At 65.0% G+C, this 57,671-nt stretch carries 53 protein-coding genes, 1 tRNA gene and 1 pseudogene (1 of these 55 running past the window's edge); 28 read left to right on the top strand and 27 right to left on the bottom strand.

Annotated elements, in window-relative coordinates:
- From CSQ99_RS22080 to CSQ99_RS22050, 7 genes are all read left to right on the top strand, one after another.
- Positions 1-907: the 3' portion of a nucleoside triphosphate pyrophosphohydrolase gene (locus CSQ99_RS22080; RefSeq protein ID WP_099041134.1), read on the top strand. The gene continues 125 nt to the left of window position 1, outside the view; only the last 907 of its 1,032 coding nucleotides appear in the window; its start codon lies beyond the left edge, outside the window; it ends in the stop codon at positions 905-907.
- A gap of 105 nt (positions 908-1,012) precedes the next feature.
- Positions 1,013-1,744, top strand: coding sequence for a lytic transglycosylase domain-containing protein (locus CSQ99_RS22075; RefSeq protein ID WP_099041133.1), 732 nt, complete (start codon positions 1,013-1,015; stop codon positions 1,742-1,744).
- Between the two features lie 81 nt (positions 1,745-1,825).
- The gene (gene eno, locus CSQ99_RS22070; protein WP_099041132.1) at positions 1,826-3,115 is read left to right on the top strand and encodes a phosphopyruvate hydratase; all 1,290 of its coding nucleotides are present in this window, start codon (positions 1,826-1,828) and stop codon (positions 3,113-3,115) included.
- Positions 3,116-3,118: 3 nt separating this feature from the next.
- Positions 3,119-3,820 (top strand): FtsB family cell division protein, encoded by a 702-nt coding sequence (locus CSQ99_RS22065; RefSeq protein WP_099041131.1) that lies wholly within the window; start codon positions 3,119-3,121, stop codon positions 3,818-3,820.
- On the top strand, positions 3,813-4,307 hold the full coding sequence (locus CSQ99_RS22060) for a DUF501 domain-containing protein (protein WP_099041151.1): 495 nt from the start codon (positions 3,813-3,815) through the stop codon (positions 4,305-4,307). Before CSQ99_RS22065 ends, CSQ99_RS22060 begins: the two co-directional genes overlap by 8 nt.
- Positions 4,304-5,242 carry a Ppx/GppA phosphatase family protein gene (locus CSQ99_RS22055; RefSeq protein ID WP_099041152.1) on the top strand — a complete coding sequence of 313 codons (939 nt, stop codon included), beginning with the start codon at positions 4,304-4,306 and terminating at the stop codon, positions 5,240-5,242. Before CSQ99_RS22060 ends, CSQ99_RS22055 begins: the two co-directional genes overlap by 4 nt.
- Positions 5,243-5,300: 58 nt before the next feature.
- Positions 5,301-5,552 carry a three-helix bundle dimerization domain-containing protein gene (locus tag CSQ99_RS22050; RefSeq protein ID WP_099041130.1) on the top strand — a complete coding sequence of 84 codons (252 nt, stop codon included), beginning with the start codon at positions 5,301-5,303 and terminating at the stop codon, positions 5,550-5,552.
- Here CSQ99_RS22050 and CSQ99_RS22045 read toward each other — a convergent pair.
- From CSQ99_RS22045 to CSQ99_RS22035, 3 genes are all read right to left on the bottom strand, one after another.
- Positions 5,542-5,823, bottom strand: a complete 282-nt coding sequence (locus CSQ99_RS22045) for a hypothetical protein (protein ID WP_099041150.1) — start codon at positions 5,821-5,823, stop codon at positions 5,542-5,544. The two genes, CSQ99_RS22050 and CSQ99_RS22045, sit on opposite strands and share 11 nt — an antisense overlap.
- Positions 5,824-5,927: 104 nt before the next feature.
- Positions 5,928-6,713, bottom strand: coding sequence for an enoyl-CoA hydratase-related protein (locus CSQ99_RS22040; RefSeq protein WP_099041129.1), 786 nt, complete (start codon positions 6,711-6,713; stop codon positions 5,928-5,930).
- Between the two features lie 25 nt (positions 6,714-6,738).
- Positions 6,739-7,908, bottom strand: coding sequence for an aromatic ring-hydroxylating oxygenase subunit alpha (locus tag CSQ99_RS22035; protein ID WP_099041128.1), 1,170 nt, complete (start codon positions 7,906-7,908; stop codon positions 6,739-6,741).
- 111 nt (positions 7,909-8,019) lie between these two features.
- Here CSQ99_RS22035 and gnd point away from each other — a divergent pair, with 111 nt between their 5' ends.
- Genes gnd through CSQ99_RS22020 form a run of 3 tightly spaced genes read left to right on the top strand, consistent with a single transcriptional unit; the run spans position 8,020 to position 11,237 of the window.
- Complete coding sequence (gnd, locus tag CSQ99_RS22030) at positions 8,020-9,033, top strand: phosphogluconate dehydrogenase (NAD(+)-dependent, decarboxylating) (RefSeq protein WP_176561148.1); 1,014 nt, start codon at positions 8,020-8,022, stop codon at positions 9,031-9,033.
- Positions 9,034-9,037: 4 nt separating this feature from the next.
- On the top strand, positions 9,038-10,429 hold the full coding sequence (zwf, locus tag CSQ99_RS22025) for a glucose-6-phosphate dehydrogenase (protein WP_099041126.1): 1,392 nt from the start codon (positions 9,038-9,040) through the stop codon (positions 10,427-10,429).
- Positions 10,407-11,237 carry a PaaX family transcriptional regulator C-terminal domain-containing protein gene (locus CSQ99_RS22020; RefSeq protein WP_099041125.1) on the top strand — a complete coding sequence of 277 codons (831 nt, stop codon included), beginning with the start codon at positions 10,407-10,409 and terminating at the stop codon, positions 11,235-11,237. Before zwf ends, CSQ99_RS22020 begins: the two co-directional genes overlap by 23 nt.
- A gap of 60 nt (positions 11,238-11,297) precedes the next feature.
- Here the strand turns inward: CSQ99_RS22020 and CSQ99_RS22015 are convergent, their stop codons facing one another.
- Entirely contained in the window at positions 11,298-13,169 is a 1,872-nt protein-coding gene (locus CSQ99_RS22015) for a propionyl-CoA synthetase (RefSeq protein WP_099041124.1), read from the bottom strand.
- Positions 13,170-13,212: 43 nt separating this feature from the next.
- On the opposite strand from CSQ99_RS22015, the gene CSQ99_RS22010 reads away from it, so the two are divergent.
- Positions 13,213-14,094 (top strand): alpha/beta fold hydrolase, encoded by an 882-nt coding sequence (locus tag CSQ99_RS22010; RefSeq protein ID WP_099041123.1) that lies wholly within the window; start codon positions 13,213-13,215, stop codon positions 14,092-14,094.
- Between the two features lie 5 nt (positions 14,095-14,099).
- Positions 14,100-14,579: a DUF309 domain-containing protein gene (locus tag CSQ99_RS22005; RefSeq protein ID WP_099041122.1), complete on the top strand. Its 480-nt coding sequence runs from the start codon at positions 14,100-14,102 to the stop codon at positions 14,577-14,579.
- 6 nt (positions 14,580-14,585) lie between these two features.
- On the opposite strand, the pseudogene CSQ99_RS22000 reads toward CSQ99_RS22005, so the two are convergent.
- The 9 genes and pseudogenes from CSQ99_RS22000 to CSQ99_RS21965 all read right to left on the bottom strand — a co-directional run.
- Positions 14,586-16,388: pseudogene (locus CSQ99_RS22000) on the bottom strand (sensor histidine kinase); the annotation flags it as partial.
- A gap of 44 nt (positions 16,389-16,432) precedes the next feature.
- Positions 16,433-16,570: a hypothetical protein gene (locus tag CSQ99_RS31045; protein ID WP_176561144.1), complete on the bottom strand. Its 138-nt coding sequence runs from the start codon at positions 16,568-16,570 to the stop codon at positions 16,433-16,435.
- 156 nt (positions 16,571-16,726) lie between these two features.
- Positions 16,727-17,419 (bottom strand): response regulator, encoded by a 693-nt coding sequence (locus CSQ99_RS21995; RefSeq protein WP_099041120.1) that lies wholly within the window; start codon positions 17,417-17,419, stop codon positions 16,727-16,729.
- Positions 17,416-19,950 (bottom strand): sensor histidine kinase, encoded by a 2,535-nt coding sequence (locus CSQ99_RS21990; protein ID WP_245909033.1) that lies wholly within the window; start codon positions 19,948-19,950, stop codon positions 17,416-17,418. Before CSQ99_RS21990 ends, CSQ99_RS21995 begins: the two co-directional genes overlap by 4 nt.
- A gap of 115 nt (positions 19,951-20,065) precedes the next feature.
- Positions 20,066-20,938: a potassium-transporting ATPase subunit C gene (locus tag CSQ99_RS21985; protein WP_099041118.1), complete on the bottom strand. Its 873-nt coding sequence runs from the start codon at positions 20,936-20,938 to the stop codon at positions 20,066-20,068.
- A 1-nt stretch (position 20,939) separates the two neighbouring features.
- Complete coding sequence (gene kdpB, locus CSQ99_RS21980) at positions 20,940-23,081, bottom strand: potassium-transporting ATPase subunit KdpB (RefSeq protein WP_099041117.1); 2,142 nt, start codon at positions 23,079-23,081, stop codon at positions 20,940-20,942.
- 1 nt (position 23,082) lies between these two features.
- Positions 23,083-24,753 (bottom strand): potassium-transporting ATPase subunit KdpA, encoded by a 1,671-nt coding sequence (gene kdpA, locus CSQ99_RS21975; protein ID WP_099041116.1) that lies wholly within the window; start codon positions 24,751-24,753, stop codon positions 23,083-23,085.
- Positions 24,754-24,840: a K(+)-transporting ATPase subunit F gene (gene kdpF / locus CSQ99_RS31705; RefSeq protein ID WP_141562712.1), complete on the bottom strand. Its 87-nt coding sequence runs from the start codon at positions 24,838-24,840 to the stop codon at positions 24,754-24,756.
- A 217-nt stretch (positions 24,841-25,057) separates the two neighbouring features.
- Positions 25,058-25,678 (bottom strand): hypothetical protein, encoded by a 621-nt coding sequence (locus tag CSQ99_RS21965; protein ID WP_099041114.1) that lies wholly within the window; start codon positions 25,676-25,678, stop codon positions 25,058-25,060.
- A gap of 113 nt (positions 25,679-25,791) precedes the next feature.
- Here CSQ99_RS21965 and CSQ99_RS21960 point away from each other — a divergent pair, with 113 nt between their 5' ends.
- Positions 25,792-26,556 carry a type III PLP-dependent enzyme domain-containing protein gene (locus CSQ99_RS21960; RefSeq protein WP_176561143.1) on the top strand — a complete coding sequence of 255 codons (765 nt, stop codon included), beginning with the start codon at positions 25,792-25,794 and terminating at the stop codon, positions 26,554-26,556.
- Between the two features lie 188 nt (positions 26,557-26,744).
- Here CSQ99_RS21960 and CSQ99_RS21955 read toward each other — a convergent pair.
- The 4 genes from CSQ99_RS21955 to CSQ99_RS21940 all read right to left on the bottom strand — a co-directional run bounded on the left by CSQ99_RS21955 (position 26,745) and on the right by CSQ99_RS21940 (position 31,167).
- Positions 26,745-26,820, bottom strand: a tRNA-Leu gene (locus CSQ99_RS21955).
- Between the two features lie 2 nt (positions 26,821-26,822).
- On the bottom strand, positions 26,823-27,311 hold the full coding sequence (locus tag CSQ99_RS21950; protein WP_099041112.1) for an HNH endonuclease signature motif containing protein: 489 nt from the start codon (positions 27,309-27,311) through the stop codon (positions 26,823-26,825).
- A 307-nt stretch (positions 27,312-27,618) separates the two neighbouring features.
- Entirely contained in the window at positions 27,619-28,587 is a 969-nt protein-coding gene (locus CSQ99_RS21945; RefSeq protein WP_245909032.1) for a substrate-binding domain-containing protein, read from the bottom strand.
- Between the two features lie 210 nt (positions 28,588-28,797).
- Positions 28,798-31,167, bottom strand: a complete 2,370-nt coding sequence (locus tag CSQ99_RS21940; protein WP_141562711.1) for a putative bifunctional diguanylate cyclase/phosphodiesterase — start codon at positions 31,165-31,167, stop codon at positions 28,798-28,800.
- A 268-nt stretch (positions 31,168-31,435) separates the two neighbouring features.
- Between CSQ99_RS21940 and CSQ99_RS21935 the strand changes: the two genes are divergently transcribed.
- Complete coding sequence (locus CSQ99_RS21935; protein ID WP_218014608.1) at positions 31,436-32,128, top strand: class I SAM-dependent methyltransferase; 693 nt, start codon at positions 31,436-31,438, stop codon at positions 32,126-32,128.
- Between the two features lie 63 nt (positions 32,129-32,191).
- Here CSQ99_RS21935 and CSQ99_RS21930 read toward each other — a convergent pair whose 3' ends face one another.
- On the bottom strand, positions 32,192-32,419 hold the full coding sequence (locus CSQ99_RS21930; RefSeq protein ID WP_099041110.1) for a hypothetical protein: 228 nt from the start codon (positions 32,417-32,419) through the stop codon (positions 32,192-32,194).
- A 262-nt stretch (positions 32,420-32,681) separates the two neighbouring features.
- Between CSQ99_RS21930 and CSQ99_RS21925 the strand changes: the two genes are divergently transcribed.
- The 4 genes from CSQ99_RS21925 (at position 32,682) to CSQ99_RS21910 (ending at position 37,434) form a co-directional block, all read left to right on the top strand.
- Positions 32,682-33,722 (top strand): ketopantoate reductase family protein, encoded by a 1,041-nt coding sequence (locus tag CSQ99_RS21925; RefSeq protein ID WP_099041109.1) that lies wholly within the window; start codon positions 32,682-32,684, stop codon positions 33,720-33,722.
- A gap of 123 nt (positions 33,723-33,845) precedes the next feature.
- On the top strand, positions 33,846-34,712 hold the full coding sequence (locus CSQ99_RS21920; protein ID WP_099041108.1) for a cutinase family protein: 867 nt from the start codon (positions 33,846-33,848) through the stop codon (positions 34,710-34,712).
- Positions 34,713-34,748: 36 nt separating this feature from the next.
- Positions 34,749-35,639: a peptidoglycan recognition protein family protein gene (locus tag CSQ99_RS21915; RefSeq protein WP_099041107.1), complete on the top strand. Its 891-nt coding sequence runs from the start codon at positions 34,749-34,751 to the stop codon at positions 35,637-35,639.
- A 142-nt stretch (positions 35,640-35,781) separates the two neighbouring features.
- On the top strand, positions 35,782-37,434 hold the full coding sequence (locus tag CSQ99_RS21910; RefSeq protein WP_099041106.1) for an acyl-CoA synthetase: 1,653 nt from the start codon (positions 35,782-35,784) through the stop codon (positions 37,432-37,434).
- 697 nt (positions 37,435-38,131) lie between these two features.
- Here CSQ99_RS21910 and CSQ99_RS21900 read toward each other — a convergent pair.
- Positions 38,132-40,126, bottom strand: a complete 1,995-nt coding sequence (locus tag CSQ99_RS21900; protein WP_141562710.1) for a hypothetical protein — start codon at positions 40,124-40,126, stop codon at positions 38,132-38,134.
- Positions 40,127-40,573: 447 nt separating this feature from the next.
- Between CSQ99_RS21900 and CSQ99_RS21895 the strand changes: the two genes are divergently transcribed.
- Positions 40,574-41,590 (top strand): TIGR03619 family F420-dependent LLM class oxidoreductase, encoded by a 1,017-nt coding sequence (locus CSQ99_RS21895; protein WP_245909031.1) that lies wholly within the window; start codon positions 40,574-40,576, stop codon positions 41,588-41,590.
- Positions 41,591-41,658: 68 nt separating this feature from the next.
- Positions 41,659-42,081, top strand: coding sequence for a nitroreductase family deazaflavin-dependent oxidoreductase (locus tag CSQ99_RS21890; protein WP_099041147.1), 423 nt, complete (start codon positions 41,659-41,661; stop codon positions 42,079-42,081).
- A gap of 6 nt (positions 42,082-42,087) precedes the next feature.
- On the opposite strand, the gene CSQ99_RS21885 is transcribed toward CSQ99_RS21890, so the two are convergent.
- Positions 42,088-43,221 carry a 3-ketosteroid-9-alpha-monooxygenase, oxygenase component gene (locus CSQ99_RS21885; protein WP_099041102.1) on the bottom strand — a complete coding sequence of 378 codons (1,134 nt, stop codon included), beginning with the start codon at positions 43,219-43,221 and terminating at the stop codon, positions 42,088-42,090.
- Positions 43,222-43,303: 82 nt separating this feature from the next.
- On the opposite strand from CSQ99_RS21885, the gene CSQ99_RS21880 reads away from it, so the two are divergent.
- Complete coding sequence (locus tag CSQ99_RS21880) at positions 43,304-43,906, top strand: TetR/AcrR family transcriptional regulator (RefSeq protein ID WP_099041101.1); 603 nt, start codon at positions 43,304-43,306, stop codon at positions 43,904-43,906.
- 103 nt (positions 43,907-44,009) lie between these two features.
- Here the strand turns inward: CSQ99_RS21880 and CSQ99_RS21875 are convergent, their stop codons facing one another.
- Positions 44,010-45,224: a serine hydrolase domain-containing protein gene (locus CSQ99_RS21875; protein ID WP_245909030.1), complete on the bottom strand. Its 1,215-nt coding sequence runs from the start codon at positions 45,222-45,224 to the stop codon at positions 44,010-44,012.
- Between the two features lie 191 nt (positions 45,225-45,415).
- On the opposite strand from CSQ99_RS21875, the gene CSQ99_RS21870 reads away from it, so the two are divergent.
- The 5 genes from CSQ99_RS21870 to CSQ99_RS21850 all read left to right on the top strand — a co-directional run bounded on the left by CSQ99_RS21870 (position 45,416) and on the right by CSQ99_RS21850 (position 49,891).
- On the top strand, positions 45,416-46,732 hold the full coding sequence (locus CSQ99_RS21870; protein WP_176561142.1) for a ClC family H(+)/Cl(-) exchange transporter: 1,317 nt from the start codon (positions 45,416-45,418) through the stop codon (positions 46,730-46,732).
- A complete protein-coding gene (locus CSQ99_RS21865) occupies positions 46,725-47,231 on the top strand; it encodes a nucleoside deaminase (RefSeq protein ID WP_099041146.1) in 507 nt (168 codons plus the stop codon). The genes CSQ99_RS21870 and CSQ99_RS21865 overlap by 8 nt, the downstream gene beginning before the upstream one ends.
- A gap of 310 nt (positions 47,232-47,541) precedes the next feature.
- Complete coding sequence (locus tag CSQ99_RS21860; protein WP_099041098.1) at positions 47,542-47,889, top strand: STAS domain-containing protein; 348 nt, start codon at positions 47,542-47,544, stop codon at positions 47,887-47,889.
- A complete protein-coding gene (locus CSQ99_RS21855; RefSeq protein ID WP_099041097.1) occupies positions 47,886-48,383 on the top strand; it encodes an ATP-binding protein in 498 nt (165 codons plus the stop codon). Before CSQ99_RS21860 ends, CSQ99_RS21855 begins: the two co-directional genes overlap by 4 nt.
- 443 nt (positions 48,384-48,826) lie before the next feature.
- Positions 48,827-49,891 carry a YncE family protein gene (locus CSQ99_RS21850; RefSeq protein WP_099041096.1) on the top strand — a complete coding sequence of 355 codons (1,065 nt, stop codon included), beginning with the start codon at positions 48,827-48,829 and terminating at the stop codon, positions 49,889-49,891.
- A 16-nt stretch (positions 49,892-49,907) separates the two neighbouring features.
- Here the strand turns inward: CSQ99_RS21850 and CSQ99_RS21845 are convergent, their stop codons facing one another.
- Genes CSQ99_RS21845 through CSQ99_RS21835 form a run of 3 tightly spaced genes read right to left on the bottom strand, consistent with a single transcriptional unit; the run spans position 49,908 to position 53,028 of the window.
- Positions 49,908-50,594: a response regulator gene (locus CSQ99_RS21845; RefSeq protein ID WP_099041095.1), complete on the bottom strand. Its 687-nt coding sequence runs from the start codon at positions 50,592-50,594 to the stop codon at positions 49,908-49,910.
- The gene (locus tag CSQ99_RS21840) at positions 50,591-52,141 is read right to left on the bottom strand and encodes a sensor histidine kinase (protein WP_176561140.1); all 1,551 of its coding nucleotides are present in this window, start codon (positions 52,139-52,141) and stop codon (positions 50,591-50,593) included. The genes CSQ99_RS21845 and CSQ99_RS21840 overlap by 4 nt, the downstream gene beginning before the upstream one ends.
- Positions 52,138-53,028, bottom strand: coding sequence for an alpha/beta fold hydrolase (locus CSQ99_RS21835; RefSeq protein WP_099041144.1), 891 nt, complete (start codon positions 53,026-53,028; stop codon positions 52,138-52,140). Before CSQ99_RS21835 ends, CSQ99_RS21840 begins: the two co-directional genes overlap by 4 nt.
- Positions 53,029-53,126: 98 nt before the next feature.
- Here CSQ99_RS21835 and CSQ99_RS21830 point away from each other — a divergent pair, with 98 nt between their 5' ends.
- Both CSQ99_RS21830 and CSQ99_RS21825 read left to right on the top strand, forming a co-directional pair.
- On the top strand, positions 53,127-54,503 hold the full coding sequence (locus CSQ99_RS21830) for a cation:dicarboxylate symporter family transporter (protein ID WP_099041094.1): 1,377 nt from the start codon (positions 53,127-53,129) through the stop codon (positions 54,501-54,503).
- Positions 54,504-54,645: 142 nt separating this feature from the next.
- Complete coding sequence (locus CSQ99_RS21825) at positions 54,646-54,942, top strand: hypothetical protein (protein ID WP_099041143.1); 297 nt, start codon at positions 54,646-54,648, stop codon at positions 54,940-54,942.
- A gap of 63 nt (positions 54,943-55,005) precedes the next feature.
- Here CSQ99_RS21825 and CSQ99_RS21820 read toward each other — a convergent pair whose 3' ends face one another.
- From CSQ99_RS21820 to CSQ99_RS21810, 3 genes are all read right to left on the bottom strand, one after another.
- A complete protein-coding gene (locus CSQ99_RS21820) occupies positions 55,006-56,208 on the bottom strand; it encodes a lipid-transfer protein (protein WP_099041093.1) in 1,203 nt (400 codons plus the stop codon).
- Between the two features lie 129 nt (positions 56,209-56,337).
- Positions 56,338-56,679: a DUF732 domain-containing protein gene (locus tag CSQ99_RS21815; RefSeq protein WP_099041092.1), complete on the bottom strand. Its 342-nt coding sequence runs from the start codon at positions 56,677-56,679 to the stop codon at positions 56,338-56,340.
- A gap of 128 nt (positions 56,680-56,807) precedes the next feature.
- On the bottom strand, positions 56,808-57,479 hold the full coding sequence (locus CSQ99_RS21810) for a histidine kinase (protein ID WP_245909029.1): 672 nt from the start codon (positions 57,477-57,479) through the stop codon (positions 56,808-56,810).
- Between the last annotated feature and the right edge of the window lie 192 nt (positions 57,480-57,671).

Here is a 57,671-nt window from a genome sequence, read left to right as displayed (position 1 = left end):
GGCCAGGCCGTGCTCGTACGACGCGTCGGAAGAAGAAGCCGCGCCGGTGCTGCTGTCGTCAGATCCCCACCACCCAGCGGTCAAGGCGCGCCTGGCGGCCGGGGACACGCTCATCAAGGCGCCGGGCGCCTCGGCGGGTGAGCGGCTCCTCGACGCCGTGGCGATGATGGACAAGTTGCGCACGGCAGGCCCGTGGGAGAGTCAGCAGACCCACGATTCGCTGCGCCGCTACCTGCTGGAGGAGACGTATGAGGTCTTCGATGCGGTGCGCAGCGGCAACGCCGACGATTTGCGTGACGAACTCGGAGACGTGTTGTTGCAGGTGCTTTTTCACGCGCGCATCGCCGAGGACGCCCCAGAACGCCCGTTCTCCATCGACGACGTCGCGGATTCGCTGATCCGAAAACTGGTGAACCGCGTGCCCGCGGTGCTGGCCGGCGAAGAGATCTCGCTGGAAGATCAGCTCGCACAATGGGAAGAGCGCAAGGCCATAGAGCGTTCGAACAAGGGTGTGCGCTCTGTCATGGACGATGTGCCGACCGGGCAGCCAGCATTGGCGTTGGCGCAGAAGGTGATTGAACGGGTCACCGGGGCAGGCATGCCCACCGACCTGATCCCGGGGTCCCTGACATCGGTCAGCGTTGCCGCCCATGTCGACAGCGAGAACGCGTTGCGTTCGTCGGTTCTGGAATTCATGGACACCGTGCGCACTGCCGAGCTCGCCGTCGCCGCGGCCCGACGCGGATCGGATGTGCCGGAGGAACTCGACGCGGCGGCACTTGGCGATATCTCGGAGGACGAGTGGCGAGCGCATTGGCCTGCGCCCGCCGAGGCTTCTGGCGAGGTCTCTAGTGGCGGGAACGGCGAGGATCTGGAAGATCAAGAGGTGGTCGTCGAATCCCGATGATCCCGGTTAACTGAGATTCGGCGGAGCAGAGGTCGGCCGCGCCTTCCCACCGTGCCCTGAGCGCGTGGGACGATGGCATGACCGAGGTTGGTTCGAGGGAGTTTGGTGTCGCGCGTGCGTTGGCTGCGAGCGGTCGCGGTAGTGGGAGCGACGGCGCTGCTCATGGCTTCTAGCTGCTCATGGCAGGTGGGCACCCCTATTCCGGAGGGTGTGCCACCTCCAGCAGGCGACCCTGTGCCCAAAATCGACACGTACGCCGACGGTCGCCCCGCCGATCAGCTGCGCCAATGGGCGGCTGAGCGCGCCCCTGAGCTGGGGATCCCCATCGCGGCCCTGGAGGCCTACGCGTACGCGGCTCGGGTGGCCGAGGTGGAGAACCCCGACTGCCATCTGGAGTGGACGACGCTCGCGGGTATCGGCGAGGTAGAGAGCCATCACGGCACGTTCCGGGGCGCGACGATCGGCGAGAACGGCGACGTCAACCCGCCGATCCGGGGTGTCCGTCTGGACGGTACCAACGGAAACCTGGAGATCTTCGACAGCGAGGGCGTCAGCCACGACGAAGAGTCGGTCCACGCCCGCGCGATGGGCCCGATGCAATTCATCCCCGACACCTGGAAGTTGTACGGCGTGGACGCCAACAACGACGGCGTCATCAGCCCGGACAACTTCGACGATGCGGCACTGTCAGCGGCGGGCTACCTGTGCTGGCGGGGCAAGGACCTGGCCACCCCGCGGGGGTGGATGGATGCCCTGCGCGCGTACAACCATTCCGACCAGTACGCGCGTACCGTGCGCGACTGGGCGACGGCGTACGCCGACGGACACCCCCTCTGAACACGCCACACAGCGGCGCAACCTCTAGGCTCAAACCCGGCAGGATCCTTTCACCGTTCATCCACTACCACGGAGGCGCAAGTGCCCATCATCGAGCAGGTCGGAGCCCGCGAGATCCTCGATTCCCGTGGCAACCCGACCGTCGAGGTCGAGGTGGCCCTGCTGGACGGCACGTTCGCCAGGGCTGCGGTGCCCTCGGGCGCATCCACCGGTGAACACGAGGCGGTCGAGCTGCGCGACGGCGGTCCACGCTACGGCGGTAAGGGCGTCACCAAGGCCGTGGAAGCCGTACTCGACGAGATCGCACCCGCCGTCATCGGGTTGAGCGCCGACGACCAGCGGCTCGTCGACCAGGCGCTGCTGGATCTCGACGGCACCCCAGACAAATCCCGCCTCGGCGCCAACGCCATCCTCGGCGTATCGCTGGCCGTGTCGAAGGCTGCAGCGGAGTCCGCGGGGCTGCCGTTGTTCCGGTATCTCGGCGGCCCCAACGCGCACATCCTTCCGGTGCCGATGATGAACATCCTCAACGGCGGCGCCCACGCCGACACCGGCGTCGACGTCCAGGAGTTCATGGTCGCCCCGATCGGTGCCCCCAGTTTCAAGGAGGCGCTGCGGTGGGGCACCGAGGTGTACCACTCGCTGAAGTCAGTGCTCAAGAAGCAGGGCCTGTCCACCGGGCTCGGCGACGAGGGCGGATTCGCTCCTGACGTCGCAGGCACCAAGGCCGCGCTGGATCTGATCCTGACGGCCATCGAGGGCGCCGGCTACAAGGCCGGATCCGACGTGGCGCTGGCCCTCGACGTTGCGGCAACCGAATTCTTCACCGACGGAACGGGTTACCAGTTCGAGAAAGAGACCCGAACCGACATGCAGATGATCGAGTTCTATGCCGGGCTCATCGATTCCTATCCGCTGGTGTCGATCGAGGATCCGCTGTCGGAGGACGACTGGGAAGGCTGGGTGGCACTCACCGCAGCGATCGGTGACCGCGTCCAGATTGTCGGCGACGACCTGTTCGTCACCAATCCCGAGCGTCTCGAGGACGGTATCGAAAGGGGCGCGGCCAACGCACTTCTGGTGAAGGTCAACCAGATCGGCACGCTCACCGAGACGTTGGATGCGGTGGCGCTGGCCCACTACAGCGGCTATCGCACGATGATGAGCCACCGAAGCGGCGAGACTGAGGACACCACGATCGCCGACCTCGCCGTCGCGGTCGGCAGCGGCCAGATCAAGACCGGCGCACCGGCCCGCAGCGAGCGTGTGGCCAAGTACAACCAGTTGTTGCGCATCGAGGAGACGCTCGGCGATGCCGCCCGGTATGCGGGCGACCTGGCATTCCCGCGCTATTCGGTGGAGACCAAATAGCCCGTGCCCGAAGCGAAGCGGCCCGATCCGAAGCGCCGATCCCCGACTTCTCGACCAGGAAAGCCGGGCAAGTCGGAGGCGTCCCGAGGCCGTCCGCGTGGCGCATCGCCCGCACGGCGCGAGCCCCGCGCGACCGAGCCGCGCCCCGCGGCGACGCCCGAGGCCGATGCTCAACCTTCTGAGCCGGAGGGTGCCGGCGATGCGATCCGGAGATCGATTGCGGAGGCCGCAGAACAGCAGTCCGAACAACGGTTCGGGTCCGCGGCGCGACGGGCGGCGATCCTGGCCGCGGTCGTATGTGTGCTGACGTTGACGATCGCCGGACCCGTGCGCACCTACTTCGGGCAGCGCACCGAGATGAAACAGCTCAAGGCGACCGAGGAACAACTGCGCACGCAGATCGCCGAGCTCGAGCAGCAGAAGATCAAGCTGGCCGACCCGGTTTTCGTCGCCGCCCAGGCGCGTGAACGTCTCGGATTCGTGATGCCCGGCGAAATTCCGTATCAGGTGCAGCTGCCTCCCGGCAGCGCGGCGCCGGCGACGCCCGGTGTCGAAACGGCCACCGCCAACCCCGACCAGCCCTGGTACACCGCACTGTGGGGCACCATCGCCGATAAGCCGTACGGAGTTGCGCCCGCACCGGCACCCGGGCCGGTGGTCCCTCCCGCGCCCGCTCCGAACAATGCGCCCGCTCCCGGTGGTTGAGCCGGCGGATCTGGAGGCGGTCGCCAAGCAACTGGGTCGCGAACCTCGCGGTGTTCTGGAGATCGTGTACCGATGCCCCGACGGTGATCCTGGCGTCGTCAAGACGGCGCCGAAGCTGCCTGACGGCACGCCGTTTCCGACGTTGTACTACCTGACGCACCCTGCGCTGACCGCCGCCGCCAGCCGGCTCGAGTCCTCCGGTTTGATGCGGGATATGACCGAGCGCCTCCAGAACGATCCGGAGCTCGCCGTCGCGTATCGCCGGGCGCACGAGTCCTACCTGGCCGAGCGTGACGCGATAGAGTCTTTGGGCACAACGTTTTCCGGTGGTGGGATGCCCGATCGGGTGAAATGCCTGCACGTGGTGATGGCGCATTCGCTGGCCAAGGGTCCCGGGGTGAACCCATTCGGCGATGAAGCGCTGGCGATACTGGCCGCCGAACCGGCGATGGCGGGAATTCTGGAACGGGAGACGTGGAGCGCATGAATAGGGTTGGCGCCATCGACTGCGGCACGAACTCGATTCGGCTGCTGATCGCCGACATCGAAGACGGCAAGGTCTCAGATGTGCAGCGCGAGATGCGGATCGTCCGGCTCGGCCAGGGGGTCGACGCGACCGGTCAATTCGCCCCCGACGCACTGGCTCGCACCCGGACGGCGCTGACCGATTACGCCGAGATGTTGCGCAGACATGAGGTGTCGACGGTGCGCATGGTCGCCACCTCCGCGACGCGCGACGCCTCCAACCGCGACGTCTTCTTCGCAATGACCGCCGAGGTTCTGGGTGCGGTGGTCCCCGGAGCGGTTGCCGAGGTGATCACCGGGACTGAGGAAGCCGAACTGTCCTTCCGCGGGGCGATCAACGAATTAGACACGGCTACCGGCCCTTTCGTTGTGGTCGATCTCGGCGGCGGGTCGACCGAAGTGGTCCTGGGGGTGCGCGACGTGGAGGCCAGCTTCTCCGCCGACATCGGGTGTGTGCGGCTCACGGAGCGCTGCCTGCACTCCGACCCGCCGGCCGCGGAAGAGGTCGCCGCGGCACGGGAGGTCGTCCGTGACGGGCTGGACCAGGCGTTCAGCGTGGTACCCGTCGAACGCGCCCGCACCTGGGTTGGCGTGGCGGGCACCATGACGACGGTGTCAGCGCTGGCGCACAAGATGACGACTTACGACCCCGAGGCAATTCACCTGTCCCGGTGCGCTTTCGGAGATCTGCTGCCTGTTTGCGATGGGCTGATTGCGATGACGCGGGCGCAACGTGCTGCCCTGGGGCCGATGCACGAGGGCCGGGTCGACGTCATCGGCGGCGGAGCGATCATCGTTGAGGAACTCGCGAATGCGCTTGGCCGCCGGGCGGGCATCGACGAACTGGTGGTCAGTGAGCACGACATACTCGACGGCATCGCGCTGTCGATCGTCTAGCCCGCGAGCGATAAGCCGAGATGTGAATCTATCGCGCCGATTGTGCGTTCCACGGTGTGTGAACGAATCATCAGAGGTGAGCGAACGGCGGCGCATCGCCGAGGTGGTGCAGCGCCTCATCAACCGGAACCCCACCCTCGACCCGGTGACGGTCGTGCGAGTGGTCCGTGAGATGCACCGCCGCTATGACGGTCGGCCGGTACGTGAGTACATCCCGCTGTTCGTCGAACGCAATGCGGTCGCCGAGCTCAATCGGCTGTCGGCAAGGCTGGATACTCGGACGGCGGCGCCGCTGGGCGCTACTGGTTAGCCCACAGCGCGGTGAACCGGCGGTCCAGCGCGGCGATCATGCGGTCCAGATCGCGGCATTCGACTTCATTGGCGCGGATATCGCGGCGTAGCTGGCTGATGGCCACCGCATCCGTCCTGGTGGACAGCCCATTCAACTTCCTGGTCTGTCTGACGAGCTCCGCGGCGATCAGAACCCGCTGATCCGCCAGCGCGCCGCGGAAGTACGCCGCCTGTAGCGAATCGGACGCCTCTTTCTCGGCGTAGTCGAAAGGCACGGTCGGAGTTGCCACGCCAGAACCGTAACCGAGGTGAGGGCCGGAGGCATCCCTACCGGACAGATCAGTGACCGACGTCGCGGTCATCAATTCGGGGCCGGGAGTTGCTGACAATTTCCCTATCGTGACGGTGCGAGGTCCGGGTGGTCGCGCTCGTTGAACCGTCGCAGCCCCTCGGCAGTCTCCGATGCGTAGATGGATCGGGCGAAGCACTCCGCCTCGATGCGCAGACCGTCCTCAAGGGATCTGCCCGCTCCGGTGCGGGCGGCCTCCAGGTCGGTGCGCAGTGCGGGCTGGGGCAGCGCGGCGATGGTGTCGGCCAGTTCGAGCGCGCGCTGCAGGCAGGTGCCACTCGGCACCACCTGGTTGACGAGGCCGATACGTTCGGCCTCGTGGGCGTCGATGACCCGCCCGGTGATGATGAGGTCGACGGCGCGGCGATAACCAAGGATGCGGGTGAGGCGCTGGGTGCCGCCGTCGGCCAATCCGATATTCCAGCGGCGGCACGTGACGCCGAAGGTGGCGTGTTCGTCGGCGACCGCCAGGTCGGTCCAGCAGGCCCACTCCAGCCCGCCGGCGTAGGCGAGGCCGTTGACCGCCGCGATGGTGGGCTTGTAGATGTCGGTCCAGCGCGACGGGCCGAGGACGCCGTCGTCGGGGCTTGCGTCGATCGCAAGTTCGCCTGCCTGCGCGGCCTTGAGGTCGCCGCCGGCGCAGAACGCCGTGTTGCCCGCGCCGGTCAGTACGCCGACGAGTGCATCATCGTCGTTACGGAAGCGGTCCCACGCGTCGACCAGCTCTTGATGAGTCTGCGGGCCAATGGCATTCATGCGTTCCGGCCGGTTGATGGTGATGACGGTGACCCGTCCGCGCTGTTCGTAGAGCAGGTGCTCGTAGTCGGTCACGGAGCCGCCCCGGCGGCGACATCGGTCATCGGGCCAACCGGTCGTCGAGGGTTTCGTGGAAGTGGCCGATCGCGCTTTCATGCGTGCCGAACTCGACGAAGGTATTGGCTCCGGCATGAAGGCCGCGCTGGACGCCCTCGGACATGTCGTTGTCTTCGATCCCGCCTTCGTTCAGCAGATCTCGCGCCCCCTGGATGGTCTCGGGATCGGCCGAAGCGCGCTGGACCACCGCCGGGGTGACCATGGCGTAGATCGTGACGGTGGTGTGGTCGATGTCGATCGGGTCGATAGTGATCACCAGCACCTGGTTCGGGAACGTCGCGACCATGACGTTGGGGAACAGGTGGTACACGTATGTCACCCGGTGGCCGACGTCCCACGTCGATTCCGGGCGGTCGCGCAGGCGTTCGATGTTCTTGTAGGGAAACGTGATTCGGGTATTCGACCCGAAAGGTTCGACGACGTTGAGGTCGTCGTACTGAATGGGGTAGAAGGTGTCCTTGTGCGTGGTGCGGATGTGGTAGCCCTCCAGGAACTGCTCGACAAGCACCTTCCAGTTCATCGCGCGCCGCGCTGGTCGCACGGCGACCAGGCGCGTCGCGGGCAGCAGCTTGTCGCGCCACGGGCTCCCATCGGCCAGGGCGGTCAGTGCGGATTCGGCGTGTGGGCCCGGTGTCCCCAGCGGACCGATGATGATCAACCCGTCGACTTCGCGGCTGTCGACCTCAACCAGTCCGCGTGCGGGCATGTCCAGATCGGGGAACGCATCGGCGTGCGGGACATGCGACAGCGTCCCGTCGAGACGGTAGGTCCAGCCGTGATAGCGGCACACCAACGCCTGCGTACATCCCGGCCCTTCGACCAGTGACATCCCGCGGTGTCGGCAGGCGTTGCGGAATACCCGCGCCCTGCCGTCACGGCCGCGCACCGCGAACAGTGGCACGCCGAAGCTGACCCGTTCGACGTGGTCACCCGGATTGGGCAGCGCGGCGGACGGCAGGTACACGCTCCGATACGAGCGCAGCACCTCGAGTTCATCAGCGAATCGGGTTGGGTCCAAATAATTTCCGACGGGTTCGGCCCAGGCGGCGCCTTCGTCGGTGGTACCGGCGTCGATATGCGCCAGGATGCGGCGCGCGATGTCCCGATCACTCAAGAGATCGTGAGCTACCGACGCCCGTGTCGGAGTGGCCATGCTACGGAAGTATCACATCTATAGTGCTACGTGTCAATGAAATCGTGAGATAGCGATAGCATCGTGTTCGGGACCACGACGACGAGGAGAGACATGGCAACGGATTCGCCAATGCAACTGGGAATGGTCGGACTCGGCCGCATGGGTGCCAACCTGGTGCGACGGCTCATGCGTGACGGGCACCGCTGCGTGGTCTACGACATGAACGCCGATGCGGTCTCCGGGCTTGCCGGCGAGGGCGCAACGGGCGCGGATTCCCTGAGCGATTTCGTCCAGAAACTCGAGAAGCCGCGTGCGGTGTGGCTGATGCTTCCCGCGGCAGTGGTGGACTCCACGCTGGAGCAGCTGGTCGACCTGCTCGAACCCGGCGACGCGGTGATCGACGGCGGCAACTCCTACTACCGCGACGACATCACCCGCGCCAAGAGCCTGCTGACGAAGAACATCCACTACGTCGACTGCGGAACCAGCGGCGGGGTGTGGGGGCTCGAGCGCGGCTACAGCCTGATGATCGGCGGCGAAAAAGAGGTCGTCTCGCGGCTGGATCCGATCTTCAAGACGATCGCGCCGGGGGAGGGCTGCGCCGAGGCCACCCCGGGTCGCACCCGCACCGACGGCACCGCCCAGAACGGCTATTTGCACTGCGGACCAAGCGGCGCAGGGCATTTCGTGAAGATGGTGCACAACGGTGTCGAGTACGGGATGATGGCCGCCATTGCCGAGGGCCTGAGCATCATCAAGCACGCCGATGCAGGCAAGGTCAACCGAACGGTCGACGCGGAGACCACACCACTGCGCGACGCGTGGGCCTATCAGTACACGATCGACGTGGGCGAGGTCGCGGAGGTCTGGCGGCGCGGATCGGTGGTCGGCTCGTGGCTGGTCGATCTCACCGCCGACGCGCTGGCTCGATCGCCCGAGCTCGATGACTTCACCGGCCGGGTGTCGGATTCCGGGGAGGGCCGCTGGACGGTGCTGGCCGCCGTGGACGAGGGAGTTCCCGCGCCGGTCATCACCACGTCGCTCTTCGAGCGGTTCTCCTCGAGAGAGCTCGGCGAGTACACCGACAAACTCTTGTCGGCGATGCGCAGCGAGTTCGGCGGCCACGCCGAAAAGAAGGCTTAGCATCGTGACGACCCCGGCGACCACGCCCGCGGACGTGTTGGTGGTCTTCGGCATCACCGGAGACCTCGCCAGGAAGATGACCTTTCGTTCCCTGTATCGGCTCGAGCGCCGCAAGATGCTGGACTGCCCGATCGTCGGTGTCGCGCTTGATGATTGGTCCGAAGCGACGCTGCACGACCATGCGCGAAGTTCGATCGAGACCGCAGGCGAAACAATCGACGAAGACGTGTTCGCGCGTTTCGCGCAACGCCTGTCGATGGTGTCCGGCGACTTCGGCGACGCGAGTACCTATGAAAGGGTGGCCCGGGCGATCAAGGGCAAGCACACGCCTGTCTTCTACCTCGAGATCCCGCCATCGCTGTTCGGCATGGTTGTCGACGGCTTGGCGCACGCCAACCTCATCAGTCGCGCCCGCGTGGTGGTGGAAAAGCCGTTCGGACATGACCTTGAATCAGCCCGTGCGCTGAACGCGCAACTGAGCAGCGTGCTCGAGGAATGGCAGATCTATCGCATCGACCACTTCCTCGGCAAGGAACCGGCGATGGACATCATGTTCCTGCGGTTCGCCAACTCGATTTTCGAGCCGCTGTGGAATCGTGACCGCATCCAGTGCGTGCAGATCACCATGGCCGAGAACTTCGGTGTGGAGGATCGCGGCAGTTTCTATGACCCTGTCGGTGCGCTGCGCGACGTGGTGCAGAACCACCTGCTGCAGCTGATCGGGCTGTTCGCTGCCGAGCCGCCGAGTTGTGCGGGTGCCGACGGGCTCCGCGACAAGCGAGTCGAGGTGTTCCGGGCGATCCCGTCGATCGATCCCGCGCACTACCTCCGGGGCCAGTACGACGGATACCGGTCCATCAAGGGAGTGCGGCCGGATTCCCAAACGGAGACGTTCGCAGCCTTGCGGCTCGAGATCGACAACTGGCGATGGGCCGGCGTGCCCTTCTTCATTCGGGCAGGCAAGGCACTTCCGGTACGGGCCACCGAGATTCGGGTGTTCTTCAAGCGTCCGCCCAAGCTGGCGGTCATGCCGGAGCGGCCCGATCCCAACCAACTCGTGCTGCGTATCGACCCGAACCCGGGCACCGATCTGATCGTTCAGGCCAAGGAGCCCGGCGCGAACACCACCCGATGCGTCGATCTGTCGCTGACGTTCGCCAAGGAACTCGGCGAGGCACCCGAACCTTACGAGCGGCTGCTCAGCGACGCGATGCGCGGTGACTCCGCCCAGTTCGCGCGCGAGGACGGTGTCGAGGAGACGTGGCGCATCGTGCAGCCGCTGATCGCAGCGCCCCCCGAACTGCAAACCTACGAGGTCGGATCGTGGGGGCCGGCCGCGGCGTCCAAACTCGTTGCCGGTTACCCGAGTTGGCATGAGCCCTGGCTGGAGTCATAGGGTGCCCACAGTCAGCGGGCATCAGTCTCGTGCCCGTGTCGCCGACCTGATCGGCGACCGCTCGCTGAGTGCGCGGTCTGTACTCGCGACGGCGCTGTTAGGCGCCGACGAACCGCACCTCACGGTGGGCGAGCTCGTCGGGATCGCCTCGCTGTTCGGCATCAGCGACGGCGCCGCCCGCACCTGCTTGTGGCGCATGGTTTCGGCCGGGGAACTGGTTGGTGACGACGGAATCTATGCGCTGGCGGGGTCGTTGCTCGAACGCAGGCAACGCGTCGACGAGGCCGCCCGGTTCGACGACACCGCGTTTCCGTGGGACGGCACATGGGAATTGGCGGTCGTCTCGCTGGATCGCCGTTCAGCGGCCGATCGGCTCGCGCTGCGCAAGGCCGCGACGGGGTTGCACCTCGCCGAGCTGCGTGAGGGTGTCTGGATCCGGCCGGACAACCTGAACCCCAACCGTTTGCCGACGCTGCGGGCCGTGCTGGACCGTCAGTGCGTGCACTTCCACGGCGCCGCCACCGACGCGCCTCCCGAGACTGTCCGATCTCTTTTCAACCTTGATGATTGGGCATCCGACGCACGACGGCTCACCGTGGCCATGCGTGACGAGCGCGGCATCGACGCGGTCGACGCGGACGACTTCATCTATTTGTTCGCGCTGTCCATCACAGTCGTCCGGCATCTCCAACTCGACCCACTGCTGCCGCCAACGCTCGAACCCGAGGACTGGCCGGGCCACGAACTGCGCAGCACCTACCGTCGGTTCGACGAGGCCTTCAAACGCCAATTGGCAAGCAGACGCTAGATCACATTCATTCTGCGGTGACGCCGTGGATCGTCCACATTTTCGGGCCTGTGCGCAGAGTCAATCCCGAAGAACGGGTTTCAGCGCTTCGAGCACCGCCGGATCCTCGATGGTCGACGGCACCGGCTCATCCGTGCCGTGGGCGATGCCGCGCATCGTCTTCCGCAGGATCTTGCCGGACCGTGTCTTCGGCAGCGCAGGCACGACGTCGACGAGTCTCAGACAAGCCACGGCACCGATCTCGTCGCGCACCAGCTGAACGAGTTCATCGGCCAGTCCCTCGGCGGATGCACCGGACTTGAGTACGACCAAACCGCGCGGCACCTGTCCCTTGATCTCGTCGGCGATGCCGATTACCGCGCACTCGGCGACGGCGGGATGCGTGGCCAGCACTGCTTCGATGGATCCAGTCGAAAGCCGGTGTCCCGCAACGTTGATGACGTCGTCGATGCGGCCCATCACGTACAGGTAGCCGTCCTCGTCGAGGTAACCGCCGTCCCCGGTGAGGTAGTAGCCGGGATGTTCGCAGAGATACGAGGCTTCGTACCGGTCGTCGTCGCCCCACAGCGTCGGCAGGGTGCCCGGAGGCAGTGGCAACGCGATGCAGATCGCGCCTTCCTCACCCGGCTCGCACGCGGAGCCGTCGACGTGCACGATGCGGACGTCGTAACCGGGCATCGGCACAGTTGGCGATCCCGCCTTGATCGGCAACTGCTCCATCCCCATCGGGTTGGCGGCGATGGCCCAGCCAGTCTCGGTCTGCCACCAGTGGTCGACGACAGGGATGCCCAGCTTCTCCGAAGCCCATGCATAGGTGTCGGGATCGAGTCGCTCGCCGGCCTGAAACAGGTACTTCATTCCTGACAGGTCGTAGCGGCCGATGTAGGCGCCGTCGGGATCTTCTTTGCGGATCGCCCGCAGCGCAGTCGGCGCCGAAAACAGCGCCTTAACACCGTGTTCCGACGCTACGCGCCAGAATGCGCCGGGATCAGGTGTACCGATCGGCTTGCCCTCGTAAAGCACTGTGGTCGCCCCGGCGAAGAGCGGCGCGTAGACGATGTAGGAGTGACCGACCACCCATCCGACGTCGGACGCGGCCCAGAACACCTCGCCGGGGGCAATGTCGTAGACGTGGCGCATGCTCCACAGCAATGCGACCGCGTGGCCGCCGTTGTCGCGCACGATTCCCTTCGGTTTGCCCGTCGTGCCCGAGGTGTAGAGCACGTAGAGCGGGTCGGTGGCCGCCACGGGCACCGGGTCGACGGGTTCGGCGTCGCTCATGAGTTCGTGCCAGTCCAGGTCGCGTCCGCCGACCAACTGACAGGGCCGCTGTTCGCGCTGCAGGATCACGCATGCGGGGGCGGGATGCTCGGCGATGTCCAGCGCGGCGTCGAGCATCGGTTTGTAGTCGACGGTCCGTGTCGGCTCGATCCCGCACGATGCCGTCACGACGACGCTCGGGCGGGCGTCGTCGATGCGGGCCGCGAGTTCGTGAGCGGCGAATCCGCCGAACACCACCGAGTGGATGGCACCTAGTCGCGCGCAGGCCAGCATCGCGATCACGGCCTCGGGCACCATCGGCATGTAGATCACCACGCGATCGCCCTTGTCGACGCCCAGGCCGCGCAGGGCGCCGGCGAAGCGTGCCGTCTCGTCGAGCAGTTCGCGATAGGTGTAGGTGCGCGCCGACCCGGTGACGGGGGAGTCGTAGATCAGCGCCGCCTGGTCGCCGCGGCCGCCCTCGACGTGACGGTCCAGCGCGTTGGCGCACGTATTCATCTCAGCGTCGGGGAACCACCGGTAGAACGGCGGATTGGAGTCGTCGAGGATCTGTTGCGGCTCACGAGTCCACGTCACGGCCTTGGCGGCGTCCGCCCAGAAGGCCGCTGGATCGGAGATGCTGGCGTTGAAGAGTTCGCGATACCCGCCCATACCCCGCACCGTAGCGCGCGGCGACTTCTCTATAGTCCGAAACATGACCACTCAACCGCCCCCGATCGAGGGTGTGCGCCGGTCGTTCGTCGACGCCAACGGCGTCCGTTTCCACGTCACCGAGGCCGGACCACCGGACGGTCGTCCCGTCGTCGCGCTGCACGGCTGGCCGGAACACCACTATCTGTGGCGCGACCTGCTGGCCGATCCGCCGCCCGGCATGCGAATCATCGCACCCGACCTGCCCGGATACGGCTGGTCGGGTCCGCCGCTGCACCGCTGGGCCAAGGACGACATCGCCACCGACGTTCAGGCCCTACTCGACGTGCTCGCGCTCGACCGCGTCCTGCTGGTGGCGCACGACTGGGGAGCGTATGCCGGCTATCGAATGGTGCTGCGAACCCCGGAGCGCTTCGACGGCTTCCTGGCGATGAACATCAACCATCCGTGGCAGACGCCGGGCACCGTGCTGCCGCACTTGCACAAGCTCGCCTACCAGGTGCCGCTGGCGGCGTTCGGCATGTTCGTCCACCGGCGTACGAAGTTCATCGAGAAGGTGATCTTCGGCGTCGGGTCCGATCTGACTCCCGAGGACGCGCGACTGTTCGCCGACCGGTTCCGAGACCCGGTGTGCGCACGCGCAGGCAGGGATACCTATCGCACTTTCCTGACCCGCGAATTGCCCTCTGCCGCGAGGAATCCCGAGACGCGACGTGCGACGGTACCCATCCGCGTGCTGTTCGGAACTCGCGACCGCGCTGTTGGCGTGGCCATGGTGTCGCCGGAAACGGCAAACGCCGACGACTACACCTTGGAGACCGTCGATGCCAGCCATTTCGTCGTCGACGAACGGCCCGATCTTGTGCGCAAGAAGTTGATCGCGCTGGCAGCGGAGACTGCGGAGCGTCGCACCCAACTAGAGTGAGCCCCGTGGCCGATCGCGATCGCGACGAGTTCGGCATCGCGCGCAGCAGCCGACCGCGCGACGCGCTGGGGCGTCCGCTACCGCACGGCAGCCAGGGCGTCGCGCGTATCCCTGACGATCTGGATCTGCCCCCGGCGGACTCGCTGAGCTATGCGCAGGACTTGCTGGACCGTGGGCTCGCGTTCAATGCCCATGAGGTGCTGGAGGCGGCCTGGAAGAACGCACCCGATGACGAGCGCGGGATGTGGCAGGGGCTGGCACAGCTCGCAGTCGGTATCACTCACGTTCAGCGCGGGAACACCGCGGGAGCGGCGGGCGTCTTGGCGAGGGCCGCCGACCACCTCGACGACGTGGACCGCCCCGGGCGTCACGGCATCGATGTCGAAGGGCTGAGCAGGTTTGCCCGGGCCCTCATCGGTGATCTTGAGCGTGACATCGGCATCGACGCCGGCCGATTGCGGCCACGACTTACAAGAACCAAGTAGTCAGCGTCGCTGTTTGAGCATGTTGACCGCCTGTTCGGCGACTGAGCTCAAGACGCGCCGCTCGCGGGCGGTCAATGTCCTGCCTGCCAACAGCATCCAGAACCCCTCGTCACCGACATCGATCGCGGTGTCGGCACTGTCGACGCTGGTGCAGGGATCCTTGCCGACCGACGCGACGACTTCACCGGTCCGCTCGTCGCTGCGCACCGCCAACATGCTCACGGCGCGTTGGGAATACGCTTCCCGAATCCGCTCGAGCAGCGTGTCGAGATCGGCGTCGCGCAGCACGGAGTCGGCGAACAAGGCGAGCAGCTCGGCTTCCTGAGATGACCGTCGCGCCTCGGCGGCGCGGTAGGCCACACGGTCGACCAGTACCGCCACCGCCACCGCGACCAGAAGCAGAACGACGATCGTGACCGCGCTGTCCGGATCGTCGATCGTCAACGTGAACGGCGGTGTCACCAGGAAGTAGTTCAGCAGCAGTCCGGAGAGCACCGCGGACAACACGGCCGGCGCAATGCCGCCAAGCAGCGCGACGACCAGTACGCCGGTGAAGAACAGCGTGCTCTGACCGCCGATGCCCAACGTCTCTTCGGGTAGGGACATCGTTACCGCGAGGATCGCGATCGGGATCGCCAGTGCGGCCAGCCAGGACACCACGCGACGCCGTCCACGTGACAGCGTCGCCAGGGGAATGCCCCTGCGCGCCTCCGGATGGGTCACCATGTGCACGTCGATCGAGCCGGACTGTTGTACGACGTTCGCGCCGATTCCTTCGTCGAAGATCCGCGCCCACCGGGAGCGTCGAGAGGTGCCGAGGACCAACTGCGTGGCGTTGGCGGCACGGGCGAAATCGAGCAACGTGGTGGCCACGTCGTCGCCGACGACGGTGTGCATCGTCGCGCCCAGACTGGTGGCGACGGCGCGGACCGCGCTCTTCTGTTGCGACGAGATGCTGGTCAGCCCGTCGCCCTGGATGACGTGGACGACCTTGAGTTCGGCACCGGACCTCGACGCGATCCGCGACGCCCTGCGAACCAGCGTCTCCGACTCATCGCCACCGGTGACGCCTACGACCACCCGCTCACGGGTCTCCCAGGTGTCGGTGATGTTCTTGTCGGCGCGGTATTTGGCCAGCGCGGCGTCCACCTGGTCGGCAAGCCACAGCAGCGCCAATTGCCGCAGTGCGGTGAGGTTTCCGGGTCGGAAATAGTTGGACAGTGCGGCATCGACACGCTCGGGCGGGTACACGTTGCCGTGAGCGAGCCTGCGCCGCAGGGCCTCCGGCGTGATGTCGACCAGCTCGATCTGGTCGGCGGCGCGGACGACCTCGTCGGGGATCCGCTCCTTCTGTTCGACTCCCGTGATCTGGGTGACGACGTCGTTGAGGCTCTCCAGGTGCTGCACGTTCACGGTGGTGATGACCGTGATGCCCGCGTTGAGAAACTCATCGACGTCCTGCCATCGAGTGGCGTTCCTGCTGCCCGGGGTGTTGGTGTGGGCGAAGTCGTCGATGAGTACCACCTGGGGCCGGCGGGCCAGTACCGCCTCGACGTCGAGCTCTGGATAGCGGTTGCCCTGACACTCGACGAAGCGTGGCGGGATCACCTCGATGCCTGCGAGTTGCTGGGCCGTTCTGCGGCGTCCATGGGTTTCGATCACCGCGGCCACCACGTCGGTTCCGCGCTCCATCCGCCGGTGTGCCTCGGCCAGCATCGAGTAGGTCTTGCCGACCCCGGGGGCGGCACCCAGGTAAACGCGCAGGTCGCCTCGTTTGCGACCGAGGATGCTCACCCCTCCATCATCCATGGTGAGGCCAGCGTGTGGTGAAAACCGTGCGTTGCGGCCTCGTTTTACTGCTGGGCGCGATCCTTCTCGGCCGGATCCGTCGAAGACGGTGACCGCATGTCGCGAATATTGAGGTATCGGATCGTCGCGAAGAAGGCCGCCACGCTGCCCATCATCGAGATCACCTGAATCATGTCACTCACAGTGACCCACCTCGGCGATTCGACCAGCCAATGCAATCTGCATACCTCCAGCTGTACTCCGCCTGCGTCGGCGAATCATCAAGCCATACGCCATATTTACGCCCATCTTGGACTTCTTGACGGCGAACTGACGCCCGACGGGACCGCGGTCGGCAGTTATTGCTGGAAGCGGTAGCCCATTCCGGCCTCGGTGAGCAGATGCACCGGATGCGACGGATCGTCCTCGAGCTTGCGCCGCAGTTGCGCCAAGTACACCCGCAGATAGTGCGTTTCCTTGGCGTAGGCGGGCCCCCACACCTCTTTGAGCAGTTCCTCGCGGCCGACGAGCTTCCCGCGGTTGCGCACCAGCATCTCCAGCATGCCCCACTCGGTGGGGGTCAGATGCACCTCGGTGCCGTTCTTGGTCACCTTCTTGGCCGCCAGGTCGACGGTGAACGACGACGTCTCGATGACGGGCTCGTCGGTGTCCGATGCCGCTGCGGCCCGGCGCACCGCCGCGCGTAGCCGGGCCAGGAACTCGTCCATGCCAAAGGGTTTGGTGACGTAGTCGTCGGCGCCGGCGTCCAGCGCCTCGACCTTGTCGGAGGAGTCGGTGCGCGCCGACAGCACGATCACGGGCGCGGTCAGCCAGCCGCGCAACCCGCCGAGCACGTCGATCCCGGACATGTCGGGCAGGCCGAGGTCCAACACGATGACGTCGGGGCGGTGGTCGGCGGCCTTCCGCAGCGCCTCCTCGCCGGTGGCCGCGGTGTCGACGTCGTAGCCGCGTACGGACAGGTTGATCCGCAATGCGCGAAGGATCTGCGGTTCGTCGTCGATCACGAGCACCCGCGTCTTCTGGGGTGTCATGATGCCGCCGCCAGGTCCATCTCGACGGTGAGCCCGCCGCCAGGGGTGTCGGTCGTCGAGATCGTGCCCCCCATCGCCTCGACAAAACCGCGGGCAACCGAAAGGCCAAGGCCGACACCGATGCTGTTGTTCTGATCGCCGAGCCGCTGAAACGGTGCGAACACTTGCGATTCGGTGCCGCGCGGGATACCCGGACCTTCGTCGACGACGGCGATCAGCACCCGGTCGCCGACTTGGCCCGCCGTCACCCGTATCGGGCTGACGCCGGCATACCGAAGCGCGTTGTCGATGAGGTTGGCCAACACCCGCTCCAATAGTCCGCCGTCGGCCATGGCGACGGTATCGGCCACGTCGACCTTCACGCGGTCCAGCCCTTGTCGGCGAAAACCGGTTACTCCCTTACTGATACCGAGAAGTGCCCGCTGCACCGTCTCCTCCAGATACACCCTGCGCAGTTCGGGCTTGAGCACCCCGGCGGCCAACCGCGAAGAGTCAAGCAGATTCCCCACCAAGGCGGTCAGCTGATCGATCGACTCCTCGATGGTCGCCAACAGCTCGGAAGTATCCTCGGCGGAGAAGTCGACGTCGTCGCTGCGCAGGCTCGACACCGCGGCCTTGGCAGCCGCCAAGGGGGTTCGCAGATCGTGGCTGACCGCAGACAACAGTGAGCGACGCAGGTCGTCGGCCTTCGCGATGGCTTCGGCCCTGCCCGCCTCCTCGGTGAGTTCGCGTTGCTTCACGAGTCCCGCAGCCTGCGCGGCGACGGCGCTCAGCACCCTGCGATCGCGGGCGGCCAGCTTGCGCCCGGCCATCAGCAACCAGAACTCGTCGTCACCGACTTCGATTGCGGTATCCGCGGAATCGACGTCGACGCACGGATTGTCGCCGACACAGGCGACGACGCCGACATTCGCGCGCATCAAGCTCACGGCTTGTTGAGCATACGTCTCGCGGACTCGCTCCAGCAGCGTGTCGAGGTCCGCTCCGCGTAGCACCGAACCCGAGAACAGCGCGAGCAGTTCGGCTTCCTGCGAGGCCCGTCGGGCCTCCCGAGTACGTTTCGTCGCGTTGTCGACCAGCACCGCGACCGCAACCGCAACCGCTAACAGCACCACGCTGGTGATCGCGTTGTCGGGCCGGGCGATGTCGAGTGTGTAGCGCGGTTCGATGAGGAAGTAGTTGAGCAGCAGCCCGGATAGCACTGCGGAAACCGCGGCGGGCGCAACGCCTCCCAGCAACGCAACGAGCAACACACCGACAAAGAACATCGCGCTCTCGCCGCCGACGTCGAGGAACGGGTCGAGCACGAATACCAGGAATGCGCAGACCGCGGACGGAATGAGTACTGCCGCAAGCCACGACGCGAAATGGTGCTGGCGCGGAGAGGTCCGCGACCACAATGACTCCTTGCGTGCTTCGGGGTGAGTGACCATGTGGACGTCGATCGAGCCGGACTGCTGCACCACGGAGGCGCCGATACCCTCGTCGAACATCCGTGCCCACCGTGACCGCCGTGACGTTCCGAGCACCAGCTGGGTGGCGTTCTCGTCTCGGGCGAAATCCAGTAGTGCGCTTGGCACGTCGTCACCGACGACGGTGTGCAAGGTGGCGCCGAGGCTCACCGCCAGCTCTCGCACCGAGCCCATCTGCGGCGCCGAGACGCCCGATAACCCATCACCACGAACAACGTGCACGACCATCAGCTCGGCACTCGACTTCGATGCGATGCGAGATGCCCTGCGCATCAGGGTCTCCGACTCAGCGCCACCGGTGACCGCGACGACGACGCGCTCGCGGGCTTCCCAGGTGGCGGTGATCTGGTTGTCTTCGCGGTACTTCTCCAGCGCAGCGTCGACCTGGTCGGCCAGCCAAAGCAGGGCGAGTTCGCGCAGGGCCGTCAGATTGCCTCTGCGGAAGTAGTTGGACAGCGCCGCGTCGACACGCTCGGGCGCATAGACGTTTCCGTGAGCGAGTCTGCGCCGCAGGGCTTCCGGGGTGATGTCGACGAGCTCGATCTGATCGGCGGCCCGCACGATCTCGTCGGGCACCTTTTCCTGCTGCTCGATGCCGGTGATCTGGGCGACGACGTCGTTGAGGCTCTCCAGGTGCTGGACGTTGACCGTGGAGATGACGGTGATCCCGGCGTCGAGCAGTTCCTCGATATCCTGCCACCGCTTGGGGTTCTTGCTGCCCGGGGTGTTGGTGTGCGCCAGTTCGTCGACGAGGACGACCTGCGGAGCGCGCCGCAATACCGCCTCGACGTCGAGTTCGGCGAACTGCTTGCCGCGGTACTCGATGAGCTTCGGTGGCACGGTTTCGATGCCGTCGATCAGGTCGGCGGTCTTCTTGCGGCCGTGGGTCTCCACCACCGCAGCGACCACGTCGGTCCCGCGCTCCAGCCGGCGATGCGCTTCGCCGAGCATCGCGAAGGTCTTGCCGACACCGGGCGCGGCGCCCAGGTAGATGCGCAGCTCACCGCGCTTCTTCTGGGAGCCGGGCCGGTCGGTCACCGACGGATCGGCTGTGCTCACCTGTTCATCATCCACCCGACGTCCTAGCGGCGACTTAGACACCACGGTCGTGGTCTGGCACGGTTCGACGCCAAATGCAGCCGTGGTGTCGAAATCCGACATAGCGCCACCGGGCTCACTGCGCCCGGTCGAGTGCGAGGTTGAGTTCCACCACGTTGACAGTCGGCTCACCGAAGAACCCGAGGAACCGGCCGTCGGTGTGGGCGGCGACCGCGTGCTGGACCTCGGCACGGCTGACGCCGCGGGCCTTGGCGACCCTGTTCACCTGAATGTCTGCGTACGCGATCGAGATGTGCGGGTCGAGGCCGCTTCCGCTGGCGGTCACCGCATCGGCGGGCACCGCCGGATCCGCGGGGGCACTGCCGCGGATCGGCACGATCTGACCGATGCTGTACGCATCTCCTTCCGGGCCCGGCTGCCTACATTCGACGCGCACGCCTTCGTAGGTGTCGAGGAGCGGTGCCTGGGTGGTGCCACACGGCTCGTTGACGCTGATCACCCGCGTCGGGTTGACGACGTTGCCGCGCGCATCGCGCGGGCCGATCACCGACAGCACCGCGCCGACACCGCCACCCGTGCAGAACGGCCTCGTGCCGTCGACGCCTTCGAGATCGCCGACGGCCGCACTGCGTTCACAGACGAGAGTCAGCAGGCTCGACTTGTCGGGTGTGTCGACGATGCTCTCCGGCCCGAGGTTGCTTGCGCTGGTGGCCATCGGGTCATATCCGTCGCCGGCCGCCGACGGTCGGCTCTGAAAGTACTGCGGCAGCGGGTTGCCGTCGGCGTCGGTGAACGCCTGGCCGATCAGGCTGCTGCCCAACAGCTTTCCGTCGACCTCGATGAGCGAGCCGTTGGCTTTGTCGTTGGGGCCGGGAATCTGGGCCACCAGCCAGATGACCACGGGGTAGGCGAGGCCGAGGATGACGGTGAGCACCAGCAGCGCGCGCAGCGCCGCCCAGTGTTGACGAACGAGATTGGCGAAGTTCATGTCACATTCCGGGGAAGAGTTGGACGATCAGATCGATCAGTTTGATGCCGATGAACGGGACGATGATCCCGCCGAGGCCATAGATGTAGAGATTGCGGCTCAACAGCTTTGACGCACTGGCGGGTGTGTACCGAACACCCCGCAACGACAGCGGGATCAGCGCGATGATGACGAGCGCGTTGAAGATCACCGCCGACAGGATCGCCGACTGGGGGCTGTGCAGCCGCATGATGTTCAGCAGATCCAGGCCGGGGAAGATGGCTACGAACAGCGCGGGGATGATCGCGAAGTACTTGGCGATGTCGTTGGCGATCGAGAAGGTCGTCAACGCACCCCTGGTGATGAGCAGCTGCTTGCCGATCTCGACGATTTCGATGAGCTTGGTCGGGTCGGAATCCAGGTCGACCATGTTGCCGGCCTCTTTGGCCGCCGAGGTGCCGGTGTTCATCGCGACGCCGACGTCGGCCTGCGCGAGCGCGGGCGCGTCGTTGGTGCCGTCACCGGTCATCGCGACGAGCTTGCCGCCGGCCTGCTCCTTCTTGATCAGCGCCATCTTGTCTTCCGGCGTGGCCTCGGCGAGGAAGTCGTCGACGCCGGCCTCGTCGGCGATCGCCTTGGCGGTCAACGGGTTGTCGCCGGTGATCATCACCGTGCGGATGCCCATGCGGCGCATCTCGTCGAAGCGTTCCCGCATGCCTTGTTTGACGACGTCTTTGAGGTGGATGACACCGAGCACCTCAGCGTGGCCGTCGTGAACCTGCCCGACGACCAGTGGAGTGCCGCCAGCCGCGGAGATGCCGTCGACGAGATCGCCGAGTTGGGTCGGCACGATGCCGCCTTCGTTGCGCACCCAGTCGGCCACCGTGCTCGCCGCGCCCTTGCGTAGCTTCTGGCCGTTCAGGTCGACACCGGACATCCTTGTGGTCGCACTGAATTCGATCCAATGGGCAGTGTCGAGCTCACCCGGTGTGCGGGCCCGCAGCCCGTATTCACGCTTGGCGAACACGACAATCGACCGGCCTTCTGGGGTTTCGTCGGCGAGGCTGGACAATTGCGCGGCATCGGCAAGCGCTTCGTCCGTCACCCCGGCGAGCGGCACGAAGGCGGCAGCCTGGCGGTTACCCAACGTGATGGTCCCGGTCTTGTCGAGCAGCAGCGTGTTCACATCGCCGGCGGCCTCGACCGCGCGTCCCGACATGGCGAGCACATTGCGCTGTACGAGGCGGTCCATGCCGGCGATGCCGATGGCCGACAACAACGCGCCGATGGTGGTCGGAATGAGGCACACCACCAGGGCCACCATGACGATGCCGCTGATCCCGTTTCCGTTGAGTGCCAACGTGTCCAGGACGCCTGGATTGTTCGCCTTCGAGTAGATTGCCAATGGCTGCAGGGTCGCAACGGCGAACACGAAGATGATCGTCAGCGAGGCCAGCAGGATGTTCAGCGCGATCTCGTTCGGCGTCTTCTGCCGGTTGGCGCCCTCGACGAGAGCGATCATCCGGTCGATGAAGCTCTCACCCTGATTCTGAGTGATCTTGACGACGATGCGGTCCGACAACACGGTGGTGCCGCCGGTGACCGCCGAGCGGTCGCCACCGGACTCGCGGATGACGGGTGCCGACTCGCCGGTGATCGCCGACTCATCGACCGAGGCAATACCTTCCACGACGTCGCCGTCGCCCGGGATGGGCTGGCCCGCCTCGACGACCACGATGTCGCCGCGTTGCAACAGCGGTGCGGCGACCTCTTCTTCGCGGCCGGGGGTGTCAGGTGTCCAGCCGACGAGTCGACGCGCCATCGTGGCTGTCTTGGTCTTGCGCAGCGACTCGGCCTGCGCCTTGCCGCGGCCCTCGGCCACGGCTTCGGCCAGGTTGGCGAAGATGACCGTGAGCCAGAGCCACATCACGATCAGCCAGGCGAACCACGATGGCTCGGTGATCGCGAGGACCGTGCTCCATACCGCGCCGATCTCGACGATGAACATGACGGGATTGCGCCAAAGGGCGCGCGGGTCTAGCTTGCGCAGGGCGTCGGGCATCGACTTCCACAGCATCTTCGGATCGAGCAACCCGCCCTGAACGCGTGTGGGCGCGTTTGCTTTCGGCTGTGTAGGCGCAGCGGTGTCGATGGTCACGGACATTTCAGTGGATTCCTTCTGCGAGAGGCCCCAGCGCGAGCACTGGGAGGAAGGTCAGGGCGACCAGGATCACCGTCACGCCGGCGACCATTCCGACGAACTGGGGCCGGTACGTCGGCAGGGTGCCGACGGAATCGGGTGTCTTGCCCTGTTTGGCCAGCGAGCCCGCGAGCGCGAGCACGAAGATGATCGGCAGGAAACGGCCGAACAGCATGGCCAAACCGAGGGCGGTGTTGTACCACTCGGTGTTGACCGAGATGCCTGCGAACGCCGACCCGTTGTTGTTGGCGGCGGAGGTGAATGCGTAGAGCACCTCCGAAAGCCCGTGCGGCCCGGTGTTGAGCATGCCGGCCCGTTGCCCCGGCATCGCCATAGCGACGGCGGTGCCCGTCAGCACGATCAGCGGAGTGATGAGGAAATACGTTGCCGCGAGCTTGATCTCACGCGGTGTGATCTTCTTCCCGAGGTATTCAGGCGTTCGGCCGACCATCAGGCCCGCGACGAACACGGTGATGATCGCCAGCACCAACATGCCGTAGAGGCCGGAACCCACACCGCCAGGGGCGACCTCGCCGAGCTGCATGTTGAACATTGCCATCATGCCGCCGAGGCTGGTGTAGGAGTCGTGGAACGAGTCGACCGCGCCCGTCGACGTCAACGTCGTCATGCTGGCAAAGACCGCCGAGTCGGGTACGCCGAACCTCTGTTCCACACCTTCCATTGCCGAACCAACTGCGGTAGGCACGGTTCCGTGTGCCTGCACCTGGAAGGTCATCATCAGCGTCACGCTGATCAGCGCGATCAAAGACATGACCGCCACGATCGCGTAACCCTGCTTGCGGCTGTCGACCATGCGGCCGAACGTGCGTGGCAGCGAGAACGCGATGCAGGACAGCAGGAAGATCTCGACCCAGTTGGTCCACGAGGTCGGGTTCTCGAACGGATGCGCGGAGTTGACGTTGAAGAACCCGCCGCCGTTGGTACCGAGCTCCTTGATGACCTCCTGGCTGGCGACCGGCCCACCGGGAATGGTCTGCTGACCACCGGCCAGCGTGGTGGCGACCTGCGTATGCAGGTCGAAGTTCTGGACGACGCCGCCGATAATGAGGATGATCGCGCCGATCACCGCGAGTGGCAACAGGATTCGGATGATGCCGCGAACGAGGTCGACCCAGAAGTTGCCGAGCTCTGTGGTGTTGCGCCGGGCGAGAGCACGTACGAACGCCATGGCCACAGCGATGCCGACGGCCGCGGAGGCGAAGTTCTGTACGGCCAGGCCGGCCATCTGCACCAGGTGGCCCTGGGTGGACTCACCGGAATAGGCCTGCCAGTTGGTGTTGGTCACGAAGCTGACCGCGGTGTTCCAGGCCAGCGCCGGGGTCATCTGGGTGCCCGGATCGTTGAGGTGCAGCGGCAGCTTGCCCTGCACCAGTTGGAGGATGAACAGGAACAGGAGGCTGATCGCCGAGAACGCCAGCAGGCTGCGGGCGTAGGAACCCCAGGTCTGCTCCGCCTTGGGGTCGGCACCGATCAGGCGATAGACGACGCGCTCGCCGCGCAGGTGCCGTTCTGAGGAATAGACCCGGTACATGTAGTCGCCCAACGGCACGTGGACGACCGCGAGGCCGATGATCAGGGAGACGAGGAATCCGATCCCGGCGGTGGTGGTACTCACCTAGAACCTCTCCGGGAAGAGCAGGGCGGCGAAGAGGAACACCGCGATGAGGATCGCGAGTACCAGGCCGACGATGTTGACGATCACAGCCGCTCGACCAACTTCTGAATCAGGCCGAGGACGGCGAAGACCGCCACCGTCAGCACGATGTACACCAGGACGGACATGGCACTCCGGGTCGTTTACGGGGCGCCGGATTTCGGCGACCTATAGAAGGATCACCGCAGCTCAAGGCATCAGTACCGGCCTTAACGGTTTCTTGACGGCGGCGCGGCCTTCCTTTACGGATTCCGCCGGCGAACGTCTAGCGGGCGCGCCCGAACCGTCGCTTGGCCTTCTTCGTTGGCTCGTAGGAGTCCTGAATCCAGGCGTCCCACGTCGCTTCGGAGTCCCCTTGGACGGGGTTGTTGCTGACATGCCAGCCGAGGGCTTCGACTTCCGTTGTCGACCAACGAATTAGCGTGCCATCGCCACCGATCTCCTGCGCGAGAAGCACGCGCTCGTCGGATTCCAGCCGGTCGCTGAATGCCTGCATGGTGGTTTTCAGGCGGAAGTAGGGGACGGCATCGTCAAACTCCCGGCAGAGTGTCGCGAGTTCTCGTCGCGCGTGGTCGAGCAGCGTCGTCGGCTCAGCGGCCGGTTCGTCCGGCTCCACCTGCACCGCGGACAACTCTGGCTCGGGATGCTTGGCCCGGAGCGCCTCGAGTTCGGCGGTGGCTGCCAAGGCTTGTTCGCGCCACCATTCGAGGTGGTACAGAACTAGCTTCTCTTCGCACACGGGGCAGACCGCGTCTACCTGGGTCAGCGGGGTCGCAGCCTCGAGCACCGCTCCGCAGAGGGCATGATTCTCGCGACGTTCGAGGTAGTCCGAGTGGTGCGCCACCGAAGCGGATGTCTCCCGGATATAGCTGTGGGGCGGCTCCACTAGGCGAACATAGCCGACCGCACGGGTGGGCCGCGTAAAGATTGGGCTGTTGTTCAGTCAAGAGACCGCTCGGACACTGCCTGTCCACAGGTTCACCCGGGACCCTCGACGAGATGACGCACTCAATGGACCTGCTGACGCGCTCTGACCATGCCCCGGGACCGAGTGCCGCGGCGCCGCTGGTCGACGAAGATGTCGTCCTACGGCGCTGCGCGCAGTATCGCGACGGTTTCAAGGGCGTCGCGGTCAGCTACCCGGCCGCGTTGCTTCGCCACACCACCGTCAGGAACTGGATACGACGCCAACGGTCGGCCGTCGATGTCACCACCGGGCCGGAGCTCGCCCAGGCGGTCCTGGCGGGAACGGACCCAGGACGGATCGTCGTGCATTCACGAGAGGGCCTCGGCGAGCTGACCCGCCGGGCCGTCAGCATCGAAGTGGCCCGGTTTGTGGTGAGCTCGAGCCGGCACGCTTCGCGGCTCGCCGCGCACACGCGGACGCGGCAGCGGATTCTCGTCGACGCGTCCGCAGACGATGTGAGCGGTGTGGCGTCGGACGTGTTGGCGCACAAGAACCTTGACCTTGTCGGGCTCCATTGTGGACTGGAGACTGGCGATGTCGTGGGCGCGTTGGTGCTGAGCCGCGCAATCGGCGAGATGTCCTGGATTCGCCGCCGGCACGGCGTCTTGGTGACACAGATCAGCTTGGCCGGCTTGGATGTCGGTCAGCATTGTGAGCGGTGGGTCCTTCGCCGCATTGCCGGTGCGATATCCGAAGTGATCGACGATGCCTGCGCGCGGCATCGCTTCCCACGGCCGGCGCTCACGCTGGCGCCCTCGCGTGGCGCGCTTCTGCTGGGCGGTAGCCGAGATCCTTAACGTTGGGACGATGGCAGTACGCAGCTTGACGTACCGCTGTTCGACCTGAGCGGCGAGGGCGCCTGCGCAGACTGGAACACCGTCAGAGGTCCGTGCCACCTGACCGGCGATGCAGATCGTGGCTACGACGGGTTCTGCGCCAGGCTACGGTCGGTATTCCGTCGGTCAAACAGGACCCGCCGAGACGGTGGGGACGGTGGGACTCGAACCCACAAATGTCAGGCGTTTTAAGCGCCCCGCCGATGCCAATTAGGCTACGTCCCCTTCTAGGCGATCGAGTCTAGTGCGGAGGCACAGCCCTTGTTCTTGCCTCTGAAGGTCGGTGTAAGCGCATGGCAGTTGGGGCACAGCAGTCGAAGGTTTTCCAGCGCGTTGTTCTGATGGTTGCCGTCTTTGTGATCCAACTCCAGAGGGATCGGCTGGTCCATCCAGCTATCGAGCTTGCAGCCGGAGCAGCTCCGCTCGAAAATGCCTTCGTTGATGAGGCGCCGGCGCAACCGATCAGACTGAATCGGAGACGTGTTCGATAGGAAGGCCTCGATCGGTCGTAGGCGGTGCGAGACCCTCTTGCCCTTCGCCCAGGACTGCCCGGCGAAGTGGGATGTATCGAGACCGAGTCGCTCGACGGCTCGGCGGAGGACACGGTAGTTGCCGCCCTCCGGCACGACACCCAGCAGCTTGCGCGCGCCGGCAAAGGAAACGGACTGCCTCACCGCCTCCCGATACTGCTCATCGCGGATCTTGTAGCGTCTCATTCGATTTGATTCGGGCGTTTGGGCCAAGAACCTTGTCTCCCGATTTTTTCCTCACCACGCTGAACACATCATGTCGGTCAGATCCGACTACGGGGGAAGTTAGCTCAGCGCACCGACAGGCGGATTTCGTCCATAGAAGTCGCGTCCGCCTTGTTTAGGAGTCTTCGAATTAGACGAGGGCAAGATCAGGGCGCTTTCGCGACTATTACGTTCTTAAAATCCGCCAAGTCTGGGTTCGAGTCCCAGTGGGGGCACGGGGAGAGGTCTTCGTAGCGGATAGCGTCACCGGCGTGACCGAGTGTCCGACTCAGAAAGGGTACTGAGAGACGGTTCTGGCATCCGCTTCCAGTGCGGCGTTCCCGACGAAGACGTTGTCGTAGCCGTCGAGCTTGGTCAACGACTCGTAGCCGGGCACGTTCAGATTGGTGCCTGCCTCGATCGGTTGTCCCTGTGCGAGCATCAGCGCGATCTGAAGCGCCGCTTCGCCTGCCATCGCCGGATCCCAGAAGAAGATCCTGTCGATCGCTCCGTCGGCGAGGTACTCGGCTGCCACAGCGGGTACCGCCGTACCCATCACGCAGATCTCGTTCGCCAACCCCGCCTCCCGCACGGCACGTGCGATGCCCGGTGTATCGGTGCTGCCCGACCCCTGAAAGCCCTTGATATTCGGGTACTTCGACAGAATCGCCTTGGCGTTCTCGTAGGCGGTCTGCTCGTTGTTGAAGCTTTCGATCGGGCCCTCTACGCGGGTCATGCCGGGGAACTCGGCGACCTGCATGTCGTATGCGGCGTCCACCCACTGCATGTGGGTCCTCGCTGCCAGGCTCTGGACGAACTGGACGTAGCTTCCCTGCCCACCCATGCATTGGGCGAGGCTCTGGACGATCTGCCTGCCGAAGGCTGCGTTGTCGAAGGCCTCGATGTCGATGTCGACGTTCTGGATTCCGGTGGCTTCGTGCGAGACCACTTTGATGCCTTGGGCGCGGGCTTGACCCAGGACGTCCTCCAGCGACTCCGGTGAGTTGGGTACCACGGTGATGGCGGTCGGGCGACGCAGGATCAGGTCCGCCACGATCTGAACCTGCTTCTCCGGGCTGGTGTCGTCGCCGCCCTCCTGGCTGGTCTGGACGCCGGTGCGCTTCGCGAAGTTCTGGTCGCCCACGGCCATCCGATTGAACCAGGGGATTCCTTCGATCTTGACGACGTTCACCATCGTCATGTCCTTCGGGTCCGGAGACGCGACGGCGACGCTGGTCGGCCCGGCAATCAGCGTCACGGTCACGCCTACCGCGCTGAGAACGGCAGTTCGCCTGCGTCGCATCGATGACTCCATTCCATGGGCCGTGCGGGACTGAGAATCAAGACTCGTCTACTTGGCCCCGGTAAGGAGGGGATTGGGCCATCTTCCGGTTTGAGTCGCCGTCTTTCACCCGACCCGCGGCGGATCGAGAGGTCACTGACCAGAGAGACGGCCCCCCGGTTACGGCTATCCCAAGTGCTCGTCGAACTGCGTGCGCGCGACGAGTGTGGCCACCCGTTCGGCTATCCGGGGCTGCTGCTCCGACATCATGCGTGGCAGCGCGTCGGCCGTCACCGGCGGGCTGAAGTGGAAGCCCTGCGCGACGTCGCAGCCGTAGCTGGCGAGCAGGTCCGCGGTCACCGCATCTTCGACGCCCTCGGCCACGCACACGATGCCCAGTTCTCGTGTCAACTCCACGACTTTGCGGACGATGATCGCCGCGCGCGGGTCAGTTGAGATCGGTGCGATCAGTTGCTTGTCCAGTTTGAGCTCGTCGATGGGCAGCTGGCGTAGGTAGTCCAAAGCAGAATAGCCGCTTCCAAAGTCATCGATGGCGACTTGAATACCGAAGTCATGCAACCGAATCAGGACCTCACGCGCTAACTCCGGGTTGCTCAGCACCAGGTCCTCGGTGATCTCCACGGTGACGCGATCGAATGGGAGATGGCGGTCGGCCATCACCCCGGCGATCATCGACGCCAGGCTATGGTTGCCCAGCGACGGCGGAAACACGTTGATGGCGAACGGAACTGCGAATCCAAGCTCGTGCCACGCGGCGGCGTCGTCGGCCGCCCGGTACAGCACCAGCTCGGTCAATGGCCCCATCAAGCCGTTCTGTCGTGCCATCGGCAGGAACTGATCCGGCAACAGCTTGCCCAACCGCGGGTGCGGCCAGCGCACCAAAACCTCAACTCCAATGAGTCGCCTGGTGGCCAAGTGATACTTCGGCTGGTACTCGGTCGACAGCGCGCCTTCGTCGATGGCCGTGCGCAATTCACTCAGGAACCGCATGCCGCTCACGCGTACGTCTTGACCGCCAGAGCTGCACATCGGTCCGACCTCGTCGGCGTCGACCAGCTTCATGTCCGCGGTGAACATCGCGACTCCACCCGTGCGTGCCCGCTTGACCGAATACATCGCCACGTCGGCGTGCTTGAGCAGTTCCTCCGACGTCAAGCCTGCGCTAACGGTCCGGTTCAACTCGGCGAGTCCGGCGCTTGGTCGCACGTCGATCGGCTGGTCGTCCACCACAAATTCCGTGTCGAACGCCTCCAAGATCCGTTCGGCCGCAGTCAAGGCCGGCTCGGCCCCGCCTTCGAGCAGGACGGCGAACTCGTCGCCGCCGAGCCGCGCCACCGTGTCGCCGGTACGCACGCTGCGCCGTAACCGGTCCGCGACCTCGATCAGCACTGCGTCGCCCGCGTGGTGGCCCAGGCTGTCGTTGACGAGTTTGAAGTCGTCCAGATCCAGCGACAGCACGGCGACGTCGCGACCGTCGCGGGCATGCATCGCCACCGCATGAGCCAGCCGGTCTCCGAACAGAACTCGGTTGGCCAATGACGTCAACGGATCGCGCAGCGCCTGATCGGTGACCGCCGCCACCAGCCGCCGATTTTCGGAGACGAACAGCACCTGCCGTACCAACACCGTCGCCATCAACAGCACCAACGCCGCAAGTATCGGGCCGGTGTTCTCGCCACCGAACAGGTACCACACGCTCGGGATCACCGCGACGAGCAGCGGCACGTACGGCACCCACACCGCCACATGCATTGCCTCGCGCGGATCGACGATTCGCCACGGCGCCCGAGCGGCCACCAGCGCGGCCGCCGCCATCAACGCCAACCCGGTCGCCCACAGGATGTCGATGAAGTTGCCGCTCAGGTACGTGCCGTTGACGCTCAGGTAGAGAAACACGCTGTCGGCGATCGCAACTGCCGCGATGCCGCCTGCCAGCAGGCTGATCGTCAGCCGTTGGCCCGGCCCGGCCCGCAACAGCATCAGGCCCGCCATCGTGAACAACGCCAAGTCGGCCAGCGGATAGAACAAGGACAGCCCGAACGAGAAGGGATCGGTTCCGCCCGCCGCTATGACGGCGTCCAGACCCGACACCCAGGCCAGCGCGAAGAGCGACACCGCCAATAGCAGCCCGTCGAGGAATAACCGGGCAAGCGTGGCGCCCGCGTTGCCGGTCGGCAACATCACCAGCACGAAGAGCGTGCAGACGTAGAACAACAGGTAGCCGACGTCGGCCAGTGACGGGAACGGCACCTCCACGTCGAGGCCCAATTCGTAGGTCGCCCAGATCGCGTCGCCGACCAACCAGCTGGCCAACCCAGCTGCCATCGCCACCCACGCCGTGCGCTGCCGGCCCGAGGTGGACGCGATGGCCAGCACGACGCAGGCGACGGCCAACGCTTCGACCCCCAGGGAGCCCAGATCGCTCACCACGATGAGCACGCCAGGGCCACCCCAGCCGAACGCGAGCCACAACGCGTAGGCGAGGAGGTAAGTCATGCCGATCCAGGCGATCAGTGGAGCCCTCGGTCGACTCACGTAAACCCCCAGGTAGCGGACTCGCCAACGGTAGTAGTGGTGAGCCAATCACACTGATAGGGCCGATTTGCCAAGACCGGCAAAACCGCTGCCGACTGGCTGGTGCTGGATGTGCTGGGCATGCAGCCCGCGGGCGGCCCCGCAGCCGGATATCACGCAGCAGCGATATCGGAAAACGCTGCCGTGGCGCCTCGGTGTGCCAGCACTTGATTTGCCCAAACAGCAAGCATACTTGCCGCAACTGGGCCGCCACTTGCACCATCGTGGCGTGACCACATCATCGAACCCGTTCGACGATCCTTCCCACGTGGCGATGTATGCGAAGCGCGCCGGGCAGCTGGTACCCGCCCTCGCCGACGTCCATCGCCTGGTCGGCGTCCTCATCGACGAACTCGCGCCGCCAGACGCCAGGGTTCTGGTGCTGGGGGCCGGGGGAGGGCTAGAGACAAAGGCACTCGCCGTGGCTCATTCCGGATGGAGCTTCGCTGCCGTCGATCCCTCCGCGGCCATGCTGGATCTCGCAGTGACGACCCTGGGGCCAGATATGGCGCGGGTGTCGATGCACAACGGATATATCGACGACGCACCACCTGGCCCGTTCAGCGCTGCGACCAGTCTGCTGACACTGCACTTTCTGCCGGAGGAAGAACGATTGCGTACGGTCGGCGAGGTGCGGCGCCGACTAGTGCCGGGGGCGCCGTTCGTCGTGATGCATCTGAGCATCGTGCAGCGCGATGATTCTGAACGACGGACGTGGATAGACCGACACGTGGCGTTCCTCGTCGCCTCGGGCCTTGATCCCACCGATGTCCAGAAGGCGCGCGCTGCAATTGAATCGGGCGTTCCCGTACTGTCACCCGACCAAGACCGCGCCATTCTAAGGCAGGCCGGTTTCACCGGCGTCACGGAGTTCTTCTCGGCGTTCAACTTCCGCGGGTGGGTTGGTTACGCACCGTCGTGATCACCGACGGCGACTCCTACCGATGAAAGACGCCCACCACCAAAAGGAGCACCCGCACCCGACTCAGGCCACGGATACGGTGCGTCTGCTCTGGGTGACGTTGCGCTGCGACCTCACCAGCGCGTCGAAACGCACATACCCGTCCACGAGGTCTGCCGCGGGGGCGGCCCGTCTGCGGCGCTCGAGTCCCTGCTCAGCGAGGCGCTCGACGAAGTGCGCGACGATCCAGCCCGCACCGCACAAGGCCAACGCAATACCGAATTGCAGTGGCGTCCCGACAAGCATCGCCACCAAAGCGAATGTGCCCGATGCAAATGCGACTGCGACCGCACTTGCATGGGCTACGGCGAAACCATGTCGCCGAGCGTCACGAGGTTCAATAGTTGTCATAGCCGTTTCCTCCGGTGGTATTGGTTCCCCGAATTCGGCAGTGCCAAACAACATCGATGTAATTCGGCGATTCCAGGCGCCCGTGAGTAGGTCGTGCACCCTCACGTAACGACGCCTAACGTCGAGGGCAGCCGTTCGTCAAAATGCGTTCAGGAGGCAATGCGTGCCCTCGGAGATTCAGCACAGGTATGTCGTGATCGGAGCCGGGGCGATCGGGGGCTGCATCGGAGGTGTGTTGGCTCGCGCCAATGCTCCTGTCCTCCTCGTGGCCCGCGGTCGCAACGCCGAAGTACTTGCGGCCGAGGGGTTGACCATGCATACGCCGGATGGACCCTTTCACGTGTCGGTTGCCGTCGCCTCGATCGAGGAGGTGCGGTTGACCCACGCCGACGTATTGGTCTTTGCGACGAAGACGCAGCAGTTGGATGCCGCGCTGCGTGAATGGGTCGACCGGCCGGTCGTCGCTGCGGACGGCACCGTCGCCACCGCGGGGGAATGCCTGCCAGTGCTGACCGCCCTCAATGGTGTTGCCGCAGAGGAGCTCGCGCTGCGCTACTTCGCCCGCGTCTACGGAGTCTGTGTCTGGTGTCCGGCCGCGCACATAGAGCCAGGCGAGGTGATCGTGCGTTCCTGGCCGGTTGTCGGCCAGTTCCACATCTCGCGCTGGCCTGCTTCCATCGGTACGGCGCAGGACACCGACTTCCTCGCAGCACTGCAGACATCGTGGTCCCGGGCGGGCATCATCGTAAGGCTGCCTGAGGACGTCGCTCCATGGAAGTACAACAAGCTCCTACTCAATCTCAGCAACGTCATCGGCGCGTTGGCCCAGCCGGGAGCCGACGTGGATTGGCTGCGTGACGCCGTGATTCGCGAGGGCGAGGACGTATTGCGATGCCTGAGAATAGAATTCGTGCCATTCGAGACGTCCACTGCCGCACGTGTCGACGGTCCGACGCCACGGACGGTACCCGGATTCAGGAGTGCACCAGGAGATTCCACCTCGCAGTCCCTGCGTCGTCGTACCGGCAATGTCGAGACCGACTACCTCAACGGTGAGATCGTGCGAATGGCTCATCGTGCGGGAACCTCGGCTCCGGTGAATGCCGCCCTGACTCGGGCGGCTCGTGCTGCGGCCAGGGGCGGCATGAGTCCAGGTGGTTACACCGCCCAACAGCTGTCCGATTTGGTCAATCGCGTGGAATAGCGATGTGGCCACTGGTGGACGCGGCACTTACGCGAACTTTATCGGTCCTTTAATAATTGGCTGTTCTCTGTGTATTCAATGGCTCGACCGGCGTAGTGCGGCGCACCGTGTCAGCATTAAGCCATGGGGGCTTTTCGAACCGTTGGTGTGATCGGCGCTGCAGTGGCCGCAACCGCGCTGTTGCAGGGCGCTGCCATGCCGGCTGCACACGCGGCACCATGTCCCGACGCCGAGGTGATATTTGCGCGAGGCACGACCGAGCTACCCGGCGTCGGCCCGACCGGAGATGCGTTCGTCAACTCGTTGCGCTCACAGGTCGGCGCAAAGTCGGTTGAGGTGTATCCGGTGAATTACCCCGCCACCACGGACTTTCACACCGCTGTCGACGGAATCAGCGATGCCCGCGCCCGCATCCTCGCCACGGCTGCCTCCTGTCCTGACACCAAGATGGTGCTCGGTGGATTCTCGCAGGGCGCAGCGGTCATGGGATTCGTGACGGCCAGTGCTGTACCAGAAGGCGTTTCGGCTTCAGACGTGCCCGCCCCGATGCCTCCCGAGGTCGCCGACAAAGTCGCAGCTGTTGCGCTGTTCGGGAAGCCGTCAGCGCGCTTCATGCGTGCAATCAACGACCCGCAGATCGTGATCGGCCCGAGCTACGTGGACAAGACCATCGACCTGTGCGTCGACGACGACCTGGTTTGCGACCCCGACGGTAGGAGCTTCGGTGTGCACAGTCGCTACCCCGAGGTCGGGATGGCGAACCAGGGCGCGGCGCTGGCTGCGCAGAAGCTACAGGCGCTTTGGGTGGCGGATACGCAACCCGATGCGCCGGCTACGTCGGCTCCGGCCCGGCCCCCGGCACCTGCACTGCTGTCTGTGCCCGGCACAGGCGAAACGCCGCCGTCGCATGGCGGGGGTCCGACGCCCCGCTCGCCGGGTCCCGCTCCGGCGACACCCGCGCTACCCGGCCCGGCGCCGTTCGCACCGTAGCCCCTGCTCCCCCAGGATTGGGCGTCAAGGTAATACGTGGCCCAGACACGACCGTGGACCGGTGACCCGGTCTGGCTCGCCGACGTATTACGGGCCGAGGGTGTCAGGCTTGTCGAATTCCCCGGGTGGCGGAACCGCGGCCACGGGGATTTCAAGGACATCCGCGGGGTGATGGTGCATCACACCGGATCGGACAACGCCAGCGCCGCCTCCATCGCCGAGGGCAGGCCCGATCTGGCCGGCCCGCTGTCGCAGCTGCATATCGCGAGGGATGGCACCGTGACCGTGGTGGCGGTAGGGGTCGCCTGGCATGCCGGCATCGGCATGTATCCGTGGCTGCCGACCAATATGGCCAACTGGCACATGATCGGAATCGAATGCGCCAACAGCGGAACAAGCCCGACAGCGCGACACCGTAGAAACTGGCCCGCTGCGCAGTATGACGCGCTCGTTCGAAGCTGCGCCGCGATCAATCACCGCCTCGCGCAGAACGCCAGTCGCACGATCGGGCACAAGGAGTATGCGGGCCGCGCGCAAGGCAAATGGGATCCGGGTGCCATCGACATGGACATCTTGCGCATCGACATTCAAGCCCGTATCGGCGTCATTGCCGACCCGGCGCCGACACCGAGACCGCCGGTACCTGTCGGTCAGTTCGCCGATGTGCTGCTCTTCCACGGCTCTACGGGATCCCAGGTCGCACAGCTGCAGCGCCGGCTCAAGTACGGCTACAGGCCGTATGCCGGAGATCTGGTCATCGACGGGATATACGGAAGTCAAACCGAGGCCGCGGTCAGGGAATTTCAGCGACGTAGCCGGGGTCTGAAGGTCGACGGCATCGTCGGCCCCGCCACCGCTGCCGCCTTGAACCTGGCGGCGGTGTCACCCCCAGAGCCGTTACCGACGGCCGACTTTGACGCCGACTGAATCGCAACGACGGCGATCTAGAAGATCGAGGTCGTCGGACCGCCATCGGTCGCCCGACGAGGAGTAGCTAAGGCGACGGCCCAGATTCGGCATTCACTTGTGACTGCTACTGTGCATCGAAATGTCGAGGTGAGGAGGGCCGATGGCTGATGTGCTGGCCGGCATTCGGCAGAAGTTGCAGCAGCTGAGCGAGTCGGCGCGCGCGGCGAAACGGCTCGTCGACACCGGAATCATCGATCTGAAGGACCTTGGTTCGGGCGTTCAGACCGCCAAGCTCGCGGGCGTCTACGGCCCGCAGGCCACGATGGCGATCCAGGGTGGTCGCAAGTATGCGACCCTGCCCGCGGTCGTCGACGAGCGTGGGACGTTGACCTACAAGCAAGTTGATGACCAGTCGTGGGCGTTGGCGCACGGCTTGCAGAAACTGGGTATCTCCGCGGGCTCGGTGGTCGGCGTGCTGTGCCGCGACCACCGCGGTCTTGTCATCACCATGGCCGCGTGCGGCAAGCTCGGCGCCCGGATGGTCTTGATGAACACCGGTTTCGCCAAACCCCAGTTCGCCGAGGTGTGCGAGCGCGAGAACGTGACCGTCGTCCTGCACGACAGTGAGTTCCTCGGCCTGCTCGACGCACTGCCCGCCAACCTGCCGCGTGTGCTCACGTGGGTCGACGACGGCGCAGACTTGCCCCCCGGCGCGCAGACCCTTGACGACATCATCGCGACGAACTCCACCGAGCCGCTGGCCCCGCCGAGCAAAGCGGGCGGGTCAGTCATCCTCACCAGCGGCACGACCGGCCTCCCCAAGGGTGCGCCGCGAGACACGGTGTCCCCCCTTGCCACGGCACAGATCGTCGACCGAATCCCGTTCCCGCGCAAGGGAACCATGGTCATCGTGTCGCCCATCTTCCACAGCACCGGGTGGGCCACCTACACCGTCGGCGCCGCATTGGGCAACAAGGTGGTGACGGCCAGACGGTTCAAGGCGGAGAACACGTTGAAGCTCATGGCCGACCACAAGGCCGACATGCTGGTCGCGGTTCCGACGATGCTGCACCGCATGGTCGAACTTCCGCCCGACGTGATCGCCAAGTACGACACGTCGTCGCTGAAGGTGATCCTGATCGCCGGATCGGCCCTGAGCCCGGACCTGTCGAACCGGGTGCAGGACACCTTCGGTGATGTTTTGTACAACATGTACGGCTCCACCGAATGCGCCATCGCGACCGTCGCTACGCCTACTGAACTGCGGGCCGCGCCCGGCACCGCCGGCCGTGCTCCGGTGACCTGCGAGGTGGTGCTGTACGACGAGCACGATCAACGGGTTCACGGTGTGAACCGTCGCGGTCGGATCTTCATCCGCAACGGCGCACCGTTTTCCGGATACACCGATGGCCGCAACAAGCAGATCGTGGACGGCTACATGTCCAGCGGCGACATGGGGCATTTCGACGAGAACGGGCTGCTGTTCGTGGACGGCCGCGACGACGACATGATCGTGTCCGGCGGCGAGAACGTGTTCCCGCAGGAAGTGGAGAATCTGCTCGAAGAGCGCGATGATGTCGCCGAGGTGGCTGTGGTCGGTGTGGATGACGTCGAGTTCGGAAAGCGGTTGCGCGCCTTCGTTGTTTCCGAGCCGGGCGTGGCACTGGACGCGGCCGAGGTCAAGCAGTTCGTGAAGGACAACCTGGCGCGACACAAGGTGCCTCGCGATGTGGTCTTCATCGACGAGCTACCCCGAAACGCCACCGGAAAGCTACTGCGCCGGGTCCTCGTCGAAATGGATGTCGACGCCTGAGTTCTTGCCTGGCGGATAGGAAAGTCTTCCTCGGGCGGAGGTGGAATCTGACTCGCCGGGGATTACGTCATCGCGACGTAGCCGCGACTATTTCCTTGAGACAGGTTCGACCTCCAAATAGCGACAAACCAACGGGAGACCACCATGAGGACCCTTAATCTTGCACTACTAGTCAGCGCGTCCGCCATCGCGATCGGCCTGGGAACTGCCTCCGGAGTGGCGTCAGCCGACGAAGCGGCTGTGGCTGACACTCCTTCGTCAGCGACGGCCCCGCCCGCAGAACGCGCCGATCAGCGGCCCCAGCCGGCTCCTGCTCCTGCGCCCGGCGAGAGGCCCGCTGGTTTCGGTTTCGGTGCGCAGACGATCATGACGGCGACGAACCACTTCACGACCGGGTGAACTTCAGCAGCACAACGCTATCCGGAAGCCGCCGCGCAGCGGTCTCGTAGTTACAGCTGCGATGCGACGTACGCTGGTGGGTGTCGACCAGGAGACTGCAGATTGCTGCCCTGCTCTTCGCGGTGCTCGCTCTCATCGCGGGAGCACTTCAGCTCGCCGCGTTTGTCGTGACTGAGAATGGGCCACGCCATCTCGTGCTCGCGATCTTCGCGCTCGGTGTTGGCCTCAGCGTATTGATCGCATTATGGCGAGCTCGCAAGTGATTTCAGCGCGCACGACCGGCGTGCGGACGCTTGACCTATTCCGAATTCCCATCGCTGGATGGATCGTCGTCGCCGCCCGCCCCACCGCCGGTCGCGGCCCTCGTTATGTTCCTGGTGGCGTCGCTGACGCCCTTGGTGAAATCGCCGATGGAGTCGCGAATGTTTTCACGGGTACCGGAAATCGCCCGCCGAATCGAGCTGGGGCCAGACGATCCGATATTGGCGCCGGGTTCGTCGCTGCTGGTCGACGGATTGACGCTGCCTCGCCCCAACCTCAACCGAGGACGTGGGGTGTCCGCGATGTCATCCGCCGTGAGGGTGGCCGGTGTCTCGGCGAGCGCGCCATCTCCGTTGGTGCCACCCTGCGGCGGGGTGGGCGATGCGGGCGGCGTATCAGTGCTGACGGTCATGCTCGCGGCATTCTGATCGGGTACTGCGGTCGCGGCGAGCGGAGTCGCCGAACCCAGATTACGCAGACCTGCGCTGCCCCCGGCGGCATCGATCGCGGCCAGCACGTCGCCCGCATCATTCAAAGGTCCCAGATCGGTGAGACTGCTCAAATTGATTGACCCGCCGAGTTGTTCGAGGAGATCGACGACGAGGCCGAGCGGATTGTCGCGGTACGAGGGCGGCGGATTGTTGAGTCCCGGAATGCCGCCGTAGAAGAACGCGTCCTGGGTTCCGCCGACCAACGCCTTGGCGAGGTCCGCCGGTACTGCTTCCCATTTGACGTTCTCCGGGAAGCTGAAGAATGGCATGGCTTCTCCGCCGTTGCCACCGAAGTTGTCGCTGAAGTCGCGCTGGTAGTCATCACGGAAGTCGTTCGGGTCGGCACCGTACTGAACGACGTTGGTGTAGCCGAGATTTCCCAACATGCTGATGGCAGGCTCAACGGCATCGGCGAACGGGTTGGTGATCGTCTGCCCAGTCAGGACGCTCAAAAGGTCGGTCGGATAACGAGAAGGCTCGAGCATGGGCTGCGCGCCGTTCTCGATCGTGAAGTACTGATTGAGTGCCTCGTACCTGTCCTCCGACTCCGGGCCGTTGGGGATCTCGATATCGATTCCCGGGAACGTGTCACCCAGCAGGCTGGTGAGGACCGGGTCCAGTGTGAGGATCGACTCTGCCCTCGACAGGTCGATGTTCGGGAGCGCGCCGGGAAGGTCGACGGTGAGGCCGTCGCCGATGAGCGCGGAGCCGAAGTTGCCGACCATGTTGGCTACCAGCGGATTAAGAGTTTGTAGTCCGACCCCGCTGAGATCGGAACCGCGCACGATGTACGTCGGGAAGGCCAGCGCCGACGCGTTGTTGAGCAACGTGACAGGGTTCGGCCACGCCGCGAAGTCGGATATCGGGTGGTTCTGCAATCCGACATCGACCTTGACCGGAACCAGCACGGCGTTTCCGTCCGTCTGGACCTCGAAATCATTGGTGGCAGTGTCGATTCCAAGTATGGCGAAGAGTGACGCGAACCTGGCGGCGACACCGCCGTCATTGCGACCGGGGTTCAGCACCAACAGCATGGGCACGATCGTGACGCTTGACCCCGACGGGGCATTGGGCCCCGTGCCGCCCGGTTGATTGGGAAGCTCGTCTTCGACCTGCGGGTAGGCCATGCCGGTGGCCAGCGCGCCGAGGCCGAACGCAAGGACCACCGGAATGCGCAAACTGACCAGATCGAGGTCAAGGCTTCCCGTAATCGTTTTCGGCGGACAGATTCTCGTGTCTGTGCAGCTTGGGATGTATGCCGGGTTGGGGACCGTGACGGGGATATCTATGTCGCCGCCCGGCAGATAGGGCGTGCCGTTGATCTCGTCGGCGATCCTCGACGGCAGTGCCGGAACCCAGAATGGGTCGTCGCCGAAGATGCTCAGCAGGCCGAACGGCGACCCGGTCGTGATGATGTTGACCCCAGGGATATCCGGGATCGACTCGGCCGACGAGGTCAAACCGAAGACGTCGAGTTGGTCGTCGAGCAAGGCGGCCGATGCCGGCGAGGCCAGGCTCAGCGTCATTGCCGTCACGGTCACAGCTGCGCCCCCTGCCACCGACGCTTTCTTGACGAGTTTGTGATCCCGTTTCGATCTGTGCTTGGCCATTGCCCACGTCCCTCGTCAGATCCTGCACAGCAAAGTGCTCGGAACGTAACAGCCAGATGTGCCTTTCGGCAAACTTTTCTGTGCTATTTCAGATCTTCGACGCAAGCGTCAATTAGTGGACTTATTGACATTGCTGTCAGGGCTAGGAATGGTCTCCCAGTTCTGGGACTAACCGATTACGCTGGATATATCAGCGAGAACCGGGGGATGGCTGAGGAAGAAACGAAATAGCTGTCAGAGCACCGTGGTTGACGCTTCCACTTTTCCGAGTAAGCGTACGCTTCTCCCTCCGCTAACCTCGCGCCGAGGTCTGACGCGCGTTGGCGGGACTTGCACAAGAAGGACGCGGCAGGCTAAGTCGACTGATAGAAGTTAGTGGTGCCCAGCGTCGCCGCCGATGACCCGAAGTTCGGATTGATTCTGGCGCTCACCATCAATGGCCTGGCGGTCAGCGAGTACCCCGAAATGGTCCGGGTGTCCAACCTCGCCGAAGGCTACGGCTTCGAATCGATCTGGCTGTGCGACCACTTCCTGACCACGAGCCCAGAAGATTATGTTCACGACGCAGGCATCACGTCCGCAGGAGGCGTGCCGCAGGGCACACGAGGCGTGCCCTCGGCATCGATGCCCCTCCTGGAAGGGTGGACGGCACTCGCGGCGCTGGCTCGCGACACGACGCGCATCCGCCTGGGCACCAGCGTGCTGTGCAACTCCTACCGCCACCCCGCGGTGCTGGCCAAGATGGCAGCCACGCTGGATGTCATCTCCGAGGGACGACTCGATCTGGGTCTGGGCGCCGGCTGGTTCAAGCGTGAATTCGAGGCGTACGGCATTCCGTTCCCGCCGGCAGGCGAACGGGTCGCCGCGCTTGGCGAGGCTCTCGACGTCATGAAAACCATTTGGACAGAGCCAAATCCCGTGTACGCGGGCCGGTTCTACACACTGGACGGTGCCATCTGCGACCCGCCGCCGGTGCAGAAGCCCCATCCGCCGCTGTGGGTGGGCGGCGAAGGGGACCGCGTACAGCGGATCGCGGCCCACTCCGCTCAGGGCATCAACATTCGCTGGTGGCCACCCGAGAGGGTGGGCCAGCGAAGGGAGTATCTGGACGACGCATGCGCCGAGGTGGGGCGCGACCCCGCCACCCTGAGACTCTCCGTGACGACGTTGCTTGCGCCGACCGAATCCGCCGAGCAGGAGGCGCGGGTCCGGCAAGAATTCGCCTCCATACCCGAAACCGGACTCATGGTCGGTTCACCGCAGGAATGCATCGCGCGAATCAACGCTTACCGCGAGGCCGGAATCGACACGTTCCTGTTCACGATCCCCGACGTCGCGAGTTCGGATTACATCCACACCGCCGCTGAGGAAATCCTCAGCGAGTTCAAGGCTTAGCGCGTGCTCGGCCCGCGACGGTGCGCACGGTCGGGAATATCCGTGGCGCCACAGTGTTGAAGCGCTTCGTGACAGAGCAAGCGAAGCTGAGCCCCACCGACTGGGTCCGCGAGCAGACCGAGCGCATCCTGGAACAGGGCACCACCGACGGCGTCGAGGTTCTCGACCGCCCGATCGTCCTGTTCACCACGACCGGCGCCAAGTCCGGCGCGAAGCGCCTTGTGCCGCTGATGCGCGTCGAAGAAGGCGGCCGATACGCCATGGTCGCGTCAAAGGGCGGCGATCCGAAGCACCCGTTCTGGTACTTCAACGTGAAGGCGAACCCCGAGGTGACGGTCCAGGACGGCGACAAGGTCGCCACCATGACCGCACGCGAGGTCGACGGCGCTGAGCGTGAGCATTGGTGGAAGCTGGCCGTGGAGGCCTATCCGCCCTACGCCGAGTATCAGACGAAGACGTCGCGGCTGATCCCGGTTTTCGTCGTCGAGTAGCGCCGACTACGGCGCCATCGCGCTGAGGTTGTCGGCCACCTCGCTCTGCCAAATGTCGTTGGCGTGCGTGGTGTCCACCTCGATCTCGAAGCGATCGGTCATGTCGGACGTGACATCGGCCAGGTCGACGTAGAACTGTTCGTACCACCGCCGGTGCTGGTACACCGCACCGTCTTCCTCGGTCAGCAGCGGATTCTCGATGCGCGTCTTGTGCTTCCAGATCTCGACGTCCTCGAGGAAGCCTTCACCGAATGAACGGCTCATTGCCGCAGCAAGTTTCGTGGCCTTGTCGGCGGGCAATCCAGGCACTGCCTGCACGGCGACGCCCCACTGCAGCACGAACGAATCGTGGGTCACCGGATAGTGGCAGTTGATGAGTGCCACCTCGATGGTGAAGTCGGGTGCCACATCGTTGTGCAGCCAATTGATCATGTACGCGGGGCCGAAGTACGTCGCCTCTGAGCGGAGTTTGGTTCCCTCCCAGAGCTTCTCGTAGTTCTTGGTGAAGTCGGGACGGGCCTTGGACTCCATGAACTGCGAGGCGGTGTGACCTTCGATGACGTTCTTGAAGTATGTGGGGTAGGCGTGGTGGATGTAGAAGAAGTGCGCCATGTCGACGTTGTTGTCGACGATCTCGCGGCAATGCGATCCCTCGATGTGAATCGAGTTCCATGACCACGGTGACCACTGGCCCTCGTCGTACCCGTCGATCGTGGGCGGGAACAACTCGGCAGGCGGTTGCGAGCCCTCCGGGTCATGCCAGACCAGCAGCTGGCCGTTGACCTCGCCCGTCAGCCAGCGCCGGGTCCGCGCCAGCCGTGGCGTGCGCTTGGCGTAGGGCACCAGCGAGCACTTGCCGGTCGATCCCTGCCAGCGCCAGTCGTGGAATGGGCACGCCACCGAATCGCCCTTGATCGTCCCCTGGGAGAGGTCGCCGCCCATGTGTCGGCAGTAGCCGTCGAGTACGTGCAGGTCGCCCTTCGAGTCAGCGAATACGACGAGTCGAGTTCCGAAAGCGTTGACGGCGTGGGGCTTTCCATCCCGAAAGTCCTCGGCCAGGCCGACGCAGTGCCACCCACGGGCGAAACGCTGCATGGGCTTGCCCATGTCGATCTCGCGAATCTCGTGCGCGCTTGTCATCGAGTCACCTCTCCTGGGGCTGCAGGCCACACCAATTTAAGCATATTCGCTTAATCGAAGCCAGTTTCCTATCATCGTTCGGGTGAACCGTGGTGAAAGAGCCAGGTCCGACATTCTGGACGCGGCCGAACGGCTGATCGCCGAGCGCGGCATCCAGGTGCCACTTCGCGACATCGCGGTTGCGGCGGGCCAGCGCAACAACTCCGCGGTCAACTACCACTTCCGGAATCGCCAGGACCTCATCGACGCCATCGTTCGGCGCCGGCTCGAGCCGATGGAACACGAGCGTGCGCAGATGGTGGAGGTCCTCATGGGCGCCCGAGACGAGAACCGAGACGACATCCGCGCATGGTTGCGGATCATGGTGCTGCCTTTCACTGCCGTCTGCAGTCCCCACTACGCGCGCTTTCTTCAGGCTGCATCGCTGTACCTGCGCGCGGATGTCGGCGAATCCCAGGGATCGGTGTGGCCGCAGGTGCTCGAGCGGTTGGCCAAGGCCATCCCGACCGTTGATCGTCAGGCGCGTGCGCGGCGGGTCAAGGCCGTCGCCACCACGATGTTCGCGCTGCTGGCCGAGCGTGAGCGTTCGGCGCAGGCCGGTGAGGATGCCGGGTCCGCCGAGGAGATCGTCTCCATGCTGGCCGCGATGCTGACCGCGCCCATGTTGGCGGACGCTGACCGCTGACGGCGTTGTCGAAGTTGGCGCAGGTGCGGAGGCCTCGTCGGGTAAGGCCCCCGCACTTGCTGACAAGAGGTTGGCGGACGGTTCTTGGAAGTTTCTTGGAGCCTTACCGCGGCTTTGTGGTGGTCGGCGTGGGCGGTGCGGTGATGTCGGGTGGCTGCACCGCATCACCCATCGCGTAGACATTCTCCGGGCTGATGATCTCGGTGATGGCCTTGGCCACCAGCGTGCTCGGCTCCTGACCCTCGAACGCGATATCGGTATTGATGAAAATGACCATCGCCGTTTCCTTTTCCGGAAGGTAGACCGAGACGGTCTGGTAGCCGGGCAGGCTCCCGTTGTGTCCGATCCAGCCGCCGAGGTTGAAGAGTCCCACGCCGTACCCGTCATCGGCCGGCATGCCGGGAGTCGTGACCGTCTGCAGCCGCTCCGCCTGCATCTCCGGTGTCAGGAGCTTTCCGGTCGCCAGCGCGGGCGCCCAGATCTGCATGTCCTCGAGGGTGGAGATCATCGCGCCCGCGGCCCACGCCCATGATGGGTTCCAGTCGGTGGCCGTCACTTCGGAATTGTCGGGGTCCTGCGTGGTGTAGCCCACTGCATGAGGGTCCGGGAACGCGTTCGTCGTCGGAAAGCTGGTGTGGCTCATGCCTAATGGGGTCGTGATGTGGTCACGAATGTAATCCGGCAGCGACTGGCCGCTGACCTTCTCCACGACCAGTCCCAACAGCACGGTGTTGGTGTTGCAGTACAGGAATCCCTCGCCGGGCTGGAACTTCATGGGTTCGGCGAACGCAAAGTCGAGGAGTTGCTGCGGGGTGAAGTTCCGGAACGGGTCAGCAAAAAATGCCTGCTGGAAGCCGTCGGTATCGGTGTAGTTGGCCAGTCCGCTCTGCATCCGGGCCAACTGCCTCAGCGTGATCGTGTCACCCTCGGGAACACCGTCGATGAATTTGGCGATGGGATCGTCGAGCGCGAGCTTGCCCTGATCGGCCAACTGCAGTAGGCCCGTGATGGTGAATGTCTTTGTCTGGCTGCCGATTCGGTGGTAGAAGTCGGTACTCATCTGGGTGCCGCCTGCCTGGTCGGCGACGCCGGGCGTCCGCACGTAATGCCCGTCCGGACCCCAAATCCCGATGATCGCGCCGGGGATTCCAGCTTGGTCCATCGCCTTGTCGACGGCCTCATCTAGCCGCTGGGCGACGCCGGCGTCCATCTCCTTGGTGGCCGGCGCGCCCGACGCTTCGGTGCCGGCGGTGGGCGACGTGGCCTCGGGCGTCGAACCTTGGCCGCAGCCGGAGACGAACATCAGTGCCGTCGCCATCGCGAGAACACCACACCGTTTCAAAGCCATTGCCGTCACGCGTGGTCCCATCGTCGAAGTGCCCGTCAGCCGAGCCTCACGATATGCGGCGCGCAACGTCCGCGGCGTGACAACGATGCGGGTCCCGATCTGAGAGACTGAATTTTCTGTCGATGCGGTCCAGCGCTGAAGGGAGATTCTCGGTCGTGCACATGCGCGGATCGGTTCTCATCTGCGTGACCGCCACAGTGGCGGGTGTGGCGATCGGCTTCATCGGCGGCGCCTTTCGCTGGTGTCTGGAGACAGCGGACAGGTTGCGGATTGACCTCGTCGACTGGGCGCATGCGCTGCCCGGGCCGGGGTGGTTGGTGCCGATAACAGCCGCCGCGATCGGTGCGGCGCTCGCCGCGCTGATCGTGCGGTGGGTACCCCTGGCGGCCGGCAGCGGGATCCAGCATGTGGAGGCCGTCTACCGGGGTGAAGCCCATCCGCCGCTGCTGCTGCTGCTTCCTGCGAAATTCGTAGGTGGGGTGTTGTCGATCGGTGCCGGGCTCGTACTGGGCCGCGAAGGTCCGACTGTTCACATGGGCGCGGCGATCGGAGCCGAAACGGCACGGTGGGCCCGGCTTTCGGATTCCGACGTCAGGATGATGCAGACCGCCGTGGGCGGGGCCGGCCTGGCGGTCGCGTTCAACGCACCGATCGGGGGCACATTGTTCGCGCTCGAAGAGGTGACGAAATCATTCCGGCTACAAACGGTGCTGGCGACATTGTTCGCGGCGGCCACAGCGGTCGGTTGCATGCGGCTTCTCCTTGGGAATGAGCCGGACTTTCGGGTCGACGAAATCGCGGCGCCGGCTCTTGCGTGGCTTCCGCTCTTCGTGGTCTTCGGTCTGCTCACCGGATGTCTGGGTGCGGTGTACAACCGGCTGCTGCTGTGGTTCATCGACCGTGTAGGAGGGATCCGGCGGATCCCGGCAATCGCCAAGGCGGCGGCGATCGGCGCCACCATCGGGCTGGCGATGTTCATCTATCCGGACGCGGTGGGCGGCGGCGACACGCTGACGCAATTGATTCTCAGCGGGCAGGAGTTCGTCCTCCCAGTCGTCGCCGCAGTGCTGCTGGTGCGATTTGTCGCCGGTCCGCTGTCGTATTCGGCGGCCGTGCCGGGCGGACTGTTCGCGCCACTGCTGGCGGTCGGTGCGCTGTGGGGGCTGCTGTTTGCCGGCGTCTTCGGCGCAGTGTGGCCTGGCGACGTGAGGTTTCTGGCCGTCCCGATGGCACTGGTCGGCATGGCATCGTTCTTCGGTGCGACAGTGCGGGCTCCCGTGACCGCCATCGTCCTCGTCATCGAGATGACCGCGACGACGGCGGTGGGCATCCCGATGATCGCCGGCACTGCCGCAGCGGTGCTCGTCGCCGAGCTCACGAAATCACCGCCGATTTACGACTCGCTGCGAGAACGGATGTCGCCCGATTTGCGGCGCCGATCCAGCGGCCCAGGGGATAGTGTCGGTGATCGTGGTTGATTACGTTCAGCGCACGATCGACCTAGCCCGAACCAACGTCACCGCGGGCGGCCGCCCCTTCGCGACCGTCATCGTCAGGGACGGCGAGATCCTCGCCGAGAGCCCGAATCTGGTGGCGCAGAGTCACGACCCGACCGCGCACGCCGAGATCCTGGCCATCCGTGAGGCGTGCGTGCGGTTGGGCACCGAACATCTTCTCGGCGCCACCATCTACGTGCTGGCGCATCCGTGCCCGATGTGCCTCGGCGCGCTGTACTACTGCTCGCCGGACGAGGTCGTCTTCCTGACCACTCGTGACGCCTATGAGCCGCACTATGTCGACGACCGCAAGTACTTCGAACTCGACACCTTCTATCAGGAGTTCGCCAAATCGGCCGAGCAGCGTCGTCTGCCCATGCGCTACGAGCCGCGGGAGGACGCTGTCGACGTGTACCGGCTGTGGCAGGACCGCAACGGCGGCGACCGTCGCGTGTCAGACGCACCGCGATTTGACGCTTAGGTCAACAAACCTGCCGAGTTTCCTCGTCGTTCCTTGTCCTGATCCGCTGCGGCGCTCCCGGGGTTGGCTGCAGCTCCATCGTGCGGCGACGCAATCGCTGCGTAACCGCGCAGTACGGCCTGACACGGTAACGAGCAGGCAAGTTGCGGGACCTACCCGCATGTCCTATATCCTGTTGCCCTGACCAGGACAAGCAGTGTGCCCCGATGCGTCGGTGTAATTCTGTCGCTACCCTGTCGCGCGGGTTCAGACTGCAGCCTCGTGAGATCAGCGCTGACCGATATGCCGGTCGCTTAACAAGAGGTGAGGCTTGGACGAGCAGCTTTGCACTGAGAAGTGGGTTGAACGTGTCGCGATTGTCGCCGCGTCCGGAGAACTCGACATGCTCACGGCACCCCAATTGAGGGACGCCGTCCAGTCCGCGTTGAGCAAGAACCCCACCGGACTGATCGTCGACCTCACCAGCGTCGACTTCCTGGGATCGGCAGGCATGCAGGTGCTGATGGAGGCCCACAACCAGACGGGCGGCACGGAGACCCGGTTCGCCGTGGTCGCCGAGGGTTCGGCCACGAGTCGGCCACTGAAGATCACCGGCATCGCGGACCTGATCGACCTGTTCTCCGCGCTGGACGATGCTGTGGACAATTTCACTGCGTGACAGCGGGTCCGGCGGGGTATCCGTTCGGCATCATGACCGATTCGAACTCCTCCCCGAGCGCTGCGGGCGCTGAATTCGCCCGTACCGAGTCCGCGGATGCGCTCTCTGTGGCCAGGTTGAGGCACGATCTCGCCGATTGGCTGCGCACACATCTCACGCTGGATCGAGACCGGCTCAACGACGTCCTGCTGGTGGCGAACGAAGCGCTGACGAACTCCGCCGAATACGCCTACCGCGGCCGCGAGGGAACGATGACGCTGGACGTCCACTACGACGGCGCCGAAGGCAGTCTGTTGGTCGATGTGTCCGACCGAGGGACATGGCGCCACGTGGACCCTGCTGCCCAGCCGAACACTCGGGGTCGGGGCCTGCCCTTGATGCGCGCCCTGTCTGATCGAATGTCGATCTCGTGGACGTCAGACGGTACCTCTGTGCAGATGCGGTTCGACAATTGCGCAGCCGATGTCCGTGCAGACGCTATGGCGTCCGTGTGATGCGGCGGCTCAGCGAACACCGCGCCCGCCATTCGAGGGCTTTACGGGCTGAATCACGCTGAGCGCAGGCGGCGAAAATCGGTGTTGTTGCGATCCGAAGTGAGTTTGCTGCCGTGTCGGCATGTGATTTACCGCTCAATTTCGATCAGAAACCTAAGACATCGTTACTCGTGCGAAGTATCGGAGCGCCCATATTGAGGTTGCTCATGCGTCATACACACAGTTCAGCGATCTGGGAGCAATTGCTCACCATTTATAACGACTGCATAACGAATTCTTTTCTAAGCGGCCCCTGAGAGGTTGCCGTGCATTGTCTTCGATCGACGTTTGCGTCACCGCGGAGCACCGATTTTCGTCGCTAGAATCGACACAGATCGCGCTCAGACGAGCGCAGGTAGACGTGGAATCTAGAGCCGGCGAACGCCAAACCGGCGGAGGTACCGATGAAAATGGCTAACTTTTTGATGCGCAAGAACACTGCTGTGGCAGAAGTGACCGACGGGACGCACCTGAGTGCGGACGTCACCCGGGTGGATGCCGTCGATGTGGCGCGTGGCGCCATTGGAGACATCGCTGCCACCGACGACGGGATGCTCGTGGTCACCAACTACAGCGACGACACCGTTTCGCTGCTGCGCGCCGACACGCTGGCCGTAACGGGCGTTGTTGCGGTCCCGGGCGAGCCATTCGCGGTCGCTGTCGCTGACGGCCGCGCCTACGTCAGCACCTCGTCATCGAGTTCTGACGCCGTTTCGGTGATCGACACCGTCACGCAGACGGTCGTCGCCACCTACTCGTTGGCGTTCAGCGTGACGGCGATGGCCGCCAGCCCGGACGGCAAGCGCGTGTACGTGGGCCGGACCGGAGACGGCTACGCGGATGTCGTCGTCATCGATACGACGGCCGAGCGCGTGGGCACCATCGATATCGCCACCGGCGCGGGAATCGGCATCGATGCCGTGCGGGTTGACCCGACCGGTAGGCGGCTGTACGTCGCGACCACCGATGCTCGGGGCAGTGCGCTCGTTGTCGTCGATGTCGAGACCGCGAGGGTTCAGCGCACGGTGTCGGTCGGTTCTCCGATCCGCGACATCGCTGTGGCCGACGACGTCGCCTACGTCCTCACCTCCGATCGAACCAGCGGTGGCGCAGTCAAGGTGGTCGACCTGTCCAAGGGCCGGATCACCGGCACCGCCGAACTCGGGATCGGCGCTCCGACTCAGATGAGCGTCAGCGCGGACAAGACGCGTGCGTACATCGTCGACTACGACAACGTCACGGTGCTGTGCACCCTCACGCTGAAGATTGTCAACAGGGTGCAGGTCGACGCTCGGCCATCTTGTGTCGCAGTCGATTCCGACGCGGGCCGGCTCTACGTGGCCGACTATGCGGGCGGGGTGACGCAATTGTCCGTCGAGTCGGCAAAGCCGCTGCTGTACTCGCAGTTCGTGGCGACCAATCCGATCTACGTGCCCCAGGCTGTTGAATTGGAGCCGGCAGCGGTATAGGCCACGCGGTGAGAACTCAGCGCCACTGGTAGCGGGTCTTGGGGCGGCCCGCCTTGCCGTAGTCCGTGTGACGAGTGACCGTGCCCTCATCGGCGAGACGTTCGAGATATCGCCACGCGGTCACCCGTGACACGCCCACCTGCTTGGCCACTGCGTCGGCCGTGACGCCCTCATCGGAATCGCGCACTGCGCGCGCGATTTCGTCATTGGTGCCCTGCGCGGCACCCTTGGGTGCCACGGCCTTGTCACTCACCCGCAGTTCGGCCAGCGCGCGGTCCACCTCCGCTTGGCTGGCGGCATCGGTGCCCGCGGGCAGGGCTTCGCGGTAGCGACGGTAGCGATCCAGCCGATCGCGGAATGCTGCGAAGGTGAATGGCTTCAACAGATACGCCAACGCGCCATGGCCCACCGCCGCGCGGACCATCTGCAAGTCGCGCTCGGAGGTGATCGCGATGATGTCCGGGATCGGCCGTAGACCGGACAACCCCGATGCCAGAGCGATCCCGCTGGCATCGGGCAGGCCGATGTCGAGTAAGACCAGATCGATCGGCGCGTCAGTGGTGGCGGCCTCCGCGGCGGCCCGCATGGCATCGCGGGCGGTGTGCGCGATGCCGGCCACCGAGAAGCCCTCGAGCCGGCCAAGGTATGTCTGGTGTGCCTCGGCGATCAGCGGTTCGTCCTCGACGATCAGCACGTTGATCATGAGCCGGCTCGAACCGTCACGGTCACGACAGACCCGTACGAGATGTCGGTGGTGAGAATACCGTTGTGGCGCTTGATGACCTGGCTGACCAACGCCAGTCCGAGGCCGTGATGATCAGAGTCGCCCTTCGTGGAATACCCACGCTGCATCGCTTTCTCGAAAGTGGCGGGGTCCATGCCCGGTCCGCTGTCGGCGACGCGCAACGTCAGCGTGTCGTCCACCATCTGCACGGTGACTTCCACCCACGGATCGTTGCGGTCGCAGGCATCCATCGCGTTGTCGATGAGATTGCCGAGCACGGTGACCATTTCCTGCCCGGTCAGTGGCACGTCGTCTGAGTTCGACGGCAGGTGGGTGTCTTCGGTGACAGTCAGCTCGATGCCGCGTTCGTCGGCCTGCGCGGCCTTGCCGAGCAGCAGTGCGACCAGCGCGGGCTCGCCGACCGCACCGGACAGTCTGTCGACGAGCTGCTGGGAGAGGGCGAGCTCCTCGGTGGCGAACTGCACCGCGTCCTCGGGCCGGCCCATCTCGACCATGGTGATGATCGTGTGCAGCTTGTTGGCGGCCTCGTGGGCCTGCGACCGAAGGGTGTCGGTGAGCACCTTGAGCGAGCCGAGTTCACCTAGTGCACCCTGCAATTCGGTGCGATCGCGGATCGTGACGACCTCTGAGGTGCGCGCGTCGGCGACGGGGGATCGGTTCACCACCAGGACACGGTCGGCGGTCACATGCACCTCGTCGCGGGCACCGGGGTTGAACGTCCGCAGGAATTCGGGCAGCTCGGTGCGGTCGACCGGGCCCGGCGGGAGTGCGAGCAGACGGCGCGCCTCATCATTGACGAGGGCGACGCCGTTGCGGTCCACCACGATCAGTCCCTCCGACACCGAGTGCAGGATCGCGTCGTGGTGCTCGTACATCACCCGCAGCTCGTCGGGCCGCAGCCCGTGTGTCTGCCGCAGCAGCCGTCGGCGGATCAGCCAGACACCGGCCAGTGAAACAGCCAGTGCTGCCGCGCCCACCGCGGCGATGGCCGGCCACTGTGAGCGCCATCGATCGGCCAGGTTGTCCTGCAGGATGCCCGCCGATACCAGGCCGACGATCGTTCCCGATTCGTTGCGTACCGGCGCGACCGCACGAATCGAGGGGCCCAGGGTGCCGGTGTAGACCTCGCTGATCGTCTCGCCGCGGAGAGCGGGCTCGATGGTGCCGATGTACTGGCCGCCGATCTGGGTCGGATCGGTATGGGTGAACCTGATCCGGTCGGGCGACATGATGGTGATGAACGCGATGTCGGTGTGCCTGCGGACCGCTTCGGTCACCGGCTGCAGAATGTCGGTGGCCCTGCCGGATTCAATGGCTTCCGCCGTCGAGGGAGAATCGGCGAGTGAGGTGGCGATGCCGACGACCTGCTGACGAGCCGCTTCGTCGGCGTCGCGCCGGGCATCGAGCAATGCCAGCGCGCTGCCAGCCAGTACCACCACTGCGACGACCAGGATTTGCAGTGCGATCGCCTGAGTCGCCAGGGAGCGGGGCCACAGGCGGGTCAAGCGCCCAGTTCCTCGGCGGCGATGGCGAATATGTCGTCTCCCTCGCCGATGGCGATGAAGTGACCGGCGCCGTTGACGGGATGCCACACCGCACCCGGCATCGCGTCGGCGACGGCCTTGTTGATGGGGTCCGGAACCAGCTTGTCGTCCAGTCCTTGCCATATGTGGACGGGCCGCTCGATGTTTGCGACGTCGAAAGCCCAACGCCGGTAGAGCAGTTCGGCGTCGCGGACCAATCCGTCGGAGCCGTGGGCGAAGCATTCGGCGCAGGTTTCGCCGAATCCCCTTGCAACCTCGGGGTGAAGCAGGATCTGCCGGTCGTAATCGTTGACGCTGCCACGCACCTGTTTGACGAAGGATGTGGGGAAGCGTTTGGCCATGAAGCCGAGGGTGGCGTACATCAGCCGGAACGCCGGTGTGAAACGCAGGGAGAGGGTTCCGCCGAGCGCGTCGATCTTCGAAAGATATTGCGCCGCTGAGTTGTCGCCGAATGCGCCGTAACTGCCCGGCGCGATGCTGCTGACGTGACGCAGTCGGTCCGGGTCGATGTATGCGGCTGCGGCGAGCGCCCACGGCCCGCCCTCCGACCAGCCGGTCACTCCGAACTCCCGGTAACCCAGTGCGTCGGCAACGGCAACGATGTCGTCAGCCCAGCCCGAGTAGGTGCGGGTCTTTTGCGGGCTGGATCGACCCTGGCCGGGCCGGTCGACGCCCACTAACCGTATCCGGTTCTTGACCGCCGACTCGGTGAGCAGTCGCGCCTCGAGCCTGCTGCTCGGGCCGCCGTGATTGTAGATGACGAGTGGGCCGTCGGGATCGCCGACTTCCAGATATGCCAGGTGCCGGCCGTCTGCGGTCGCGACGCGAGCCACCCGGTCGTCGGCCATGTTCGTGAACATACCGAACTAAATGCACTAAAGCGTGACCTGCCTCACGTCCTCCTCGACGCTACCTACAGATCACTTTCGTCGACCTGGAGGAAGCCATGACCGTCGTTGACCACCAGCCACCGGCAGCCGAACCGCCGGACAAGCCCCGCAAGCGCGACCGTACCCACTGGCTCTACATCGCCGTCATCATCGCGGTGTTCGCAGGCGTCGCGGTCGGCATCGGAGCCCCCGAGGTAGGCAAGAGCGTCGGCGTACTGGGGACGATGTTCGTCGACCTGATCAAGATGATGATCGCGCCGGTCATCTTCTGCACGATCGTGCTTGGCATCGGATCGGTCCGCAAGGCCGCAACCGTCGGCAAGGTCGGCGGCCTGGCATTCGTCTACTTCCTCGTCATGTCCACCTTCGCGCTCGCCATCGGCCTGGTGGTCGGCAACATCCTGCATCCCGGCACCGGCATGAACCTGACCGAGAGCGCTGCGGGCAAGGGTGCCGAGCTAGCCGAAACCGCCCACGAGGCAGGCGGTCTCATGGACTTCGTCCGGGGCATTATTCCGGAGACGCTGTTCGCGTCGCTGACCGCGGGCAGCGTGCTGCAGGCGTTGTTCGTCGCGTTGCTCGTCGGGTTCGCGCTGCAGGCCATGGGCACGTCCGGTGAGCCGATCCTGCGCGCGATCGAGCACCTGCAGAAGCTCGTGTTCAAGGTCCTCGTGATGATCCTGTGGTTGGCCCCGATCGGTGCGTTCGGCGCTATCGCCAACGTCGTCGGCCAGACCGGGTGGACTGCGGTGACTCAACTGCTCGGTTTGATGCTCGGCTTCTATGTGACCTGCCTGCTGTTCGTCTTCGGCGTGCTTGGCACGATCCTGCGCGTGGTCTCCGGGGTGTCGATCTTCAAGCTGGTGCGCTACCTGGCGCGTGAATACCTGCTCATCGTGTCGACTTCGTCGTCGGAATCCGCACTGCCCCGCCTGATCGCGAAGATGGAGCACCTCGGCGTCGACCGCAGCACCGTTGGCGTCGTCGTGCCGACCGGATACTCGTTCAACCTGGACGGCACCGCGATCTACCTGACCATGGCGTCGTTGTTCATCGCAGGTGCGCTCGGCGACCCGCTGTCGCTGCCGGAGCAGATCGGCCTGCTGGTGTTCATGATCGTCGCATCCAAGGGCGCCGCAGGTGTCACCGGCGCGGGCCTGGCCACGCTGGCCGGCGGCCTGCAGAGCCACCGTCCTGATCTGCTCGACGGCGTCGGACTGATCGTCGGCATCGACCGGTTCATGTCCGAGGCTCGCGCGCTGACCAACTTCTCCGGAAACGCGGTCGCGACGGTCCTCGTCGGCTCGTGGACGAAGACCATCGACCGTGAGCGAGTGGACACCGTCCTGCGGGGCGACGATCCGTTCGACGAGTTGACGATGGTCGACGACGATCACGCGTCACGCGCGGAGCGGGCGCCTCTACCTGCATAGCCAGCGGATTCGGCGCGCTTATCCCCCTCGGCGGTGGGTAAGCGCGCCGAATTCGAAATTGCTTTGAACCTCTGGCGGCAGTGTCCCGTCGTACCGCGTGAAGGCCACTGGGGCCTACACGAAAACGAAGGGAGGCGCGGTCATGCGCGCAACACTTTTGATCCTGATCGGAATTGCCGCTGCGGCATGCGGACTTATCATCCTGCCGGCCGCTATTGCGTCGGCCCAGCAGTCCGCACAGCTGACCATCGCGACGCTCGAGGCGCAGGGATTCGATGTGAAGGTCAACCGGTTCGGCAGCGCACCGCTGGACGAGTGCGTCGTCACGGACATTCGAAATGCCAGGGACCGAACTGAATTGGTGCGCCGTGGCGATGACCTGATCCAGGTGGTCACCCAGCGCAACATCACCGTCACCGCCGATTGCTCACGGCGCTGATCTGCGATTTCGGTGCGCACACGATCGCTCAGCGACTGTTTGCGCACCGAAATCGCAACGGTGTCAGCGTTCGGCGCGCTGGTAAGCGGTCACTACTGCCGCGCCGCCCAAGCCGATGTTGTGTTGGAGTGCGGCGGTGACGTTATCCACCTGGCGCCTGTCGGCAGTGCCCCGCAATTGCCACGTCAGCTCAGCGCACTGCGCCAAACCTGTGGCACCCAGGGGATGGCCCTTGGAGATCAGCCCGCCCGACGGGTTGACGACCCAACGTCCTCCGTAGGTGGTGTCGTTGTTGTCGATCAGCTTGGGTGCCTCACCCGCACCGCACAGGCCCAGCGCCTCATACAGCAGCAGCTCATTGGCCGAGAAGCAGTCGTGCAGCTCGATCACCTGGAAGTCCGAAGGGCCGAGGCCTGACTGGTCGTAAACCTGCTGCGAGGCTTGCACATTCATGTCGTAGCCGATGACGTTCTTGGCGGTGCCATCGAACGTGGAGTCGAAATCGGTGGTCATCGCCTGACCGACGATCTCGACGGCCTGCGCGGCCAGTCCGTGCTTGTCGACGAACGCCTCGCTGGCCAGAATCGCGGCGCCCGAGCCATCCGACGTCGGTGAGCACTGCAGCTTGGTCACCGGGTCGGAGATCATCTTTGCCGCCAGGATGTCGTCGAGGGTGTACTCCTCCTGGAACTGAGCGTAAGGGTTGTTGACCGAGTGCTTGTGGTTCTTGTATCCAATCTTCGCGAAATGCTCTGCGGTGGTGCCGTATTCGCGCATGTGCTCGCGGCCGGCCGCGGCGAACATCCACGGCGCCACCGGGAACGCGAACTCGTCGATCTCGGCGAGCGCCTTGATGTGACGTCCAAGGGGTGACTCGCGATCCTCGGCGCCACCCTGCAGCGAACCGGGCTGCATCTTCTCGAAGCCGAGTGCGATGGTGCAGTCGGCCAGTCCGCCGCGAATCGTCTGCGCGGCAAGGAACAACGCCGTGGAACCCGTCGAACAGTTGTTGTTCACGTTGACGATCGGGATGCCCGTCATGCCCAGTTCGTAGAGGGCGCGGTTGCCCGACGTCGAGTCGCCCGAGCAGTATCCGACATAGCCCTGTTGAACTTCGGAGAAGTCCACGCCGGCGTCCTCGAGCGCCTTGGTGCCCGACTCGCGGGCCATGTCCGGATAGTCCCAGCCCTCTCGACGACCCGGCTTCTCGAATTTCGTCATCCCGACGCCGACGACGAACACCTTATTTTTCCCGGCAGTTCCCATGCCCTTTAGTCCCTTCGCTTTTCCTGCAAGGACAGAAACACAAAGCGGCCGGACTGTCTAGCCCGCCTATCGGAAAAGGGGGCGCGGGGACCCACGCCGCCACAGCGGGGTCCCCGCGCAGGCAGGGGGTTATGCGAAGAGCGGTTGGTGCTCGGGGCAAAAGTTGGCGACCGAGGAGACGACGAACGTCGCGGCTTGGTCAGTGGTCAGATCGGTCGCGTCCAGCAGCTCCATGCCGAGATCGACCGGGTCGACGCCGTCGTCGAGGGCGAAGCACACGTCGTAGGCGATGGAGATTGCCTCGGTTTCGCTGTCATAGGCGATGCCCTCGGAGCTGATGTCGGTCAGGAAGTTGTCGTCAGCCGAACTCATCGCGCCTGCGGTACCTGCGGTGGTGAATGCGGCCAGCCCGAGCGCGCCCGCGACGAGCGCGGTGCCTGCGAACTTGGTGACTCCGTTGCGCGTGAACATGTGGACTCCCGTATGTCGACTGGTTCCGGTTGGTTTCCGGCTCGACATCAGAATCGAACAGCGCCCTTGATGGATCCTTGACAGATTCTTGGTGCAGACGCCCTTCGGGAATTCGCCAGGTCAGCGGGTCAGGCGAACTTCAGCCACCAGGCGTGCAGACCCTCGATATCGGGACCCTGCGCGTCGCCGATCAGAAGGTTCGAGTTGAAGGTCCACGTCACGTCCTGGTTGCCGTTGAAGAGGCCGCAGGCGATCCTGCCCTCGACCTTGTCAGGCGTTTCGGTGAAATGCCACGTCGTCGGCGAATCGGCGTTGGCGTTCGGGCATGGAAACAATTCCGAGTTCGCCGCGACCGAGTCGTCGAAGGCCCTGTCGAGGGCCGCCTGGTCGGCGAACAGCGAATACCTGGCGTTCTCGGGGCCGCCCTCCGGTGACGCCGGGCCGCAGTCGACCGTGGCCAGGGCGCCGGTGGCCGGCGGGCTCGACGGCGTACACACGCCGTCGTCATAGCCGCGCGGCAAGATCGACAGGAGCTTGGCCTCGAACGAGTCCGGGTTCGCCGTCGGTGGCGGCGTCCGCGGGGTCCGCGGCGTGGTGGTTGTGGTCGTGGTCGTGGTCGTGGAGGTGTCATCCATGCCCAGTGGCTTCTCATCGTCGGGCTTGGCGATCAACCAGATGCCCAGGCCTCCGAGGATCAACGCGAGTACCGCGCCGACGGCCGCAATCGGAATCCACGGGACCTTCGCGCCCCCTGACGGGGGCGTCTGGGGCGGACCGGGCGGCGGCGTCGTCGACCACATCGGCCCGCTCGGCGGCCCGGCCGGCGGCGGAGGACCCGTATGGAACGCCGCGGGCCGTGGGGCAGATGGCGGCGGCGGGGGTTGTGTCCCGTAGCTGTCCCCTATACACATCTGACGCTGCCGACGATACTCCGTTGCGAGGTCCCGGTGTGCGCCAGAGCTGTCAAGCACCAGAAAAGACCTAGTCCACTA

Source organism: Mycobacterium neglectum (assembly GCF_002591975.1).
Taxonomy (GTDB): Bacteria; Actinomycetota; Actinomycetes; order Mycobacteriales; family Mycobacteriaceae; genus Mycobacterium; species Mycobacterium neglectum.
The sequence above is the reverse complement of the archived record's forward strand: the minus strand, read 5'-3'. Positions and strand labels throughout refer to the sequence as shown.

Excerpts from the sequence above, each read along its gene's own strand:
- CSQ99_RS22055 (WP_099041152.1), top strand. The coding sequence starts at position 4,304 with ATGAATAGGGTTGGCGCCATCGACTGCGGCACGAACTCGATTCGGCTG.
- CSQ99_RS22035 (WP_099041128.1), bottom strand. The coding sequence starts at position 7,908 with ATGGCCACTCCGACACGGGCGTCGGTAGCTCACGATCTCTTGAGTGAT.
- gnd (WP_176561148.1), top strand. The coding sequence starts at position 8,020 with ATGCAACTGGGAATGGTCGGACTCGGCCGCATGGGTGCCAACCTGGTG.
- CSQ99_RS22020 (WP_099041125.1), top strand. The coding sequence starts at position 10,407 with ATGAGCCCTGGCTGGAGTCATAGGGTGCCCACAGTCAGCGGGCATCAG.
- CSQ99_RS22015 (WP_099041124.1), bottom strand. The coding sequence starts at position 13,169 with ATGGGCGGGTATCGCGAACTCTTCAACGCCAGCATCTCCGATCCAGCG.
- CSQ99_RS22010 (WP_099041123.1), top strand. The coding sequence starts at position 13,213 with ATGACCACTCAACCGCCCCCGATCGAGGGTGTGCGCCGGTCGTTCGTC.
- CSQ99_RS21995 (WP_099041120.1), bottom strand. The coding sequence starts at position 17,419 with ATGACACCCCAGAAGACGCGGGTGCTCGTGATCGACGACGAACCGCAG.
- CSQ99_RS21985 (WP_099041118.1), bottom strand. The coding sequence starts at position 20,938 with ATGAACTTCGCCAATCTCGTTCGTCAACACTGGGCGGCGCTGCGCGCG.
- kdpB (WP_099041117.1), bottom strand. The coding sequence starts at position 23,081 with ATGTCCGTGACCATCGACACCGCTGCGCCTACACAGCCGAAAGCAAAC.
- CSQ99_RS21960 (WP_176561143.1), top strand. The coding sequence starts at position 25,792 with ATGACGCACTCAATGGACCTGCTGACGCGCTCTGACCATGCCCCGGGA.
- CSQ99_RS21950 (WP_099041112.1), bottom strand. The coding sequence starts at position 27,311 with ATGAGACGCTACAAGATCCGCGATGAGCAGTATCGGGAGGCGGTGAGG.
- CSQ99_RS21920 (WP_099041108.1), top strand. The coding sequence starts at position 33,846 with ATGGGGGCTTTTCGAACCGTTGGTGTGATCGGCGCTGCAGTGGCCGCA.
- CSQ99_RS21910 (WP_099041106.1), top strand. The coding sequence starts at position 35,782 with ATGGCTGATGTGCTGGCCGGCATTCGGCAGAAGTTGCAGCAGCTGAGC.
- CSQ99_RS21885 (WP_099041102.1), bottom strand. The coding sequence starts at position 43,221 with ATGACAAGCGCGCACGAGATTCGCGAGATCGACATGGGCAAGCCCATG.
- CSQ99_RS21875 (WP_245909030.1), bottom strand. The coding sequence starts at position 45,224 with ATGGCGACGGCACTGATGTTCGTCTCCGGCTGCGGCCAAGGTTCGACG.
- CSQ99_RS21870 (WP_176561142.1), top strand. The coding sequence starts at position 45,416 with ATGCGCGGATCGGTTCTCATCTGCGTGACCGCCACAGTGGCGGGTGTG.
- CSQ99_RS21850 (WP_099041096.1), top strand. The coding sequence starts at position 48,827 with ATGAAAATGGCTAACTTTTTGATGCGCAAGAACACTGCTGTGGCAGAA.
- CSQ99_RS21845 (WP_099041095.1), bottom strand. The coding sequence starts at position 50,594 with ATGATCAACGTGCTGATCGTCGAGGACGAACCGCTGATCGCCGAGGCA.
- CSQ99_RS21835 (WP_099041144.1), bottom strand. The coding sequence starts at position 53,028 with ATGGCCGACGACCGGGTGGCTCGCGTCGCGACCGCAGACGGCCGGCAC.
- CSQ99_RS21830 (WP_099041094.1), top strand. The coding sequence starts at position 53,127 with ATGACCGTCGTTGACCACCAGCCACCGGCAGCCGAACCGCCGGACAAG.
- CSQ99_RS21825 (WP_099041143.1), top strand. The coding sequence starts at position 54,646 with ATGCGCGCAACACTTTTGATCCTGATCGGAATTGCCGCTGCGGCATGC.
- CSQ99_RS21820 (WP_099041093.1), bottom strand. The coding sequence starts at position 56,208 with ATGGGAACTGCCGGGAAAAATAAGGTGTTCGTCGTCGGCGTCGGGATG.
- CSQ99_RS21815 (WP_099041092.1), bottom strand. The coding sequence starts at position 56,679 with ATGTTCACGCGCAACGGAGTCACCAAGTTCGCAGGCACCGCGCTCGTC.
- CSQ99_RS21810 (WP_245909029.1), bottom strand. The coding sequence starts at position 57,479 with ATGTGGTCGACGACGCCGCCGCCCGGTCCGCCCCAGACGCCCCCGTCA.